Genomic DNA, 54,265 nt, shown 5'->3' on the forward strand with positions numbered 1-54,265 from the left:
AGTTTTAATTGCTTGCTTAACACAAAATTCATTAATCACTGGAAGCATTCCAGGAAAAGCAGCGTCTACTAAACTTACCTGTGTGTTTGGTTCAGCACCAAATTTAGTAGCTGACGTAGAAAATAACTTTGATTGGGAAAGTACTTGAGCATGAACCTCTAAACCAATGACAACTTCGTATTGATTATCATTTCTATTGATTAAATATTCTGACTTTTCTTTACTCACTTAATCCACCAATCAGTAATTTTATTTTTAAAATTAATTTTTTCTTCCATTGCATAAGCGATGTTTAAGATATTTTGTTCATCAAATGCTTTTCCAATAATTTGTAAACCTAAAGGGTAACCTTTGCTATCATGACCAGCTGGAATAGAAATTCCTGGTAAACCTGCTAAATTTACAGGAACAGTAAAAATATCGTTTAAGTACATTGAAACTGGGTCATTTGTTTTTTCACCAATTTTAAAAGCAGAACTTGGCGTTGATGGAGTTAATATTGCATCTACTTTTTTGTACGCTTCATCAAAATCATTTTTAATTAGTTTTCTAACTTTTTGAGCTTTCAAATAATATGCATCGTAATAACCTGAAGATAAAACATATGTGCCTATCATTATTCTTCTTTGAACTTCGGCTCCAAATCCCTCTGATCTAGTTTTTTCATACATATCAATAAGGTTTTCTCCATCAGCTCTAAAGCCATATTTAACACCATCATATCTTGCAAGATTAGAAGATGCTTCAGCTGGTGCCACTATATAATAAGTTGGTAAAGCATAATTTGTGTGTGGAAGAGAAATGTCAATTATTTCCGCACCACAATCTTTAGCATACTCAATACCTTTCTGCCAAAGATCATCAATTTCTTTTGGCATTCCATCAACTCTATATTCTTTTGGTATACCTATTTTTTTTCCTTTAATGTCTTTTGTTAATTCTTTGCTGTATTGGTTTCTTTTAAAATCAATAGAAGTTGAGTCTTTTTGATCGTATGAGCTAATTACCTCTTGCAACAATGCACAATCTTTTACGTTTTGAGCCATTGGACCAGCCTGATCAAGAGAAGATGCAAAAGCAACTATTCCATATCTAGAACAACTACCATAAGTTGGTTTTAAACCCACTGTACCTGTAAATGACGCCGGTTGTCTAATAGATCCACCTGTATCAGTTCCAATTGTAATTGGAGTTAATTGTGCTGCTACAGCAGAAGATGAACCACCAGATGAACCACCTGGAACTAAATTTTTATCAATAGGATTTTGAACATTGCCAAAAAAACTTGTTTCATTTGATGATCCCATTGCAAATTCATCGCAGTTTAATTTACCAATAAGAATTGCTCCCTCATTCCAGATATTCTGAGTAACAGTAGACTCATAAGTAGGTACAAAATTGTTTAATATTTTGCTACCAGCTGTTGTTCTTACATTAGCTGTACAAAATAAATCTTTTACAGCCATTGGTATTCCTGGTAATTTTAAATCCAATTTTGGGTTGTCATCAAATTTTTTAGCTTTTTCTAAAGCATTACTAAAATCTTCAGTAATATAAGTGTTTAATTCTTTTGATTTTTCTGATCTATCAACAAAAGCTTGGGTAATTTCTGAAGAAGAAAGTTTTTTTTCTTTAATATTATTAACTAATTCAGAAAGTGTTTGCTTGGTTATATCAGACATTATTCTATAACTTTTGGTACAACAAAATAATCTTCATTATCTTTTGGAGAATTTTTTATTATTTGTTCCCTTAAATTTTTACTTTTAACTTCATCAGGTCTTAATTTTAAAGTCGTTTCAGCCACTGATGTAAGTGGTTCAACATTTTCAGTTTTAAGTTCATTGAGTTTTTCAATGAAATCAAAAATTGAATTCAAATCACTAGCAAGTTTTTCAGCTTTTTTCTCATCTACTGAAATTCTTGATAATTTAGATATATGCTTTATGGTTTTAAGATCGATGCTCATATGATATTTAAATATGACGCAAACTATCACTATAGTTTAAAATATACAACATGATCACAATAGAAGAATTTAAAAAAAAACAGTCAGAAAAATGTCGTTTGATAGGTTTAGATTTGGGCTCAAAAAGAATTGGTGTATCAATTTGTGACGAAAAGCAATTAATTGCTACCCCTTATAAAACTATACATAAATCAAAAAATAATGAATTAATTGAAGAGTTAAAAAACATTATTAAAGAGAATGACATCAAGGCAATTATCATTGGTTATCCTTTAAATATGGATGGATCTTCAGGCTCTTCAGCACAGTCAGTCAATGATGTATCTAAAAATATAGATAAAGAGATAGATGTTGATGTATGTCTCTGGGATGAAAGGCTATCAACTGTTGGGGCTTTTAATTTATCAAGCCAATTAGATGTTAATGTATCTAAAAGGGAAAAGAATATAGATCAGAACGCAGCAGCTTTTATTCTTCAGGGAGCCATAGACTATCTAAATAATTAATCCTTGCCATTCCATGGCTTTATAGTTATAGAGTTAATTTTAATGGCAAAAAACATCAAAGCTATTAAAATTTCTCAAAAACATTTGTTAGGTATCCAAGATCTATCAGTTAGTGATATTAACTACATTTTAGATGAATCTGAAACTTTTATTAAATTAAATCAGAGCAAGAACAAGAAAATTGATGTTCTTAGAGGCAAAACTCAAATTAATCTATTTTTTGAACCATCAACAAGAACACAAAGTTCATTCGAGTTAGCTGGAAAAAGACTTGGTGCTGATGTGATGTCAATGAATATGAATAATTCAGCAATTAAAAAAGGTGAAACTTTAATTGATACAGCAATGACTCTAAATGCGATGCATCCTGACATTATTGTAATAAGGCATCAAGATTCTGGGGCATGCAATTTATTATCTCAGAAAGTAAATTGTGTAGTATTAAATGCTGGTGATGGAAGGCGTGAGCACCCCACTCAAGCATTACTGGATGCTTTAACAATAAGAAATAGAAAGAAAAAAATTGAAGGATTAAAAATTGCTATATGTGGAGATATTCTTCACTCAAGAGTCGCAAGATCAAATATTTATTTACTAACAATGCTTGGTGCTGAAGTAAATATTGTTGCTCCCACAAATTTGATGCCAAAAGAAATTGAAAAGTTTGGTGTCAATACTTTTACCGATATGAAAAAAGGACTGAAAGATTGTGACATTGTAATGATGCTAAGATTACAAAATGAGAGAATGACAAGTTCTTATTTATCATCAAATAGAGAGTATTATGAATATTACGGTTTAACACCTGATAAATTAGATCATGCTAAACCTGATGCGCTAATAATGCATCCTGGCCCGATGAATAGAGGTATCGAAATAGATACCAGATTGGCAGACGATATAAATAAAAGTGTAATCAAAGAACAAGTTGAACTTGGAGTTGCTGTAAGGATGGCCTGTTTAAAAATATTTTGTGAATAAATGAAAAAACAATACTTTATTAACGCAAATATAATTGATCCCCAAAATTCAATTAATGAAAATGGAGGACTAATTGTTGGAGAAGAAGGTAAAATTGAAGCAGTAGGAAAAAAAGTAAATACAAATAATTTACCATCTAGAGAAAAACCAATTGATTTAAAAGGAAAACATTTATTCCCTGGTTTAGTTGATATGAGAGTTTTTGTTGGAGAACCTGGGTATGAGTATAAAGAAAATTTCAGAACTTTAAGTAATGCAGCTCTATCTGGAGGAGTAACATCCGTAGTAACAATGCCTAATACAGATCCTGTAATTGATAATGTTTCAATTGTAGATTTTTTAAAAAGAAGAGGACGAGATAAATCCAAGATTAATATATTTCCATGCGCATCTCTTACACAAAATGTAGAGGGAACTAATATGACAGAATTTGGATTGTTAGCTAGTAAAGGGATTATAGCTTTTACAGATGGTGTAAAAACAATTCAAAATACTAGATTAATGTCAAGAATAATGAATTCAGCAAAAGATTTGGGATGCCTAATAATGCAACATGCTGAGGATTATGAGTTGGCAAAAAATGGTATGATAAATTCGGGTATAATCGCTACAAAACTTGGGTTATCAAGTATACCAGATGTGGCTGAGAGAATAATTATTGAACGAGATTTAACATTGTTAGAAAAAGTAAAGTGTCGATATCACATATCCCAACTATCATCAGGCAAATCAGTAGAAATCATTAAACAAAGAAAAAATGATATTAAATTTTCTTGTGGAGTTTCAATAAATAACCTTTCCTTAAATGAAAATGATATTGGAGATTTTAAAACATTTTTAAAATTATCTCCACCATTGAGAAAAGAAGAAGATAGATTGGCTTTAGTCCAAGGATTAAAAGATAAAACAATTGATGTCATTGTTTCAGATCATAAACCAGAGGATGAAGAGTCAAAACGATTGACATTTTCGCAAGCAGCAACAGGTGCCTCAGGTATTGAAACTTTATTGTCTTTAAGTTTGGAACTATTTCATAATGGATCTGTAAAACTTGAAACAATAATCCAAGCACTAACATCTAATCCAGCTAAAATTTTAAATATCAATAAAGGAAATCTTTCAATTGGTAATGATGCTGACTTTTGTATTGTTGATATAAATAAACCTTGGATTGTAAAAAAAGAAAATTTAATTTCTAAATCCAAAAATACGTCTATTGAAGACAAAAAACTTCAAGGAAAAGTAACCAATACATTTGTAAAAGGTAAAGAATTATTTAAGATATAAAAATGGAATTATTAACAATAGGTATTATCTCATACCTAATGGGTTCTATCCCTTTTGGGTTAATATTAACTAAAATTTTTTTAAAAAAAGATATCCGAGATATTGGATCAGGTAACATTGGTGCAACAAATGCTTTAAGAACAGGAAATAAATTTATTGGTTATTCAACTTTAATACTTGATATAGTTAAAGCAGTTATTCCAGTTTTATATGTAAAGGTAAATTTTCCTGATCTGATTTATGTATCAGCTTTATGTGCTTTTCTGGGTCATGTTTTTCCAGTTTGGTTAAAGTTTAGAGGTGGTAAGGGGGTAGCAACTTATGTTGGTATATTGTGCAGTATGAATATAATGTTTGGAATAATTTTTGGTATTTGTTGGCTTGCAACTTTTTTTATTTCTAAATTTTCATCATTAGCATCGCTAGTTGGATCATTCTCAGTTCCTATTTATTTATTACTTTTTGATGTTGCAGAAAATGAAATATTTTATGGAATAATGTTTATTTTAATATTTTATACTCATAGAGAAAATATTAAACGACTGATAAATAAACAAGAAAACAAGACTAAAATTTATTAATTTGACTATCAAACACTTTTAAGTAGTTTGTTAAATTATGAATCTAGTCATAGTTGAAAGTCCTGCAAAAGCTAAAACCATCAACAAATATCTTGGTGATAATTATACTGTTTTAGCTAGTTATGGTCATATAAGAGATCTACCATCGAAAAATGGATCTGTTGATCCTGATCATAATTTTAAAATGGAATGGGAAGTTGATAGTTTTTCAAAAAAATATTTAAAAGAAATAACTGATGTTGCAAAAGAATCCTCTAAAATAATACTTGCCACTGACCCTGACCGTGAAGGTGAAGCTATAGCTTGGCATGTTAAAGAGTATCTTGATGAAAAAAAACTTCTAAAAGATAAAGAAATTGAAAGAGTTGTTTTTAATGAAATAACCAAAAAAGCAGTAATTCATGGCATTGAAAATCCACGGCAAATCGAACCATTGTTGGTAGATGCATACATGGCAAGAAGAGCTCTTGATTACTTGGTTGGTTTTAATATTTCTCCAATACTTTGGACTAAACTACCTGGGTCAAAATCAGCTGGAAGAGTTCAGTCTGTAGCTTTAAAATTAATCACTGAAAGAGAGCATGAAATAGAATTATTTAATCCAGAGGAATTTTGGACACTTACTCTTAAATTTGGAGATGATAATAAAAATACTATTAATGCGAGCATCTCACAATTAAATGGTAACAAAATAGAAAAATTTACTTTTAGAGACAAGAATAGCATTGAAAAAGCAATCAAAGAAATAAAAGAGAAAAAATTTCAAATAACAGATATTTCATCAAAAGTTGTAAAGAGAAACCCCTCAGGTCCATTTACAACTTCGACATTACAACAAGTAGCATCTAGTAGATTAGGTTTTGGAGCTTCAAGAACAATGCAAATTGCACAAAAACTATATCAAGGTGTTGAGATTGATGGGGATACTGTGGGATTGATTACTTATATGAGAACAGATGGAACTAATTTATCAGCTGATGCAGTAAATGATTTTAGAAATTTTATTAAAAATGAGTATGGTAATGAATATTTACCTGCTTCCGCAAATAATTATTCTGGTAAAAAAGCTAAGAATGCACAAGAAGCTCATGAGGCTATTAGACCGACAGATATAAATAGAGCGCCCGACACTCTAAAAAAATATTTAAGCAGTGATCAACAAAAACTATACAATTTAATTTGGTCCAGAGCTTTATCCTCACAAATGGAAGTTGCCCAATTTGACAGAAATACCATAACAATAGAGTCAGAAGATAATCATACAATATGTAAGGCAAGTGGCTCTGTATTAAAATTTGATGGTTTTTTAAAAGTTTACTCAAATACAAGCAAAGATGATGATGAAGAAATTTTACCAGAAATGTCTAAAGGACCAATTAATATTGAGGCATTAATAGATGAACAACATTTTACACAACCACCTCCAAGATATTCTGAGGCAAGTTTAGTCAAAAAATTAGAAGAATTGGGAATTGGTAGACCTTCTACTTACGCAAGTATAATTTCCACAATAGCTAACCGAGGTTATGCAGAAATAATAAATAAAAGGTTTTTCCCCACAGATCGTGGCAAACTCATCTCTGCATTTTTAGAAAAATTGTTTTCTAAATATGTTGATTATAACTTTACTGCAGGTCTGGAGGATCAATTAGATGAAATTACATCAGGTAAAGAAAGTTGGATAAAAGTTTTAGAGATGTTTTGGAAAGATTTTAATAATAATGTTTCTGAGGTTAAAGAGAAAAGAACAAGAGAAGTGTTAGATCTTTTAAATGAAAGTTTAGGAGCTTTAATTTTTGATACTGATAAAGATGGAAATATTGTCCGAAAGTGTCAGCTATGTGATACAGGTTCACTAAGTCTTAAAAATAGTTTTAGAGGTGGAGCTTTTATTGGATGTTCAAATTATCCAGAGTGTAAATTTACTAGACCCTTGTCTAAGGCAAAAGCAGCAGCTCAATCGCAGTTAGCGGAACCTAAATTTTTAGGAAAACATGAGAATGGTAATGATATATATCTGAAAAATGGAAGATTTGGTCCCTATCTTCAATATGAAAAACTTAAGGAAGAAGAATTAGAAGAGACAAAAACTAAAAAAAAGAAAAAAACCAAAAAATCTAAAACAGATGTTAATGAATTAATTAAAAATGTTTCTATACCAAAAGGTTTGGAGTTAGAAAGTATAGATTTAGAAAAAGCTCAGTTTTTATGCTCTCTACCAAAATCAATTGGAGTCAACCCTGATAATCAAAAAGAAATTATTTTAAATACTGGAAGATTTGGTCCTTATCTTAAGTGTGAAAATAAATCTGCTAGAATAGAAAATGTAGAAGAAATTTTCTCTATAGGATTAAATCGAGCAATTACCCTCATTGCTGAAGCGAAACCAGGCAGAATGTCTTCTTCAATTATTAAGGATTTAGGAGAACATCCGGAAGATAAAAAACCAGTTAGGGTTATGAAGGGACAATATGGTCCTTATATTAAATATAAATCTTTAAATGCAACAATTCCTGAAGAAAAAGATCCAACAGAACTTACAATGGAAGAGGCTTTAATCCTTATTGAGAAAAGGAAAGAATACGATAAAACTAAAAAAAAGAAAAAAACTAAAAAATAATGAAAATTAAATTATTTGTTTATTTATTAATTTTGACAATAACTAATGTTAACTTATCTATAGCAGATGATTGTAATAAATTTGATAAATTAAGCAAAGAATATACAAAATGTACGGCTGAATTAATTAAAAATAAGACTTCTGAAAAATATAAAGAAGGGAAGAAAAAACTTAATAAATTAAATTTAAAAGAGAAACTAATTAAATTTAAAAATAGCAAATCACACAAAGAATTCACGGAGAAATAAAATGAACTTTGAAAAAAAAATAAAAGAATTAAATATTAATTTACCAGAAGCAAAACCTCCTGTTGGCTCATATGTTGCGACTAAAAAAACTGGTAATCTACTTTTTATATCAGGTCAAATTTCTATAAATGAAAATGGAGAACTAATTAAAGGAAAAGTTGGAAAAGATTTAAGTACAGATCAAGCATACGAAGCAGCAAAAAGATGTGGATTAAGCTTAGTTGCTCAAGCAAAAGCTGCTTGTGATGGTGATTTATCTAAAATAAAATCATGTATTAAATTAACAGGATTTGTTAATTCAACTGATGACTTCATTGAACAACCAAAAGTAATAAATGGAGCTTCAGATTTAGTTGCTTCAATATTTGGAGATGCTGGTATGCATACAAGAGCTGCAGTAAGCACTAATAGTTTGCCTCTTGGAGTTTCTGTAGAAGTTGATGCTATATTTGAATTAAACTAAACTATCTTCCGATACCAAAATAATTGATATTCAATTTTTTCATTTTAGTTGGAGAATACATATTTCTCATATCATAAACCTTAAAATTTTTCTTATTAACTAATTTTCTAAAATTCAATAATTTAAAATCATTCCATTCGGTATGTAAAATTATTAAATCAGAATTCAAACATGCAGGTTTTATTTTATCAAAATATTTAACATTTTTTAAATTTTTAAATTCTTTTTTTTCACCCGAGGGATCAAAATATCTTATCTTACAATTTTTTTTATTAAAATAATTAATCATTGGTATACTAGAAGCTTCTCTCATATCATCGGTGTTAGGTTTAAAAGTTACACCAAGAAATGTAATTGCTTTATTTGAAAGTTTATTATTTAATATTTTCTCAACTCTTTTGATTGATGAAAATCTACGTTTATCATTCGATGAAACTACAGTTTTAACTATAGACAAATCAGTATTAAATTTTTTACCTGTATCAATTAAAGCTCTAGTATCTTTTGGAAAACATGATCCTCCATAAGCTGGTCCTGCTCTCAAAAATCTATCTCCAATACGCTCATCTGAGCCCATACCAAGAGATATATCTTTAACGTCTATACCCGTTTTTTCACAAAGGTTTGCAATCTCATTAATAAATGTAATTTTTGTAGCTAAAAATGCGTTTGAAGCATATTTAATTAATTCGGCACCACGACGAGAAGTATTAAAGTATCTGCTATTTTTTTTTATTATAGGCATATAAAGTGTCTTTAAAATTTTATCAGCTTTTTTACTATCAGTTCCAATAATAACTCTATCTGGGTAGACAAAGTCTCTAATAGCTTCACCTTCTCTTAAAAACTCAGGATTAGAAACGACATCAACTAATTTTCTTTTTTTTAAATTTTTTAAAATGTTTTCAATTTTATCGCCAGTAGTAACTGGAACTGTAGATTTGGTTATTATAATTTTATAACTTTTAATTATTTTTTTTAATTCTTTTGCAACACTAAACACATATTTTAAATCAGCTGAATTGCTATTTTTTTTAGTTGGAGTTCCAACACATATAAAAATTATATCAGAACTTGAAACTGCTTTTTTTAAATCTGTAGTAAATTTCAAGCGATTTTGTTTGTAATTTTTTTTTAAAATTTCCTCTAAACCAGGCTCATAGATAGGAACATTACCTTTATTCAATTCTTCTATTTTTTTTTTATCTTTATCTACACAGTAAACGATATTACCAACATCAGAAAAACAGACACCACTTACCAAACCAACATAACCAGTTCCTATCATGCAAAGTTTCATAGTTTTCCTATTTCTTTATTTGAATTAATAAATCCTTGCATTGTCCCACAGTCTAAATAGTTTCCTAAAAAATTATGAGCAATAAATTTTTCGCCTTCTTTAATTAAAGTTTGAATGGCATCTGTTATATGTATTTCACCACCATTAGCAGGTTTTTGCTTAGCTAGTTTTTTAAATATAGTTTTAGGAAGAATGTACCTTCCTATAACAGCTTTGTTTGAAGGAGCTTTTTTAACGTCAGGTTTTTCTACCACACCATCAATGAAATAATCATTTTTTGAAATTTTTTTATTTAAACTATAGATACCCCATCTTGAAACTGTTTTGGAATTAACCTTCATGCTAGCCATCACGGATGCTTTATGTTTATGATGAACTTTAATCATATCTTTAGAACAATTTTTTTTTATTATTAAATCATCTGGTAATAACATTAAAAAATATTTATCCTTTATATATTTTCTTGTTTTAAATACAGCATCACCCGTTCCATTAGGTGTATTTTGATATACAAACTTTATTAATTTTTTATATTTTAATATTTTTTTATATTCAGCAATTATTCTAGAATCTTTTTTCTTTTTTATAATTTTTTTATAAAAAGCGTCACTGTAGAAATAATTTTTAATCATCTTTTTTTTATTTGATATGATAAAGACAACTTCTTTAATCCCAGCTTCAATGCACTCATCTAAAATATATTCAATTCCAGGCTTTCCATTTATTGGAAGAAGTTCTTTTGCAAAAACACTTGTTAAAGGCAAAAGCCTAGTTCCTTGACCTGCTAAAGGAATAATTGCTTGTTTAATCATATAAATGTTTTACTTATCTAGAATTTTAATACAAATGAAAATTATATTAAATAATAATTCATTATTTAAATCTTTAAGGCCTTTTAATAATATTGGCTTTGTTCCAACAATGGGAAGTATTCATGAAGGTCATTTATCACTTATAGATAGATCAAATCGAACTTGCAAAAAGACAATAGTAAGTATTTTTGTTAACCCCAAACAATTTAACAACAAAAAAGATTTCAAGAATTATCCCACTAATATTAAAGAAGATATTAAAATTTTAAAAAAAACTAAAAAAGTTGATTTCTTATACATCCCAAAATTCAAAGATATTTACAATAATAGTAAAAAATCAAACATAAAAATCACAAAAAAAGATAAAGTTTTATGTGCCAAATATAGAGAAGGTCATTTTGAGGGTGTACTAGATGTAATGGGAAGACTAACTAATTTAGTAAATCCAAAAAAAATATTTATGGGTAAAAAAGATTATCAACAATATTTCTTAATAAAAAATTATCTAAAAAATAAATATAAAACTTCTATTATTCCATGCAAAACTATTAGAAATAAAAACAAAATAGCGTTGTCTTCAAGAAATAATCATTTGGATTTAAATGGAATTAAAAAAGCAAGTGTTTTAAGTAAAAGTCTAATTAAATTAAAAAAAAATTTAGAAAATAGTAAAAAAATAAAACAAAATTTAAGAATTCAAATGAAATATTTTGAGAAATTTTTAAAAATTAATATTGAATACTTAGAATTAAGATCAATTAAAAATCTTAAAATATCTAATACTGTTAAAGGCTCACGTTTATTTGTTGCGTATTATATTGATAACGTAAGATTGATTGATAATTTTTAAAGAAAGTAAGCCCCAACACCTAAAAATGAGACAAAACCTATAACATCAGTAATGGTGGTAACAAAAACACTCGATGCAATTGCGGGATCAATATTCATTTTTTTTAAAGTAAAAGGAACAAGTATACCAAACAGTCCAGCTATAATCATCGTAAGTACCATTGATATTGAAATGATTATTGAAAGAACACTATCTTGAAACCAAATTTGAACTATTAAAGCACTTATGGCAGCAAATATAATTCCATTTAATATACCAATTGAAAATTCTTTAAAAACATTTGATGAAAAATTATTTTGAGTTAAATCATTTGTAGCAATTGTTCTGACTGTAACAGCTAATGTTTGCATTCCTGCATTTCCACCCATTGAAGCAACAATTGGCATCAGGAAAGCAAGGACAACCATTTGCTCTATAGTTGCTCCAAACAAACTAATACACCAAGTTGCCAAAAAGGCTGTAAATAAATTCAATAAAAGCCAATTAAATCTTCTTTTAGTTTTTGTAACAACACCATCAGTAATTTCCTCATCACCTACACCTGCAAGTCTTAATGCATCTTCTTCAGCCTCTTCTTTTAGGACTGTAAGAACATCATCGTTCATAATCATTCCTACCAATTTATTATTTTTATCTACTACGGCTGCTGAATTTAGATTGTAATTTTCAAATAGATTGGCCACCTCTTCTTTGTCCATATCAACAGGCACTAATAGTTGAGATTCTGACATGATGCTTGCCATTTTTGTATCTCTTGGTGAAGTAAGTACTCTTGATGATGGAACTGTTCCAATAGGTTTAAATTCTTCATTAACAATAAAAATTTCCAAAAATTCTTCAGGCAGATCTTTATTTTCTCTTAAATAGTCAATTGTTTGACCTACAGACCAGTTGCTTGGTATAGCTGTTAATTCACGCTGCATTAATCTAGCAGCAGTATCTTCTGGATAGCTTAAACTTTCTAACAAAGCAAATCTGTCTTTAGGTGGTAATGAGCTTAATATAGTGTTCTTGTCTTCCTCAGGTACATTTTCTAAAATCGAAATAGCGTCATCTGACTCTAAATTGGTAAGAATAGTTACAATTGAATCTGAAGATAAATATTTAATTATTTCAGTTTGTATAGACTCATTTAATTCTACAAAAACCTCTGCATCAATATTAAAATTATTTAGTTTAATTAAACTTTCTCTATCGCTTATACTTAAGTGTTCAATTATGTCTGCAGCATCAGCAGGGTGCATTTCATTGAATGAATCGTTAATAAATTTTGCATCATTGTCAGCTATTTTAGAGGTAACAACTCTCAAATATTCTTTATTGAATTCAAAATTTACTTTTTTATCTTTAGTTTTTTTAATTAAAGACATAAATGTATCTATAATTTAGTTGTGCACTATTAATACATAATTAAAATATTACAAATTTTAAATGGATATAGAGATCAAAAAGTCAATAAAACCGGTAAATTATTTTGAGGCAATTGATCTATTAGAGTCTAGATTAAAAAATATTGCAGCTAATAAAGAAAAAGAATTAATTTGGATTTTAGAACATCCTGAAATTTTTACTGCAGGTACATCATATAAAGAAAATGAAATAATTGATAAATCAATTGATCTATTAAAAACAAACAGAGGTGGAAAAATTACGTATCATGGTCCTGGTCAATTAATTTGTTATTTTGTTATTGATCTAAGAGAAAAAAAAGACATTAGAAAATTTATTACAACTATTGAAAATACAATTATTCAAAGTTTAAAAAAATATAATGTTGAAACGTTTCCTGATAAAGAAAATATTGGAATATGGTATAAAAACAAAAATGAAACTCAAAAAATTGCTGCTATAGGTATTAGAGTGAGAAAATGGATTGCATATCACGGATTTGCAATAAATGTTGATAACAACTTAGAAAATTATAAAAAAATAATACCTTGTGGAATTTCCGATAAAGGTGTTACAAATTTAAAAAAAATTTTAAATCAAGATTATTCTAACTTGAATAATGAAATTATTGAAAATTTTATTTCAAATTTGAAAAACTAAGTCTTTTTGATTTTAACAACTTTTTGAAATATTCTGGCAATAAAGCTGAATAAGTATGCTTCATATCATTTATTTTAAATTTAATTTGATATGAGTGCAGCATAAGATTTTTATTTATACCTTTATCTGACTTAGATAGTTTATATTTCGTATCTCCAAATATAGGATTACCAACTGCAAAAAGTTGTTTACGTAACTGATGTTTTCTTCCAGTTATTGGTTTTAACTCTAATAAAGATGCTTCAGAATTTTTATCTATTACTTTGAATATAGTTTTTGCTTTTTCTACTAACTTTTTATCACCATCATATCTTATTAAGTCATCATCCCAAACACCTGTGTTTTTATTAATTTCTCCTTGGCATATGGCAAGATAAGTTTTATGTACTTTTCTTAATCTGAATAATGATGTTAGTAGCTGCGCACTCTCTCTATTTTTTGCCATTATAAATACGCCAGATGTATCTTTGTCTAATCTATGAACAGAATAAGGTTTTGTTCCTTTAAAAATTTCACTCTTTGCAAAAATATCAACTAAGTTTTTTTTAGATTTTGTACCACCTTGTACTGATATTCCTGCTGCTTTATTTAATACAACAAAATTATCATTATCATCAATAATTTGATCTTCGTTTGATTTTATTATTTCTTTAGTTGGTAAAAATTTTATTTTTTTTTGTTCTACTCTTTCTTTAAATTCAATATTAAATATATTTATCTGATCTCCTTTTTTTATTTTGTGAGAACTTTTAACTTTTTTTTTGTTAATTTTAATTTTTCCTGTCCTAAGATATTTTTCAATTAAACCTTGAGGTATTTTTCCAATATTTAATCTCATCCATCTATCAATACGCATATCATTACACGTTGAATCAACGATGTATGACTTGTTCATGACTTAGGATTTAAGCTGTAGATTGTTTATTTTCTTCTGTTTTTGGAGCTTCTTTTGACGTATCTTTTTTCTTCTTATCTACTCTTTTTGCTTCAATATCTCTATCTACAAATTCTATAATTGCCATTGGAGCATTATCACCATATCTGAAACCCGCTTTAATAATTCTAGTGTAGCCACCTTTTCTATTTGAATACCTTTTAGAAAGGGTTTTTTTTACTTTATTAGCTGATTTAATATCCTGCAGTTGAGACACAAGCATCTTAGTTGTTTGCAATGTATCTTTTTTACCTAAAGTAATAATTTTATCAGCTTGAGGTCTTAAAAACTTTGCTTTTGGCAATGTAGTTTTAATCTGTTCATATTTTATTAAAGAATTTAACATATTCTTTAACAGAGCCTTTCTATGCTCAGAAGTTCTATTTAACTTTTTGTTGGCTAAGCCGTGTCTCATTATATTGCTTCCTCTAATTTTTTAGACATTTCTGCAATATTATCTGGTGGCCAGTTTGGTATTTCCATACCTAAATACAGAGACATTCCAGTTAAAACTTCTTTAATCTCATTTAAAGATTTTCTTCCAAAATTTGGTGTTCTTAACATTTCACCCTCAGATTTTTGAACCAAATCACCAATATAAATTATGTTGTCATTTTTTAAGCAGTTCATTGATCTAACTGATAGCTCTAATTCATCAACTTTTCTTAATAAATTCTTATTAAACTCAGGTTCAGATGAAACTTCTTTTACTGGAGCTTCAACTGGCTCATCAAAATTAACAAACATTTTCAACTGGTCTTGAAAAATCCTAGCAGAATACGCAACGGCATCTTCTGCAGAAATTGAACCGTTAGTCTCTACTTCCATTGTTAATTTATCATAATCAAGAGCCTTACCTTCTCTTGCTGTGCTAACAGAATAAGAAACTTTTTTTACAGGACTATACAAAGAGTCAATGGCAATTAAACCTAGTGGTGGCTCCTCTGGTTTATTTAGCTCAGCTGGAACATAACCTTTTCCAGTGTTTACATTCATTTCCATGTGAAAAGTAGTGTTTTCATCTAAGTTACAAATTACTAACTCAGGATTTAATATTTCTACATCCGTCACAGGAGCAATGTCTGAAGCTTTTATTTCACCCGGACCTTTTGCGTCTAAAACTAATTTTTTTGTACCTTCAGAATTACATTTTAAAGCTAGTGATTTAACATTTAATACTATGTCCGTTACATCTTCTCTTACACCTTTAATTGATGTAAATTCATGTAGAACACCATCTATTTGTATCGAAGTAACTGCAGCTCCTCTGATTGAAGAAAGCAAAATTCTTCTTAAGGAGTTTCCTAAAGTTAATCCGTAACCTTTTTCTAAAGGCTCAGCTATAATCTTAGCATGTGTTAAGTCATCACTAATTTGAACATCTAATTTAGATGGTTTAATCAAAGATTTCCAATTTTTAACATTAACGTTTTCTACTTCCATTAAACTCTCCTTTTTTTTGGTGGTCTAGTTCCGTTATGAGGCATCGGTGTTGTGTCTTTAATTGACAAAATTTTAAAACCTCTTGCTTGTAAAGCTCTTAATGCTGTTTCTCTTCCTGAGCCAGGCCCTTTTACTTCAACAGATAAAGTTTTCATTCCATACTCTAATGCTTTTGATGCTGCGGAGTCCGCTGCTATTTGAGCTGCATAAGGTGTAGATTTTCTTGATCCTTTAAATCCTTTCTGTCCAGCAGATGCCCAGGATATTACATTTCCATTTGTATCAGCAATTGAAATTATTGTGTTATTAAATGTTGACTGCACATAAGCAATTCCATTTAAAATATTCTTTTTTATCTTTTTCTTTTTTGAATAGGAGCTCTTTGCACTTTTTTTAGAAGATTTTTCTACCTTCTGATCTTTATTGTCAGTTTTTTCTGTTTTTGCCATTATTATTTTTTAGTTGGTGTTAATTTCTTCCCTGCAATAGCGATTGCTTTTCCTTTTCTTGTTCTTGCATTACATCTTGTTCTTTGACCTCTTACAGGTAATTTTTTTCTATGTCTTGTTCCTCTATAACATGCGAGATCTATCAATCTTTTAATACTTAAAGAATAATCTCTTCTAAGATCTCCTTCGACTTTAAAATTTTGATCGATGTATTCTCTTATTTTTAAAATTTCATCATCAGTTAACTCATTCACTCTTTTGGCTCTTGGAATTTCTAGAGAAGAACAAATTTGTTGTGAGAATTTATCTCCAATTCCATAAATATATGTCAGTCCAATGTGGACAAGTTTATTTTGTGGAATGTTTATACCTGCGATACGAGCCATAATTTTTGTGATAAATTGTGCCTTTTATATAAGAAGATTAATCAAAGTCAACGTCTTAAACATTTATAAAAGTGTCTATTTTCCTTGTTATTTCGTCTATTTCTAAGCTTCCATCAATTTCCTTAAATTTAGGATTCTCTGAGTAGTAATTAAGCACTGGCTCTGTTGTGTTCATGTATGTATCAAAACGTTTTAGAATAGTACTTGTTTCATCGTCTGATCTATTTTCAATAATTTTTCTTTTCTCTAGTCTTTTTACCACTGTATCTTTATCAACTTTAAGATACAAAATTAAATCTATTTTTTGATTTGATGCCTCGAGTAAGATATCTAAATTTTTTGCTTGGCTCAAAGATCTAGGGTATCCATCAAATATTAATCTGTTTTTTTTTTGAGGGTCAGAAACTAAATTTTCAATAAGTTTATTTACAATTTCATCACTTACAAATTTACCATTTTTCATGTCATTAGTTATTGTCTTACCAATGTCTGAATTTTTATATATTTCTTCTCTTAAAAGTTCACCAGTTGAGATTTGAAAGGAATTTAATTTCTTTACTAAATATTTAGCTTGAGTACCTTTACCAGCACCAGGCGGTCCAAACAAAACTATATTCACTTACTTTCCAAATTTAGTTTTCTTAATTAATTGTTCGTATTGAGAGCTCATTAATCTTGTTTGAATTTGAGTTACAGTATCAATGGCTACAACAACAACAATAAGAATAGATGCACCGCCCAAATAAAAGGGAATTGGGTAATTAGCTATTAAAAATTCTGGCATTAAACATACAAGTGTCAAATATAGAGCACCTATTGTAGTAAGTTTAGTTAAAATATTTTCAATATATAATGCTGTACTCTCACCAGGTCTAATTCCTGGTACAAAGCCACCATATTTTCTTAAGTTTTCTGCAGTTTCAGTTGGGTTAAATGTAATTGAAGTATAGAAAAATGTGAAAAATATTATACCAGATGCATATAGCAACATGTACAAAGGCTGACCTTGAGTGAAATAAGAACTTAAATTTAGAAAAGTTTCATTGTTCGAAAAAGAAAAATTAGAAAAAGTAACTGGTAACAATAATAAAGCAGAGGCAAAAATTGCTGGTATTACTCCTGCTTGATTAATTTTCAGTGGCAAATGAGAAGACTCTCCACCGTACATTTTGTTTCCCATTTGTCTTTTAGGATAATTGATAAGAATTTTTCTTAAAGCTCTCTCCATAAAAACAACAAATAAAATAGTTAATATTAAAAGAACAAAAATTGCTAAGATCATGAAAGTTGATACGGCACCTGTTCTACCTAATTCAAAAGTTGTAACTAAAGCTCTAGGTATTTCAGCAACGATACCTGCAAAAATAATTAAAGAAATTCCATTTCCAATTCCTCTTTGAGTGATTTGTTCTCCTAGCCACATAAGAAAAATTGTACCGGCAACAATGGTTGTTACTGTTGTAATTTTAAAAAATGCTCCTGGATTAATTACTAAATCTGCAGAAGACTCTAAACCTACTGATAAACCATAACCTTGAACTGTAGCAAGTAAAACTGTTCCATATCTTGTAATTTGGGTAATCTTTGCTCTGCCAGTTTCTCCCTGAGCTTTTAAATTCTTAAAATAATCTGAAACCCCTGTTAACAACTGAACTATAATAGCCGATGATATGTATGGCATTATACCAAGAGCGAAAATTGCCATTCTACTGACAGCACCTCCAGCAAAAACATTAAACATACCTAGTAACCCTTTTTGATTACCATCCATCATGATTTTTAATTGTTCTGGATCAATACCTGGTAAAGGAACGAATGTACCAAATCTATACACAGCAAGAATTGCTATGGTAAAAATTATTCTATTTCTTAGATCATTTGTTGAAGATGATGCGCTCATTTAAACAAATTATTTTTTCAATTGAATAGATCCACCAATTTTTTCTAGTTTTTCTATTGCTGATTTTGATGCTAAGTCAGCCTCAATATTAATTTTATCCTTTAACTCTCCAGTGCCTAGTATTTTTAATTTTGTAGAGTTTTTGTTAATTAATTTTAATTTTTTTAAAGATGAAGAATTTAGTACTTCATTTGGATTAATATTTTTTTTATCAATATAAGACTGAATTTTTTCTAAGTTTAAAATTGCAATATTTTCTCTTGAAATTGGATTAAAACCTCTTTTGGGTAGTCTTCTGTATAAGGGCATTTGACCACCCTCAAAACTTTTTATTGCTACACCAGATCTAGATTTTTGGCCTTTAACACCTCTGCCAGATGTTTTACCTTTTCCTGATCCTATACCTCTTCCTACTCTAATTTTAGGTTTATTAATTTTCTGTCTTGAATTTAATGTAATCATTACCCTCTTTTTTCAATAATTTCTGATATTTTTTTATTTCTTATTGCTGAAATTTGTTTTGGTGAATTTTGTTTCATTAAAGCTTTCATAGTTGCTCTAATGACATTGTGTGCATTTGATGTGCCCATTGATTTAGCAACAATATCTTTTACACCCAATACCTCGCATACTGCTCTAACTGGACCACCTGCAATAATACCTGTACCTTTTGATGCTGCTCTTAAAACTATTCTACCAGAGCCATCTTTAGCTTTCACATCATGATGAATTGTTCTTCCCTCTCTCAAAGGTATATGTGTTAATTTTCTTCTCGCCATTTCATTAGCTTTTTTAATTGCATCTGGAACTTGTTTTGCTTTAGCGTGTGCTATTCCAATTTTTCCAGCCTGATTCCCTACCACTACAAGAGCTGAAAAACCAAATCTTCTTCCACCTTTTACAACTTTTGTAATTCTGTTGATATGAACTAACTTTTCTAAAATATCGTCTGTTTTTTTGTCTTTGTTATTTTCCATAATTAAAATTCCATCCCATTTTCTCTTAACGTGTCTGCAAATGCTTTAATTCTACCATGATATTTATAAGATCCTCTATCAAAATAAATTTTTGTAATATTTTTTTCCTGAGCTTTTTTTGCAAGCTTTTGGGCAACTAATTTTGAAAGCTCTGTTTTGTTAATTTTATCTGATGATTTTAAATCTTTCTCAATGGATGAAGCTGATAACAAAGTTACTTTTTTTGTATCATCAATGATTTGAGCCGAAATATTTTTAGCAGATCTTGAAATACTTAATCTAAATCTATCTTTTGGAGCAACTTTTTTTACTTTGTTGCTAACTCTAAATCTTTTTCTAATACTAGTGTTTAGTTTCATTATTTTTTCTTACCTTCTTTTTTAAGAACATATTGGCCTTTTTCCCTAACACCTTTACCCTTATATGGCTCAATTTTTCTAAATGTTTTAATTTTTGATGCAACTTCACCAACTAATTGTTTGTCAGATCCAGTGATCTTAAGTGTAGTTTGTTTTTCTACAGCAATTTTAATTCCTTCTGGAATATCAAAATCAATATCATGACTATAGCCTAATTGTAAATTTAGCTGATTTCCTTTTAATGCCGCTCTATATCCAACACCTACAAGTTCCAGCACTTTTTCGTAGCCAGTACTTGAACCAATTACAGCATTATTAATTAAACTTCTGTTCATACCCCAAAGTCGTTTAGAATTTTGGTCAATTTTTTTTGGTTTAATCGAAATCTCTTTTCCTTCTTTAATATCCAAATTAAACATATCTAAGTCAATATTTATTGATTTTTTTCCTAGTGGCCCTTCTATATTTATAATATTACCAGCTAAAGCCACTTTAACTTTTTCAGGGATTGATATATTTATTTTTCCAATTTTAGACATTAAAATACCTTACAAATAATTTCGCCACCAACACGTTGTTTTCTGGCGTCAATATCAGTCATTACACCTTTAGGTGTAGAAACTATTGCAATACCAAGACCGTTATTAATTTTAGGTAAACCTTCGGCACTAGAAAAAATTCTTCTTCCTGGTTTAGAAACTCTTTCAAATGCACTGATAACTGGGTTACCAGAGTGATATTTAAGTTCTAAAGACAATGTTGGTTTATTATCCTCTGAACTGATTTTAAAATCTTTTATAAAACCTTCATTTTTAAGTATATCGGCAATTTTTGATTTAAAGTTTGATGATGGCAGATCTACTTTTTTATGATTTCTCGCTTGAGCATTCTTAACTCTAGCTATCATATCTCCTATTGGGTCACTTAAACTCATAATTTTCCTTCCTACCAGCTCGACTTAACTAAGCCAGGTATTTTTCCTTGTAATCCTAATTGTCTAAGAGCAATTCTTGATATTTTTAATTTTCTATAAACACCATGTGGTCTACCTGTTATTTCACATCTATTCATCACTCTTGTTTTAGCTGAATTTCTTGGCAATTTTGATAATTTCTGCTGTGCCTTAAATCTTTCCTCTAATGGAAGTTTTTTATCCATTATTATTTTTTTCAAATTTTGTCTTTTCTTGAACATTTTGTCTGAAAGTTTAATTCTTTTTTTGTTTTTATTTACAGCACTAAGTTTAGCCATTTTTAATTGTCTCCTTTTTTAATAAATGGAAAATTCATTTTTTCTAATAATGCAAAGCTGTGCTCTTTGTTAATTGCTTTTATAACAATAACGATATCTAAGCCTCTAACTTTATCAGCTCTATCAAAACTAACTTCAGGAAATATGATATGTTCCTTTATGCCAAAAGTATAATTTCCGAATTTATCAAACCCTTTCGGTGATAATCCTCTAAAATCTTTAATTCTTGGAAGAGCAATATTTACTAATCTATCTAAAAATTCATACATTTTGTTTTTTCTTAAAGTTACTTTTAAGCCTGCATTAGATCCTTTTCTTGTCTTAAAATTAGCTACAGATTTTTTGAACTTTGTAGTTACAGGTTTTTGGCCTGTTATCTTAGCCATATCCTCTTCACACGATTTAAGAATTTTAGAGTCTGAACCATCTAAACCAAGACCCATATTTAAAACAATTTTTTCAATTCTTGGTGCCATGTAAATATTTTTGAAGCCAAATTGGTCTTTTAAAGCTGGTTGTATTTCTTTATTAAAAATTTCTTTTAATCTTGGAGTCATTATTTCTTAGCCTCTTTTTTCTTTTCTGCTTTTTCATCTATTAATTTTAAATTTGATAAATGAATAAAACCTTCTTTTGAAAAAATACCACCTTTTTTCTCTTTTGTTGTTTTAACGTGTTTTTTAACCATATTAATTTCTTTTATTTTGGCTCTATTATTCGCTCTGTCGATTTCGATAACTTCACCTTCTTTTTTTTTGTCTTTTCCAGTTAGCACTCTTACTTTTAGACCTTTTTTAATCATCTTATAAAACCTCCGGCGCTAGTGAAATTATTTTCATTTGCCCTCTACTTCTTAATTCTCTAGTTACAGGACCAAATATCCTAGTACCAACTGGTTCACCCTTATCGTCAACTAATACTGCTGCATTATTATCAAATTTTACTTTTGAACCATCGTTTCTATGAATTCCTTTTTTAACTCTTACTACTACAGCTTTATGAACGGTTCCTTTCTTTACTTTGCCCTTAGGGATAGCCTCTTTCACAGCAATTACAATTGTATCTCCAATGCTGGCATATCTTCTCTTAGATCCACCCAATACTTTGATGCACTCTATTTTTTTTGCACCTGTGTTGTCAGCAACTTGTAATTCTGTCTGTACACCAATCATTATTTATTATTCTCCATAACTTGAAACTTTTTATTTTTTGAAAATGGTTTGCTTTCAATAATTGAAACTTTATCACCTGTTTTAAATGTATTATTTTCATCATGAGCATTGTAATTTTTTCTGACTCTAATGACTTTTTTTAATACAGGGTGTGAATATTTTCTCTCTACCATAACTGTAATTGTTTTATTAGGTTTGTCGCTTATCACCACTCCTGTTAATATTTTTTTAGGCATTTGATTTTCCTTTTAAAATTGTTTTCAATCTTGCAATTGTTTTTCTTGTTTCTCCAATTTTTGCAGGATTAGTTATTTGAGAATTCATTTTTTGAAATCGAAAATTAAATAAGTCTTTTTTAAGCTTATCAATATTTTTGATAACTTCATCTTTGCTTAATTTTTTAATCTCTTGTTTTTTCATTTATGCAAATCTCTTTATTGTCTTTGTTTTTATTGGTAACTTTGCTGAAGCTTTATAAAGTGCCTCTTTGGCAATTTGTTCAGAAACACCATCAACTTCAAATAAAATTCTTCCAGGTTTTACTCTACAAGCAAAATATTCTGGTGATCCTTTTCCTTTACCCATTCTAACTTCTATTGGTTTTTTAGAAACTGGAATATTTGGAAAAACTCTTGTCCATACTCTTCCTTGTCTTTTCATGTGTCTAGTTAAAGCAACCCTAGCAGCTTCAATTTGTTTTCCAGTAACTCTTTCAGGCTGTAATGCCTTCAAGGCATATGCACCGTAATTAATAGTACTTGCTCTAGTAGCATTACCATGAATTCTTCCTTTATGAGCTTTTCTCCATTTAGTTCTTACTGGCTGAAGCATTATTTTTTACCTTCCTTTGGAGTGACTTTGTTTGTTTCCTGGCTAAATTCTCTTGCAAAAACTTCACCTTTATAGATCCAAACCTTAATTCCAATAATTCCATATGTTGTAAGAGCTTCCGCTTCTGCATAATCTATATCTGCTCTTAAAGTGTGTGATGGTATACTACCATCTCTTAACCATTCGGTTCTAGCGATCTCATTACCACCTAATCTTCCACTTACTGAAACTTTAATCCCTTTTGCACCTAGTCTGATACATGATTGCATGGCTCTTTTCATGGCTCTTCTGTATGAAATTCTTTTTACTAACTGTTGTGCAATGTTTTCAGCAACTAAATATGCATTTGTTTCAGGTTTTTTAACCTCTTTGATATTTAAGTTTACTTCATTTGTAGTAAATTTTGATAAGTTATTTTTAATTTTATCAATGTCACTACCTTTTTTACCAATTACAAATCCAGGTCTAGATGTGTATATTGTAACGTAACATTTGTTTGATGTTCTCTCAATCATCACTTTAGATACACCTGAATTAATTACATTTTTCTTTATGTATTCTCTTATTTTAAAATCTTCAATTAGATAGTTGCCAAAATCTTTTTTCTTAGCATACCAAACAGAGTCCCAACCTCTGTTTACACCTAATCTAAAACCTACAGGATTAACCTTTTGTCCCATGTTTCTCCATTTGTTTTGCCTCTGATAAAATTATAGTAACTGTTGACCAAGGTTTTAAAATTGGTGCCGCTCTACCTTTTGCTCTTGGTCTAAATCTTTTCATAACAATTTTTTTTCCACAATACGCTTCTTTGACAATTAAATTGTCAATATCATATTGAAAGTTATTTTCAGCGTTTGCAACAGCTGAGCTAATTGTTTTTCTAATATCTCTGGTAACTCTTTTTTCCGAAAACTGTAGATCTCTAATAGCTACATCGACCTTTTTACCAACAATACTTTTTAGAATTGGATTAATCTTTCTTACGCTAGATCTAATTCCATTGTTTATAGACTTTACAATCTTATCGTTGTTTTTATCAATTTTCTTTTTCTTACCCATAATTATTTTTTCTCTGCTGGTTTAGCTTTCTTATCGGCTGGTGTGTGTCCAAAAAAAGTTCTTGTTGGAGCAAACTCACCTAATTTATGACCCACCATATCCTCTGAAACTGTTATTGGTATAAATTTCTTACCGTTATATATTTGAAAAGCTACCCCTACAAAATCTGGAAGAATAGTAGACTTTCTAGACCATGTTTTAATTGGAATTTTCTTCGGATCATCTTTGTACTTGTCTACTTTTTTCATCAAGCTTTCTTCAACAAATGGTCCTTTCCATACAGCTCTAGCCATTACTTAGTATCCTTCCTTTTATTTCTTCTCTTCACTATAAATTTATCTGTTCTCTTATTATCTCTAGTTTTTAAACCTTTTGCCGATTGTCCTGTTGGAGATACAGGATGTCTTCCTCCAGCTGACTTACCTTCACCACCACCATGTGGGTGATCTACTGGGTTTTTAACAACACCTCTAGTATGAGGTCTTCTTCCCAACCATCTTGATCTACCAGCTTTACCAATTTTAATATTTTTTTGATCAGGATTACTTAATATTCCAATAGTAGCTAAAGCCCTTGAGTCTATTTTACGTACTTCCCCTGATGCTAATTTAATTAAACTATAATTTCCATCTAATCCACTAATCGTAACTGAAGAACCAGCTGCTCTAGCTATTTTACCTCCACCACCTGGTTGAATTTCAACGTTATGAATATTGATACCAACAGGTATATCTTGTAGCGGCATGCAATTTCCAATTTTAATTTCTTTTTTTGATCCACTCTCAATCTTATCTCCAACTTTAATTTTTTGAGGAGCTAAAAAATACGAATGTGTTCCATCCTCAAATTTAACCAACATGATGTAGCAAGATCTATTCGGATCGTATTCTATTCTTTCAACAGTAGCCTCCATGTCAAATTTTTTTCTATAAAAATCAACATGTCTATACATTTTCTTATGACCACCCGCTCTGTTAATTGAAGTGATGTGTCCATTATTATTTCTACCCTTCATAGCATTTTTTGGGGAAACAAGAGTTTTAAAAGGTTTGCCTTTCCATAGCCCTGTTCTATCTACTAAAATAGTACCTCTAGTAGATTTTGTGTATGGTTTAAAAGTTTTTAATGCCATTTCTTAAATTCCTGTTGTTAGATCAATGCTTTGACCTTTTTTTAGAGTTATGATTGCTTTTTTGTATCCTGAAACTTTCACTTTTTTACCTCTAGTGAGTTTAGTTCTATTTTGTTTATTGATGATGTTAATTTTAGTGACATTAACTTTAAAAATTTTTTCAATATTTTTTTTAAGGTTTTTTTTATTAGCACCGTCAGGAACCTTGAAAGTAATTTTATTCAATTCTGATAGGTTTGTTGATTTTTCAGTAACAACTGGGAAAAGAATTTTGTCGTATAAATGAATTTTATCCATATTAAGAATACCTTTTCTCCAATTCTTTTACTGAACTTTCAGTAAAAACTACTTTCTTAAATTTTATAATATCGTACGCGCTAAAATGATTTACGTCAGTAACTTTTACGTTTGGAATATTTCTCACAGATTTTTCTATCTTATCTTTTGAATTTTTATCAAGAATAATTAATGAATTAGAAATCTCTAGTTTATTAATTATTGAATTCATTTCTTTTGTTTTTTTAATTTCAGAATTAAAATCATTTAAAATTAATAAGTTCTTATTATTATTTTTTTCGGTAATTAAAGAAGCAACACTTTGTTTCTTTTCATTTTTATTTAACTTTCTTTTTTTGTAAGCTAATTCACCTTTTGGACCATGAGCTATACCACCACCAACAAAAATAGGAGCTTTTCTACTAGCGTGCCTTGCTCCTCCAGTTCCTTTTTGTGCATAAATTTTTGATGTCGGACCTTTTACCTCATTTTGTTGTTTAGTCTTAGCGTGTCTACCTTTGTAGTTAGCGTTTGTTTTGTACAAAACACTAGCAACTAACTTTTGATTAATCTTTGCAGAAAATATTTTATCTAACACTTCAATAGTATCTTTTTTTCCGTCTATGCTAATTTTATCTAATTTCATTATTTTTTCTTCTTATCTGGTGTTTTTTTTGCTTCCTCAGCAGCAGCTAATTTTTCACTGATTGTCATTTTATTTATATTTTTAACTGATCTTTTAACCATCACTTCAGCATTTTTTGATCCTGGAATAGATCCTTTTAAATAAAGTAGATCATTTTCTAAATCTGTTTTTATTATTTCGATATTTTGCATTGTTCTTAGCTTATCACCCATATGACCAGCCATTTTTTTTCCTTTAAAAACTTTACCAGGATCTTGACTGTGTCCTGTTGAACCATGAGCTCTATGAGAAATAGAAACACCGTGACTGGCTCTTAAGCCACCAAAGTTATGTCTCTTCATAGCACCAGCAAAACCTTTACCAATTGTTTTTGATCTTGTGTCTACAAATTTAATATCTTTGAAAATTTCTAAACCAAATTCATTTCCTTCTTTATAAGCAGAAGTATCGTTCACTCTAAATTCTTTTAATTTTTTCTTAGCTTCAGTGTTTTTCTTTGCAAAAACACCTTTCATTGCTTTTGTTAATTTTGAATTTTTTATTTTTCCATACCCAAGTTGAACAGCTTTATAACCTCTTTTTTCTTTCTCAATTACTTGAATAACTCTAGCTTTTTCAACTTTAAGAACTGTAACAGGCACTAATTGACCAGATTTATAAAACTCTCTAGTCATGCCAATTTTCTTACCTAATAAAGCTATCTCGCTCATAATTAAATTTTTATCTCCACATCTACACCTGAAGCTAAGTCTAATTTCATTAAAGCTTCTACTGTTTGTGGTGTTGGTTCTATAATATCTATTAATCTTTTGTGAGTTCTAGACTCAAATTGCTCTCTACTTTTTTTATCAATGTGTGGAGATCTTAAAACTGTATATCTTTCAATTCTAGTAGGAAGTGGAATTGGACCTTTTATAGTAGCTCCAGTTCTTTTAACTGTATTAACTATTTCTTCGGTAGAAGCATCCAAAACTTTATTATCGTATGCTCTTAGTTTAATTCTAATATTTTGTTTTTCCATTAACCTGCTACCTTTTTAGTTACTTCATCTTGAACGTTTTGTGGAACTTTAGAATAATGATCAAAGAACATTGAATATTGCGCTCTTCCTTGAGACATTGATCTTAGATTGTTTATGTAGCCAAACATATTTGCTAAAGGAACCATTGCCGTGATTACAGTTGCATTACCTCTTTGCTCTTGAGTGCTAATTTGGCCTCTTCTACTGTTTAGATCACCAATTACATCACCCATATAATCTTCTGGAGTAACAACTTCCACTCTCATAATGGGCTCTAAAAGCTTTAATCCACCTTGAGTGCAAGCTTCTTTAAAACATGCTCTGCTGGCAAGTTCAAATGCTAGAACACTTGAGTCTACATCATGATGCAAACCATCAACAATCGTTACTTTGTAATCAATCATAGGAAAACCTGCTAATATTCCACTATCAGAAACTGTCTCAATGCCTTTTTCAACACCTGGGATAAATTCTTTTGGAATAGCTCCACCTTTAATGGCACTTTCAACCTCTCTACCCTTACCTGGTTCTTGAGGTTCAACAAATAATTTTACTTTAGCGAATTGACCAGCGCCACCACTTTGTTTTTTATGTATATATTCAAATTCAGCTGATTTTTCTATTGTCTCCCTGTAAGCAACTTGTGGAGCTCCAACATTTGCTTCAACTTTAAATTCTCTTTTCATACGATCAACAATAATATCTAAGTGTAACTCACCCATACCTTTGATGATTGTTTGACCAGATTCCTCGTCAGATGATACTCTAAATGATGGATCTTCTTTAGCTAATCTTGCTAAAGCTTCACCCATTTTTTCTTGGTCACCTTTTGTTTTAGGCTCAACAGCAATTTCAATTACTGGTTCAGGGAATTCCATTGGCTCTAATAAAACAGGATTTTCTTTGTCACACAAAGTGTGTCCTGTCATAGTATTTTTTAAGCCTGCCAAAGAAACAATATCACCTGCATTTGCTTCTTTAATATCTTCTCTAGAGTTTGCATGCATTAAAAGCATACGACCAACTCTTTCTTCTTTATCTGATGAAGAATTGTACACAGCTGTACCAGATTTAATTGTACCAGAATAAATCCTAACAAATGTTAATGAACCAACAAATGGGTCATTTGCTACTTTAAATGCTAATCCTGAAAAAGATGATCCATCTTCGAATTTCATTTCAATCTCATCATCAGAACCAAGTTTTGTTCCTTTAATAGATCCAATATCCACTGGACTTGGAAGGTAATTAATAACTGCATCTAATAAAGGTTGGACACCTTTATTTTTAAAAGCTGAGCCAGTTAAAACAGGCACAAAGCTAAAATTTAAAGTTCCTTTTCTAATACATTTAACTAAATCTTCCTCTTTAATTTCATCTCCATTTAAATACGCTTCCATTAATTTTTCGTCTTGCTCAACTGCAGACTCAATTAATTCAGTTCTGTATTTTTCTGAAATTTCTTTTAAATCATCAGGTATATCTTTATATTCCCACTCTGCGCCTAATGCTTCATTTTTCCATACTTGAGCTTTCATTTTAACAAGATCAACAACACCAGTTAAAGAAGCTTCAATTCCAATAGGTACTTGTAAAACTAATGGTTTAGCACCCAATCTATCTCTGATCATGTCAACACATCTAAAGAAATCTGCACCAGTTCTATCAAGTTTATTTACAAAACAAATTCTTGGAACTTTATATTTGTCTGCTTGTCTCCATACTGTCTCAGATTGAGGCTCTACACCAGCAACTCCATCAAATACAGCCACAGCACCATCTAAAACTTTTAAAGATCTTTCTACTTCAATTGTAAAATCTACGTGGCCTGGAGTATCAATTATGTTAACTCTGTGGTCATTCCAGAAACAGGTTGTTGCTGCAGAAGTAATTGTGATACCTCTTTCTTGTTCTTGCTCCATCCAATCCATTGTTGCAGCACCATCATGTACTTCACCAATTTTATGACTTTTTCCTGTATAATATAAAATTCTTTCTGTTGTAGTTGTTTTACCAGCATCTATGTGGGCCATGATCCCAATGTTTCTATATTTATCTAATGCATGAGTTCTAGCCATAATTTTTTACCATCTAAAATGTGCAAATGCCTTGTTAGACTCTGCCATTTTATGAACATCCTCTCTTTTTTTTACTGCAGCACCTTTTTTTTCATAAGCATCATACAGTTCGTTAAAAATTTTATCTGCCATGTGTTTGTCTTTTCTTTTTCTTGCTGAATCAACTAACCATCTTATTGCAAGTGCTTGAGCTCTTTTGCTTTTTACCTCAACTGGCACTTGGTATGTTGCACCACCTACTCTTCGTGATCTAACCTCTACAGTTGGTTTGATATTGTTAATTGCTTCATTAAAAATATTTATAGGTTCATCTTTAGTCTTTGTTTTGATTTTCTCTATTGCTTCATAAACTATTTTTGCAGCAATACCTCTTTTGCCATCATACATAATGTTGTTTATTAATTTTGGAATTATAGTTGAATTAAATTTTGGATCAGGAACTACATTTTTTTTGGGTTGAGTTTTTTTTCTAGACATTATTTACCTTTTTTTGTTCCGTATAAAGATCTTCTCTGTTTTCTATTTGCAACACCTTGTGTATCTAAATTTCCTCTTAAGATATGATATCTAACACCAGGTAAGTCTTTAACCCTTCCGCCTCTAATTAGTACTACTGAGTGTTCTTGTAAGTTATGACCTTCGCCTGGAATATAAGCAGTTACTTCAAAACCGTTTGACAATCTAACTCTAGCAACTTTTCTTAATGCAGAGTTTGGTTTTTTTGGAGTGGTTGTATAAACTTTAACACAAACACCTCTTTTTAAAGGTTGCTTTTGTAAAGCGGGAACTTTGTTCCTAGAAACTTGTTTAACTCTTTTTTTTCTTAACAACTGATTAATAGTTGGCATAATTTTTTTTTTAAAATTTATTTATTTATTTTTGAGATGAAAATAACTGACAGGTTATTTTGTGGCAGCGTTTAGTGCCTCAAGAGCACTACATTCCAACCAAAAACATCGCCAAAATACTTATTAATCAGCTATTGTCAAACTAAAACTGCAATTTTTAGGTGATTTTTTTATTGATTTACTTGTGTTTCTTCAGGCTCAGAAGCTTCAAGTTTATCTTGTTCTGCTAAGAAGCTATTATCATCTTCCAAGGCCTTGTTGTTCCATCTGTTCTTGATATTACCCGTACCAGCAGGAACTAATCTTCCAACAATTACGTTCTCTTTTAAACCGTTTAATGGATCAACTTTCCCTTTAATTGCAGCATCTGTTAATACTCTTGTTGTCTCTTGGAAAGATGCAGCAGAAATGAATGATTCTGTTTGAAGTGAAGCTTTAGTAATACCCATTAAAACTCTTTCTCCAACTGCAGGAGTTTTGCCTTTAGCAACTAATTTTTCATTAGTATTATCAAACTTGATTCTATCAACCACTTCACCTGGTAAATAACTTGAATCTCCAGATACCTTAACTTCAACTTTCTTAAGCATTTGTCTTAGAATTGTTTCAATATGTTTATCGTTAATAATTACACCTTGTAATCGATATACTTCTTGAACTTGATTAACAAAATATTCTGTTAATTCTTTAATGCCTAAAATTCTTAAAATATCATGCGGTAATGGCTGTCCATCTAAAAGATATTCGCCTTTTTGAATTTTTTCACCAGGATTAAAGTTAATGTGTTTTCCTTTTGGAATTAAATAATTTGATGGTTCTGATCCGTCTTCAGGAACAATCGAAATTCTTTGTTTACCTCTAACTTCTTTTCCAAAAACAACACTTCCATCGTTTTCGGCAATAATAGCACTGTCCTTAGCTTTTCTAGCTTCAAAAAGTTCAGCTACTCTTGGAAGACCTCCAGTAATATCTTTAGTTTTCGTTGTTTCTTTAGGTAATCTTGCAATAACATCACCAGCATAAACTTTTTGACCATCTTTAATTGATAAAATTGAATCTGGTACTAAGTAATATCTAGCTTCATTGTCATCTGCTTTTTTAATTACATTTCCTTTTTCATCTCTTAAAGTAATTCTTGGTTTTAAATCTGTACTCTTAGATTGACCCCTCCAATCAATTACAGATTTTGATGATATACCAGTTGCATCATCAGTAGTTTCTTGAATCGAAAGACCATCTATCAAATCAACATAACTTGCAATACCACTCTTTTCGGCAATAACTGGAGTCGTATATGGATCCCACTCACAAATTTTTGTATTTGCTTTAACTTTATCTCCATTATTAAAAAATAATCTTGATCCATAAGCAACTTTATAAACTGCTATTTGAACTCCTTTGTCATCCTCAATAGAAAGTTGAGTATTTCTTCCCATAACAATTAAATTCTTTTTAGAATCCTCTAAAATATTTGAGTTAATAATTTTTAATGTTCCATCGCTTTTACTGATAATTTGGTTATCTTGTTTAACTGAAGCTGTTCCCCCAACGTGGAATGTTCTCATCGTTAACTGCGTACCTGGTTCTCCAATTGATTGTGCTGAAATCATACCAATTGCTTCACCTACATGTACCATTTTACCTCTAGATAAATCTCTTCCGTAACAAGTAGCGCAAACACCTTCTTTAGAACTACAAGTCATTACTGAATAAACTTTTATAGATTTAACACCTGCTGCATCAATTTTATCACAGCCTGCCTCGTCAATCATTTCAGACTTTTTGATTATTACCTCACCACTTAAAGGATTTTTCACTTCAGCAGCTGTAACTCTACCTAATGCTCTTTCTGCCAAACTAACAACTACGTTACCACCCTCTAAGATCTCAGATAGTTCAATAAAACCTGGTTCTTCACATTTAATTTTTGTTACTGTTAAATCTTGAGCAACATCACACAATCTTCTTGTTAAATAACCAGAGCTTGCTGTTTTAAGCGCAGTATCTGCTAATCCTTTTCTTGCTCCGTGTGTAGAATTAAAATACTCTAAAGCTGTTAAACCTTCTTTAAAGTTAGAAATAATTGGACTCTCAATAATTTCACCTGAAGGTTTTGCAATTAATCCTCTCATACCAGCTAATTGTTTCATTTGCGCTGCTGAACCTCTAGCACCGCTATCAGCCATCATAAATACTGAATTTATTTTTAAACCCTCTTCTGTTTTTTCAGTTGCAGAAATTCTTTTCATCATTTCACCCGCAACTTTATCAGTACATTTAGACCATGCGTCGACAACCTTGTTGTACTTCTCGCCTCTTGTGATCAAACCTTCGGCATATTGAGTTTCATAATCTGCAATTAATTTTTTAGTATCATCAATTAATTGTGTTTTATTTTCAGGAATAATTAAATCATCTTTTCCAAATGAAATTCCTGCTTTAAATGCATGCTTAAATCCTAAATCTTTAAGTTTATCACAGAAAATAACTGTAGTTTTTTGACCACAGAATCTGAAAACCACATCAATTATTTCAGAAACAACTTTTTTTGGTAGCAATCTATCAACTAGTGAAAATTTAATATTGCTATTTTTTGGTAATAGGTTGGCTAATAAAAATCTTCCTGCAGTTGATGTATATTTTTCAATCTTCTTATTTCCTTCTTCATCAACAGTTTCATATCTTGAAATAATAGTACTGTGAACGTTAATTTCACCTGAAGATAATGCAAACTCTATTTGATCAGAATTAGTAAAGTATCCAGATGGTTTATCCGATACTGGTTCCTGTGAAAGATAATATATTCCTAAAATCATATCCTGACTTGGAACGATTATAGGTTTACCATTTGAAGGGGATAGAATGTTGTTCGTTGATAGCATTAATATTCTTGCTTCCAACTGAGCTTCTAAACTTAAAGGTACATGAACAGCCATTTGGTCACCATCAAAATCAGCATTAAAAGCTGCACAAGTTAAAGGGTGTAGCTCAATTGCATCACCTTCAATTAATTTTGGTTCAAAAGCTTGAACACCAAGTCTATGGAGTGTTGGTGCTCTGTTTAATAAAACAGGGTGTTCTCTTACGATTAATTCCAACGCATCCCATACAGCATTAGTTTCTTTCTCTACTAATTTTTTGGCTTGTTTAATTGTAGATGCTAAACCTAATTTGTTTAATCTTGCGTATAAAAATGGTTTAAATAACTCCAAAGCCATTTTTTTTGGTAATCCACACTCATGTAATTTTAAGTCTGGGCCGACAACAATTACTGATCTTCCAGAGTAATCTACCCTTTTTCCTAATAAGTTTTGTCTAAATCTACCCTGCTTACCTTTAAGCATTTCTGCAAGAGATTTAAGTGGTCTTTTACCTGTTCCGGTAATAACACGACCTCTTCTTCCATTGTCGAAAAGAGCATCAACAGACTCTTGAAGCATTCTTTTTTCATTTCTAACAATGATGTCTGGAGCTTTAAGATCCATTAATCTTTTTAATCTATTATTTCTGTTAATAACTCTTCTATATAGGTCGTTAAGATCTGAAGTGGCAAATCTACCACCATCTAGCGGAACCAAAGGTCTTAATTCTGGTGGAATAACTGGAACCACAGTCATAATCATCCACTCTGGTTTTTGACCAGTTTCGATAAATGACTCTATTAATTTTAATCTCTTAATTGCTCTTTCTTCATTAACTTTAGATTTAGTCTCTTTAATAAAGCTAACAAGATTTTTTCTTTCTAATTCTAAGTCAAGATTTTTTAACATCTCAAGAACAGCTTCTGCTCCAATACCTGCAGTAAAGCTTTCTTCACCAAATTCATCTTGATATTTTGCTAATTCTTCTTCATTTAAAAGTTGGTTTTTTTGCAAACCAGTTAATCCTGGTTCGATTACTATAAAGTTTTCAAAATAAAGTACTCTCTCAATCTCTTTCAACTTCATGTCTACTGCAAGTGCAATTCTACTTGGTAATGATTTCAAAAACCAAATATGTGCCACAGGAGTTGCGAGATTAATGTGGCCCATTCTCTCTCTTCTTACATTAGATTTTGTTACCTCAACGCCACATTTTTCACATATGATACCTCTAAACTTCATTCGTTTATACTTTCCGCATAAACATTCGTAATCTTTGATTGGTCCAAAAATTCTTGCACAGAATAGACCATCTTTCTCTGGTCTAAATGTTCTATAATTTATAGTTTCTGGTTTTTTAATTTCACCAAATGTCCAAGATTTAATTTTTTCAGGACTAGCTAAAGAAATTTTAATACTATTAAAATTTTGGGCTTCTGAAATTTCGCTTCCTTTAAATAAATCAGTTAATTCTTTTTTCATTAATTAAGCTCCACGTTTAATGCTAATGATTTAATTTCTTTAACTAAGACGTTAAATGACTCTGGGATACCAGACTCGAAATTCTCTTCACCTTTAACTATAGTTTCGTAAACTTTAACTCTTCCAGCAACATCATCAGATTTTACAGTCAAAATTTCTTGTAAAGTATAAGAAGCTCCGTAAGCTTCAAGAGCCCATACTTCCATCTCTCCAAATCTTTGACCACCTAATTGTGCTTTACCACCGAGAGGTTGTTGTGTAACTAAACTGTAAGGACCTGTAGATCTTGCATGAATTTTATCTTCAACTAAGTGGTGTAGTTTCAACATATAAATTATTCCAACTGTAACTGGTCTGTCAAATTTTTCTCCAGTTCTTCCATCCCATAAATAAGTTTGTCCAGATCCTGGTAAGTTCGCTAATTCTAACATGTCAGTTACATTTTTCTCTTTAGCGCCATCAAAAACAGGAGTGGATATTGCAATACCATTTTGTAAATTTTCACACAGGTCTTTAAATTCGTTCTTACTTAATTTATCTACTTTTTCATTGAAAGTATCTTCACCATAAACAGATTTTAAAAATTTTTCTATTTTTTCAGTTCTTTCGATCTTTTTGTTATTTTCGTTAACTAAATTTTTAATCTGTTCACCAAATTCTTTACATGCCCAACCCAGGTGAGTTTCTAAAATTTGACCTACATTCATCCTACTTGGAACACCTAGAGGATTTAAAACAATATCAACTGGTCTACCATCTTCTCTGTATGGCATATCTTCAACTGGTACTATTTTACTAACAACACCTTTATTACCATGTCTTCCTGACATTTTATCACCTGGTCTTAATCTTCTCTTAATAGCTACAAAAACTTTTACCATTTTCATAACACTTGGTAATAAATCATCACCACTTCTAATTTTTAAAACTTTATCTTCAAATCTTTCTGTAATATCTTGTTTTGCTTTGTTGTATTGATCTTTAAGTTGTGCCAAAGTCGCTTCATCATTTACATTTCCAACTGTTATTTTAAATACATCATTTATAGAAAGATTATTAATTGCATCAAAATCAAGTTTTGTTCCTTCAGATAAATCTTTTACTTTTTTAGTTATTGATGATCCTGATAAAATTTGAGAAGCTCTTTGTTTGATGCTTCTCTCTAAAATTTCTTCTTCTACTAATTTATCTTGCTGAACTTGTTCAATTTCAGCTCTTTCAATAGTTATTGATCTTTCATCTTTTTCAATACCATGTCTGTTAAATACTCTTACATCAACAACTGTACCACTAGCACCCCGTGACATTCTCAAAGATGTATCAGTAACATCAATAGCTTTTTCTCCAAAAATTGATCTTAATAGTTTTTCTTCTGGTCCTGATGCTGAATCACCTTTTGGTGTGACTTTTCCAACTAAAATATCACCAGCGTTTACTTCAGCTCCAATGTAAACTATTCCTGATTCATCAAGATTTTTTAAAGCTTCCTCGTTAACATTAGGAATATCTCTGGTAATTTCTTCTTCTCCAAGTTTTGTGTCTCTTGCCATTATTTCGTATTCCTCAATATGTACTGAAGTAAATACATCGTCAGTTACACATCTTTCTGAAATCAAAATTGAGTCTTCAAAGTTGTAACCTTGCCATGGCATAAAGGCTACTGTTACATTTTTTCCAAGTGCTAATTCACCTAATTTTGTTGAAGGACCATCTGCAATAATATCACCAGATTTAACTTTATCACCAACTCTAACAAGTGGTCTTTGGTTAATACACGTATTTTGGTTTGATCTTTTAAATTTTTGTAAATTATAAATATCTACACCTGATTCACTAAAATCAGTTTCTTCTGTTACTTTAATAACAATTCTCTTACCATCAATTTTATCAACAACTCCATCTCTCTTAGCAACAATAGTTACACCAGAGTCTAAAGCCACATCACTTTCAATTCCTGTACCAACCAATGGTGATTCTGGTTTTAAAAGAGGAACTGCTTGTCTCATCATGTTAGAACCCATTAGAGCTCTGTTAGCATCATCATTTTCTAAGAAAGGTATTAAAGATGCTGCAACAGAAACAAGTTGTTTTGGTGAAACGTCGATATAATCAATTGCATCTGGTTTTGATAAAAGGAAGTTTAAATTTTGTCTGCAAGAAACGAGTTCCTCAACTATCTTTCCATTTTTATCTAGCTTTGTATTTGCTTGAGCAATTGTAAATTTGGTTTCTTCCATTGCAGATAAATACTCAACTTTATCCTGCACAACTCCATCTTTTACTTTTTTGTATGGGCTTTCAATAAAGCCATATTTATTTATTTTTGCATAAGTTGACAAACTATTAATCAAACCGATGTTCGGCCCTTCTGGCGTCTCAATTGGGCAAATTCTTCCATAGTGAGTTGGGTGAACGTCTCGAACTTCAAATCCAGCTCTCTCTCTTGTTAGTCCACCTGGTCCAAGAGCAGAAACTCTTCTTTTATGTGTAATTTCTGACAATGGGTTCGTTTGATCCATAAACTGTGAAAGTTGCGAGCTAGCAAAAAAATCTTTCAATGAAACAGTTAGTGGTTTTGCGTTAATTAGATCCTGAGGCATCGCGGACTCAACATCTAAAGTAGTCATTTTTTCTTTAATAGCCCTTTCCATTCTGTAAACACCAATTCTCGCTTGGTTTTCAACTAATTCACCTACAGATCGTACTCTTCTATTTCCTAAATGATCAATATCATCGACATCATCCTTGCCATCTCGTAAATCTAACATTTTGTGAATGATAGCAATAATATCATCATTTCTTAAGATCGTAATTTTATCAGAGCACTCTTGGTTTAATCTTGAATTCATTTTTACTCTACCAACATCAGATAGATCGTATCTGTCTGAGCTAAAGAAAAGATTATTAAATATTTGAGTGGCTATCTCTATTGTTGGAGGTTCGCCAGGTCTTAGCATTTTATATATTTCAGTTATAGCTTCGTCTTTAGAGTTATTTTTATCTGCTAAAACAGTTGTTAATAAATAAGGTCCTTTATTTATGGAATTTGTTACCGATATTTGTAAAGAGTGAATATTTACATCCAGTATTTGTTGAATAATTGTATCATTTAGTTCAGTACCAATTTTAAAAGTACCTTCTTCTTCATCACTTACTTTAACATCTCTATGTAAGAATTTTCCGAAAAGAGACTCTCTTGTAACTAAAATATCTTTAAGCCCATCGTTAGCTAATTTTTTAGCATTTAAAAAATTTATTTTATCACCTAATTTTATTACTACTTCACCAGTTTTTGCATCAATTACTTCTTCTGAAAAGTTTTTAGCTTTATAATTCTCAGGGTTAAATTTAGTTTTCCATTTTTCTGTCTTAGGATCGAAAGTATATTGCTCACTATCATAAAACTCATCAACAATTTCTGATTTAGAAAAACCTAACGCTAAAAGTAATGTTGATGCAAGTATTTTCTTTTTTCTGTCAATTTTAAAATATAAAAAATCTTTAACATCATATTCAAAATCTAACCAAGATCCTCTGTTAGGTATTACTCTACAATTAAATAATAATTTTCCACTTGCGTGGGTTTTTCCTTTGTCATGATCAAAGAAAACACCTGGGCTTCTATGCATTTGGTTTACAACAACTCTTTGAACACCATTGGTAATAAACGTTCCACTATTAGTCATCATAGGAACTTCGCCCATATAAACTTCTTGTTCTTTTGCTGATAAAATATCTTTAGTATTGTTCTCTTGATCTATTTCGTAAACAACTAATCTTAAAGTACATTTGAGAGCTGAAGAATAAGTTAAACCTCTTGTTATACATTCTTCAACATCAAATTTAGGTTTTTCTAACCTGTATGAAACATATTCAAGAGTTGCTTTGTCATTTAAATCTTCAATTGGAAAAATACTTTTAAAAACTCTATCAAAACCTTTTGTTAATTCGGTTTCAGCGTAGAATTCAGTTAATTCTTTGTAAGAATTTTTTTGAACTTCGATAAGATTTGGAATTGATAAGCTTTCTTTTAGTTTACCAAAACTTTTTCTAATGTTTTTCTTTTCAGTAAAAGATAATTGCATCTATATTTATTAATACTGATTAAAAAAATCAGTATTTGAATTCTTTCTAATTAATTTATTTAAGTTCTACTTTTGCGCCAGCTGCTTCTAACTTAGCTTTGATCTCTTCGGCATCTTTTTTGTTAACACCAGATTTAACTTCTTTTGGTGCTCCCTCTACAAGATCTTTTGCTTCTTTTAAACCTAATGAAGTAGCTGCTCTTACTTCTTTAATAACATTAATTTTTTTATCACCTGCAGAAACTAACATGATAGTGAAATCATCTTTTTCTTCTGCTGGAGCTGCACCACCTGCTGCTGCTGGAGCTGCTGCTGCCATTGGAGTTACACCCCACTTTTCTTCTAACTGTTTTGAAAGTTCGGCTGCTTCAGCGACAGTCAAACTTGATAAGTCTTCAATAATTTTATTTAGGTCAGGCATATTTTTCTACTCTTTGGGTTGTGTTTCAGAATTTTCTGCGGACAAACTACTCATTTTTTCCGAATGTGCAAGCAAAATACTAATTAATTTTGAGGCTGGAGCGTTTAAAATACCTACAATATTAGCTCTTGCTTCATCAAGTGTAGGTAAACTAGCAACATTTTGGACACCGGCCTGATCCAGGACCTCATCATCCATTATTCCGCCAATTAATTTAAGATTCTCATTATCTTTAGCAAATTTGGACAAGATCCTTGCGGACATTATTGCATCTTCACCAAATGCAACCGCTGTTGGACCTGTAAAAAGATTAGATAAATCTTTACACTTAGTTTTTTCTAATGCTAATTTTGTGATTCTGTTTTTAGTGATCTTAAAGACGATACCATGCTCTCTCATTTTTGCTCTTAAATCATCTAATTGAGTCATTGTTAAGCCTTGATAGTGCGTAACCATCACAGCTTTACTACTCTCAAATTTAGAAGTCATTTCTTCAATATAATTTTTCTTTTGTTCTTTGTTCATCATAACTATATCGATTTTCCTAATTTAACTTTGTATGAAACACCCATAGTAGAAGTTGCAAAAACACCTTTTATTAAATCACCTTTGAGTGTGTTATTAGATTTTTCTTTTTCTAATGCATCTATTATTGCATTATAATTCTTCAATAATTGATCATCACTGAATGATTTTTTTCCAATACTTACTCCAATGTTTCCATCTTTATCATTTCTAATTTCAACTTGTCCTGATTTTGCATCACTAACTGCTTGTTTAATATTTTCAGATACTGAACCAAGTTTAGGATTTGGCATTAATCCTTTTGGACCTAAAATTTTTCCTAATTTCGAAAGTTTGATCATCATCCCTGGTGTGCAAATCAATTTTTCAAAATTTAAATCTCCACCTTTGATTTGTTCAACAAACTCATCTCCACCAACAATATCAGCGCCTGCATCTTTTGCTTCTTGTGCTTTATTATCTTCACAAACAACAGCAACTTTTACTTTCTTACCTGTTCCTCCTGGAAGATTTACTACAGTTCTAATGTTGACTTCACTTTTCTTTTGTTTGTTATTTATTTGAAAACTTAAATCTAAAGACTCATCAAATTTTGTTGTGCAGTTTTTTTTAAGCTCGGGTAATAATTTTTCAATAGACTCTGCATTTAAGTCTTTAGTTTTTTCAGGTAATTTTTTATATCTTTTTGAAGCCATTATTCTTTTACCTCTATACCCATTGATCTAGCTGAACCTGCAATAATTTTTACTGCTTCATTTATATCATGAGCATTTAAATCATTCATTTTTTCTTTAGCAATATCCTCTAATTGTTTTTTAGAAATTGAAGCTACAATATTTCTTCCTGGTTCTTTTGATCCACCTTTTAATTTAACAGCTTCTTTAATATAAAAAGATGCTGGTGGTGATTTAATTTTAAAATCAAATTTTTTATCTTTATAAACAGTAATTTCAACTGGAACAGGTTTTCCAGCCATAGATTTTGTTTTGTCATTAAATGCTTTACAAAATTCCATTATATTAACGCCACGTTGACCTAAAGCAGGACCAACAGGAGGAGCAGGATTAGCTTGTCCACCTTTAATTTGTAACTTTATAAATCCACTTATTTCTTTTGCCATTAACTTACTTTCTCAACTTGGTTATATTCTAAATCTACCGGTGTTGGACGACCAAATATAGAAACTGACACCTTAAGTCTAGCTTTTTCTTCATCAATTTCTTCAATCATTCCATTAAATGATGCAAATGGACCATCAACAACCTGAACTTTTTCACCAACGCTGTAATCTATACCAGATTTTGGCTGAGCCACACCATCTTTTATTTGGCCTAAAATCTTCTCAACTTCCTTATCAGAAACAGGTACTGGGATGCCTTTTGATCCAAGGAAACCGCTAACTCTCTTTATTCCTTTGATCATATGATAAATATTGTTATCCATTTCACTCTTTATTAATACGTATCCAGGAAAATATTTTTTTTTTCTTTGAATTCTCTTTCCTCTTTTAACTTCCGTAACATCGTGAGTTGGAACTATAATTTCTTCGAATTTCTCACTTATTTTAGCTTTATCCGCTTCTTCTTTAATTAATGAAGCAACTTTATTTTCAAAACTGGAGTGTGATTGAACAATGTACCAATTTTTCATTAAATACTCACCTTTAACAACAATTCTAAGAAGAATTTAAGAACCTGATCCAATAAAAGAAAAAATAAAGACATTATAACTGCCATAACAAATACCATTAAAGCACCTTGCAAAGTTTCTTTCCAAGTCGGCCAAGTAACTTTGAAAGCCTCTTGTTTTACTTCCTGAATAAATTTAATCGGGTTCTTCATAATTCTTTAGCTCAAATTGGCAGGAGCGGAGGGACTCGAACCCTCAGCCTCCGGTTTTGGAGACCGGCGCTCTACCAATTGAGCTACACTCCTATTTATAGAGTTACTCTATAATTTTAGTTACTACTCCTGCTCCAACAGTTCTACCACCTTCTCTAATAGCAAAGTTTAATTTTTCTGCCATTGCAATAGGTGTAATTAGTTTAACTGTGAATTTAGCATCATCACCTGGCATAACCATTTCAGTACCTGCTGGTAATTCTACTTCTCCTGTAACGTCTGTTGTTCTAAAATAAAACTGAGGTCTATATTTTGTAAAGAAAGGAGTGTGTCTTCCACCCTCGTCTTTTTTAAGAATATAGGCTTGAGCTTCAAATTTAGTATGAGGAGTTATTGATCCAGGCTTACAAAGAACTTGACCTCTTTCAATGTCAGTTCTTTCAATACCTCTCAATAAAATTCCTACGTTATCACCAGCTTCACCTGAGTCTAAAAGTTTTCTAAACATTTCTACTCCAGTACAAACTGATTTTTTTGTTTCTTTAATTCCAACGATTTCAACTTCCTCACCAGTTTTAATTACACCAGATTCTACTCTTCCAGTTGCAACTGTTCCTCTTCCTGAAATTGAAAATACGTCCTCAACTGGCATCAAGAATGGTTTGTCAACTTCTCTAGCTGGTTGCGGGATATGTTCATCAACAGCTTTCATTAATTCTAAAATTGAATTTTTTCCAATTTCATCATCTCTTTTTTCAACTGCTGCTAAAGCCGAACCTTTAACGATTGGAGTTGTATCTCCAGGATATTTGTATGAAGTTAAAAGTTCTCTAATTTCTTCTTCTACAAGTTCAATCATATCTTTATCATCAACTTGGTCTACTTTATTTAAGTAAACAACAATTGCTGGAATACCAACTTGTCTTCCTAAAAGAATATGTTCTCTTGTTTGTGGCATAGGACCATCAGCTGCATTAACAACTAATATTGCTCCATCCATTTGTGCTGCACCAGTAATCATATTTTTTACATAGTCAGCGTGACCAGGACAGTCTACGTGAGCATAGTGTCTTTTTTCAGTTTCATATTCAACGTGTGCTGTTGAAATTGTAATTCCTCTTTCTTTTTCCTCTGGAGCTTTATCGATTTGATCGTATGCTACAGCTGTTCCACCACCAGCTTCAGCTAATACATTTGTTATAGCTGCAGTAAGAGTTGTTTTACCATGGTCGACATGACCAATAGTCCCAATGTTACAGTGGGGTTTACTTCGTACGAATTTTTCTTTTGACATTTCTTTTTAACCTCAGTTTTTTTTTTTGTTTCTTACTTTAATTTCTTGGAGCGGGTAAAGGGAATCGAACCCTTACATCCAGCTTGGAAGGCTAGCGTTCTACCATTGAACTACACCCGCACAACCCCAAGAGTAACACTCCATTGTTAATTAAAATTATATTAAATGGTGGAGGGGGAAAGATTCGAACTTTCGAAGACCGAAGTCAACGGGTTTACAGCCCGCCCCATTTGACCGCTCTGGAACCCCTCCTTTGGGGAAGTGTCCCCTTGTTCAATATAGCTTCAAATAACAAGCGTTTTATATATTTTATTTATCCAAATGCAACACGTGATTTATTAAGAAAAACTATTAAAAAACGTGTAAAACACATCATAATTTTATGAATAAATCATCTTTTTTTATTGTTGGTCAACATGCAGTAATGGAAGCATTACGTAATCCAAATAGGAAAGTTTTAAGAGTGTTTTTAACAGAGGATGCTAAAAAAAATATTCATAGAAAAAATCCAAATAAAAATCTTCTTGAAGAGGTAAAAGTCTATTTTAAATCAAAAAAAGAGTTAGACAAATACTCATTAAAAGAACAATTAATGCATAATGGATATGTTGCTGAGATTGAACATTTAGATCAACCAGAATTAAAGGAATTTATTAAAGAAAAAAATAATTTAACCTTTGTATGTTTAGATGAAGTTACTGATCCAAGAAATATAGGTTCACTCATTAGAAGTGCAGCATCATTTAAAATTGATGGTATAATAATTAAAGAGAGACATTTTCCAAAGGATAGTAAGCTAATGTATAAATCAGCGAGTGGATGTATGGAGCATGTAAATATTTTTGAAGTTTCAAATATTAATTCTACCTTAAAAAATTTAAGAGAAAAAAATTTTTGGGTTTATGGTTTTGATTCAAAGGGCGAAAAAGATTTTACTGATGTCAAATGGGAGGGAAATAATATTTTACTTTTTGGATCAGAAGGATTTGGAATGAGGCAACACACTGGAAAATATGCAGATTTTTTTGTCAAAATTGACATCAATGAAGAAATAGAAAGTTTGAATATATCAAATAGTGCAGCAATAGTGTTTCATCATTTAAGTTATTTAAAAAAAAAGAGTTGATTATTTAACAAATAATTAATAATTATTGCGCATGCCCTTGTAGCTCAGTTGGTAGAGCAATTGATTTGTAATCAATAGGTCCGCGGTTCGAATCCGTGCGGGGGCACCACTTCTTTCTTTACCAAGCAGTTAACTTCAAACACTTATCAAAATTCTCTATACGAACATAGCAACCCAAGAATGACATTAATTTAAATGCAAAAAATCCTGCAAATAAAACTAAAGCAACTATTATAATTGGATTAAATTTATTCATTAAATCTAACTTGTTTCTTTTCTTATTTGTTCAATTTTAATTTTTTTTTGTAAACTTCTATTTTTATCATAGAGAAGATTAAACTTAATTTTATTATTTATTTTAACAGTAATAGATTTTGCATTTCTTACTTCCAAATTATCTGCAACTGCACTAATGGGTCTCTTAGATGGATTGAGATTTGTGATAATAATTTTAGATTTATCATTAACTATTTTGCCCTTCCACCTTCTTGGTCTAAATGCGCTAATTGGAGATATGGATAATTTTTTTGAATGAAGACTTAATATAGGTCCATGAACAGATAAATTGTAAGCAGTGCTTCCAGCTGGTGTAGACACCAAAACTCCATCAGAAACTAATTTTTTTATAATTTGCCTAGAACCTTGTTTAATTGATAACGAAGCTGCTTGTCTGCTCTGTCTTAATACAGAAACTTCATTAATAGCAATAGATTTTTTGATTTGATTATTTTTATTTCTTACAATCATCTCTAAAGGAGAAATTGAAACCATATTTGCTTTGGAAAGGTTTTTTATAATATCTTTTGAGGAAAATTTATTCATTAGAAAACCGTAGTTTCCAGAGTTAATTCCATAGAAAAATTTATTAGAATTTTTGTTTCTTTTAAGAGTTTGGAGCATAAAACCATCACCTCCAATAACAATAGTTAAATTTTTGTTTTGAAAATTATTAGAACTAATTTTTTTTAATAAAATATTTTTTATATTTAAGGATTTATTATTTTTATCAGAAATAATTTGTAGTTTGTTCATTTAATGGTGCCCTCGGCCAGACTCGAACTGGCACTCCGCAAGCGGCAAGGATTTTAAGTCCTTTGTGTCTACCAATTTCACCACGAGGGCATTAATGAACTTCACTGTTATATCCACAATTATTTATAACTCAACTATATTAAATTATATTGGTAATCTCTAGCTTCTATTACCTCTTTTGGCAAATTAAGCTCAACATCACCAATTTTTATTATTTCATCTTTGTTGATATTTTTTTTCAATATTGCATTATCTGTTAAACCAAGTGGTAAAATCATTTCATTTTTTGAATTTTGAGATGTAATTAATTTACCTCTTGCACAAAACCCTCCTTCTCCGTCTAGCTTTTCACCAACTTTTAAATCTTTTTTTGCAACACTTGCAACATCTGCATTATATTTTTTCGTATAACCTGTTGCTCTATTATCAAGCGCTATAGAATATATGGACTGAGCAAGTTCTAAACCAATATAATGATAAGGTCTCCATATAGCTGAGTAGTTCCCAGAAGAATCTGTGATCATACCATAATCTTTAAAGCAATTTTTTACATATTCATTTTGAGCTTTAATAACAATGTATACACCCCACCTTAAGTCATTAAGAATATCTTTTTTATTTAAATCAATACTTGATATAACTTCAACCTGACCTTCAAAATCTATTAATCCACCATCTTTTTTTGGTATTAATTTTTTTGCAATGTCATAAACTCCAACTGGTGGAAAGGTTAATCCGTTAGAAGGACATTTAAGATTTGCAGCATTGCTTACTGCGCACATTTCAATTGCAGATTTATCACCACATAAAAAACTATTGAACATTTTAGGATTCATTCCTGACTCACTCTCTGCTCTTTCTTTAGTTAAACCATAATAACCCCAAACTGTATCAGGTGTAGAATATTCAAAACTTGGATGGTATTTTGTTCCTTTTCCAGCACAAATAACTTCAAAACCATTAAGTCTAGCCCATTCAATTTGTTCTAGAATTAACGAAGGTTGATCACCATAAGCCATCGAACAAATAACTCCATTTTTTCTAGCTAAATCTGATAAATATTTTCCACATGTAATATCTGCCTCTACATTAACTAAAATCAAATGTTTCTTTTCTTTTAAAATCCTTGTTGCATGGACAGTACCTACAATAGGGTTTCCTGTTGCTTCAATAAAGATTTCAATATTTCTATCAATAATTTGATCAAGAGAAGTTGAAAAATTAATTTTAGACACCTCTTCTTTACCTACTCCACTTTTTAAACAATTTCTTTTTGCTTGATCAATATTGAGGTCAACTATGCTATCAATTTTAATTTTATTTAAGTTAGAATATTGAGATAAAAACATACTTACAAATTTTCCACAGCCAATAAAAGCTACTCTTATTGGCTGTTTTTGTTCCTCTAATTTAGTATGTAAAAACATTTCTTAATTATTTTCGCCTTTAAATCCGCTACAAATTACTCTCCTTAGAGGATGTATGCTGTCTTCTTGATAAATAACTTGTATCTTTTTAAAATACTTTTGAAGGTCATTATGATCAAAATAAACTTTACTTAAATCAAATATAAAAAGAGTATTTTCATCACAACATTTATTAAATAGTTTTAAATATAATTCAAATGGATAATGGTAACCCATCGACTTTAATGAAATAACTAAGTCTATTTTTTCTTCTATATTTATAGATTTTTCTACATCAAAAAGATAAATTTGCTCTAAGTTAATTGCATTTTTTAATAGTAAATTTTTAGTTTCATTTAAGTCATTATAACTTTCATAATTTGAACTAAACCCATATTTAATTTTCTTATCAATTCGATTTTTATCCAATAAAAAGAAAGTAATATTTTTTGTGTAGATACTATTTAAATAAATATTTATTATTCCTAAACCACAACCAATATCCATAATATTTTTTACAGAATGTGGTAAATATTTTTTAAATGTTTCAATCTCTGTTAAAAATAAAGTTTCTGTATTTTTTTCTAATTTTTTATTTTGAAAATAATTAATTAATAGATTAGTAAATAGAAATCTACCAAACTTTTTTCTTATCCATTTTTGAGTTTCAGTTAAGAGTTCATTCCTTTGTAAGAGTAATAGTTTTTTTGATTTTCGATTTAATTTAATCAATTTATTAGTTTTTTAATGCTTTGATTAAAAATTTGTTATTGAGTTTACAATCTTTATATCCTCTTTTAACAATGTTTAGATATCTTTCTGTGGGAAACTTGAAAGAAGATTTCTTAACCATTGTATAAGTCATGACTTTTTTTCCATGATAGTAAAAATAGTGTTTTTTATATAAAATTGGAAAATCCTCATAAACATCCAACTTTCTCTCATCATTTTTTGAAATTTCAAATAATCCACCTGGTACGATCGAATTTTTTTTTGGCTCAATGTCTGCTGCTCTGTATTTGCTTCTAAATGTTAATTTAAAGTCTTTTAAATTTATTTTTTTTAAAAAAACACTGTCTTTGCATCTTCGTTTCATTTGAAAATGATGCAAATTACTACCGTAAGCAAAATACAACATTAGCGCTCAACTACCTCAATTTTTTTTTCATTTACAAATTTTAAAATCTGCGAATTACAATCATCGATTTTATTTTGATCTTCTGATCTAATAACTATCGATACACCAAGCTTACCTGCATGAAAAAATGGGTAACTGCCAATCTCAACGTCCAAATTATTATTTTGTACTTTTGTTAATGAACTTGCTATTTCACTTTCAACTGTTCTTAAACTTATAGTTAAACTTTTGATTGGTTCACCTCCAACTATATTATTTATTAATCCACCTAACATGGATTTTAATATAGAAGGAACTCCTGGTAGCGAATAAACATTCTCAACATTAAATCCTGGAGCACCACTTGTTGGATTTAAAATAAGATTTGCATTTTCAGGCATCCATGCCATTTTTTGTCTCCCCTCATTAAACTCTCCAGGTTGATAATATTCTTCTAGAATTTTGAAAGCTTCTTTGTGAACTTCATATTTTATTCCAAATGCTTTTGAAACTGATTGAGCTGTTATATCATCGTGAGTAGGTCCAATACCACCAGTTGTAAAAACATAATCATATTTTGATCTAAGTAAATTTAGTGTTTCAACTATAATATTTTCTACATCAGGAATAACTCTAACTTCCTCAACCTTTACCCCTATAGAATTTAACCAGGTTGCCAATGTTGAGGTATTAGTATCTTGTGTTCTCCCAGATAAAATTTCATTACCAATAATTAAAATTGAGGCTTTAAGTTTTGCTTTTTTATCCATATGAAATATATAATTTACTTATGGAATTTACCAAGTCTTTAGTAAAAGGTAAACTAATCAAACGTTACAAAAGGTTTTTTACCGACATAAAACTTGGTAAAGAAATTGTCACAGCTCACTGTCCCAACACAGGTTCTATGAAAGGTTTGTTAGATGAAGGTAATGAAGTTTTTTTATTACCAAATAATGATCCTAAGAGAAAATTAAAGTTTGGACTAGAAATAATTAAATCAAGAAAAAATTTAGTAGGTGTCAATACTCATATGGCTAACAAGATAGTAAATCATGCTATCGAAAATAATTTGATCAATGAATTAAAAAATAATGATAAAATAAAACCAGAGGTATTCTTTAATAAAGAAACTAGATTTGACTTTTTGCTAGAAAAAAAAAATCAAAAAAGCTTTGTAGAGGTCAAGAATGTTACGTTATTTAGAGATAAAGAAATTGCTGAGTTTCCAGATGCCATTACTTCACGAGGATCTAAGCATTTATTAACTCTTATTGATGCCATAAATAAAGGTTATAAAGGTTATCTGATATTTTTAGTTCAAATTCAAAATATGAAATATTTTAAAATAGCTAAAGATATCGATGAAGAATATTATGAAAATTATAAAAAAGCTAAAAGAGCTGGGGTAAATTTTCTTGCTTATAGATGTGATATAAGTTCGAAAAAAATTATTATAGATAAAAAACTTAAAATTTTAGATGAGTGATTATAAAGAAAAATTTGAAAAAATGAGAGTTGCTGGTGATTTAGCAGCAAGGACACTTGATATGTTAACTGATAACATTAAAGAAGGTGTCTCAACAGATTATATAGATAAATTGGGATATGAGTTTATAAGAGATAACGGAGGACATTCAGCTCCACTTTACTATAGAGGTTTTACAAAATCTTTATGTACTTCATTAAATCATGTTGTATGTCATGGAATTCCTTCAGATAGAGTCTTAAGAGATGGTGATGCGGTAAATGTTGATGTTACTGCAATTGTAGATGAACATTATGGTGATACCAGTAGAATGTTTTGCATTGGTAAAACACCAATTAAATTAAACAATCTAATAGATGCTACTTACGAGTCTATGATGAGAGCAATTAGAATTTTAAAACCAGGAGTTAAATTAGGTGATATTGGTCACAAAATTCAATCATTTGTTGAAGAAAAAGGATACTCTGTTGTTAGAGATTTTTGTGGTCACGGTATAAGTACAATATTTCATGAACCACCAAACATTTTACATTATGGAAATAAAAACTCAGGACCAGAGTTAAAACCTGGAATGACTTTTACAATAGAGCCTATGATAAATTCAGGTAAATATGATGTTAAAATGTTAAGTGATGGTTGGACTGCTGTCACAAAAGATAAATCTTTATCAGCTCAATTTGAACATACGTTAGGAATTACTGAAAATGGTTATGAAATCTTTACAGAATCTGCTAAAGGTTATTCAAAGCCTCCATACTTATAATTAATGATTAAAAGATACTCTCGAAAAGAACTAACTGATATTTGGTCAGAGGAAAATAAATATAAAATTTGGTTAGATGTAGAAGTTGCAGCTGCTGAGGCTATGGAAAAACTTGGTAAAATACCAAGAGGGGTAGCTTCAATTGTTAGAAAGAAAGCAGTCATCAATGTAAATAGAATACATAAAATTGAATCCGAAGTTAAACATGATGTTATAGCTTTTCTTACCTCTGTTACAGAAAAAGCAGGAATTAAAGCAAGATATTTACATCAAGGCATGACTTCATCAGATGTACTTGATACCAGTTTTAATATTCAATTAGTTCAATCTGGAAAAATAATTCTCAAAGATATCGATCAAATTTTAAAAGTACTTAAGAAACAGGCAAAAAAATACAAAATGACACCATGTATGGGAAGAAGTCATGGAATTCATGCTGAGCCAGTTACTTTTGGATTAAAATTAGCCTCTTTTTACGAGGAATTTAAAAGAAACAAAAAAAGACTTAAAGATGCAATAGATGAGGTGTCAACCTGTGCAATATCAGGAGCGGTTGGGACTTTTGCAAATATAAGTCCAAATGTAGAAAAGCACGTTGCAAAAAAACTAGGTTTAAAAGTTGAGCCAATTTCAACTCAAGTTATTCCAAGAGATAGACATGCTTTTTATTTTTCAATTTTAGGTATTATTGCAGGTTCAATTGAAAGAGTTGCAATTGAGATAAGACATTTGCAAAGAACAGAGGTTTATGAATTACAAGAGTACTTTTCAAAAAAACAAAAAGGATCTTCTGCAATGCCTCACAAGAAAAATCCAATTTTAAGTGAAAACTTAACTGGTTTAGCTAGAATGGTTAGAAGTGCTGTCATACCAGCTTTAGAAAATATAGCGCTGTGGCATGAAAGAGACATTTCACACTCAAGTGTTGAAAGAAACATTGGTCCTGATGCAAATATTACAACAGACTTTGCATTAGTTAGATTAACAAATATTTTAGACAACATGATTGTTTACCCTAAAAAAATGTTAGAAAACTTGAATATAACAAAAGGGCTAATTTTCTCTCAAGAAGTTATGCTTGAATTAACTAAATCTGGTTTAAGTAGAGAAAAATCTTACAGAATGGTTCAATCGTATGCAAAAAAATGTTTTGCAGAAAACTTAAATTTATTTGATGTGATATCTAATGATAAGTTTATTATGAGCAAAATTACAACGAAAAGGCTTAAATCAATATTTAGTTACGCAAAACACTTTAAAAATGTGAATTTGATCTTTAGAAGAGTTTTTAAATAATGAAAAAAGGAAAAAAACTATACGAAGGTAAAGCAAAAATCATTTATGCAACAAATGATAAAAATATAGTTATTCAATATTTTAAAGACGATGCGACAGCATTCAATAATCAAAAAAAAACTACAATTGAAGGAAAAGGTGTTTTAAATAATAGAATATCTGAACATATTCTTTCGAACTTATCCCAAATAGGAATTAAAAATCATTTAGTAAAAAGATTAAATATGCGTGAACAAATAATAAAACTAGTTGAGATAATTCCAATTGAATTTATTGTTAGAAATGTTGCAACAGGATCTATTACTAAAAGACTAGGTATTGAGGATGGAACTGTTTTAAAAGAACCATTAATTGAATACTGCTTAAAAGATGACAGATTAGGTGATCCTCTTATTGCTGAAGAGCACATAATAGCTTTTGATTGGGCTACTAAAAATGAAATTGATAAAGTTAAAAAAATGATTTTTAGAATTAATGACTTTATGATTGGTATGTTTAGAGGAGTTGGAATTAAGTTGATAGATTTTAAACTCGAATTTGGAAGATTAAAGTCTAATGGTAAGCAAGAAGTAATACTGGCAGATGAAATTAGCCCAGATACATGCAGACTTTGGGATAGTATTACTGATAAAAAACTTGATAAAGACAGATTTAGAAAAGATTTAGGTGATTTAATTCCAGCGTACACAGAAGTTGCTAAAAGATTAGGTATTTTGCATGAACAATCAAATGTAAGTGCCGTGAATGTAACAAAACTATCATCTGTTAAGAGAAAGAAAAAATGAAAATCTCAGTAGTAATCACTTTAAAAAAAGATGTATTAGATCCACAAGGTAAAGTTATTCATCAAACTTTAGATGGTATGGGTTTTGATGACGTTAATGAAGTTAGACAAGGTAAATATTTTGAAATTGATACAAAAGAAAATGATCCAAAAAAAGCTAAAGATAAAGTTGAAGAAATGTGTAAAAAACTTTTAGCCAATCTTGTAATTGAAAACTATAAAATTATCGATCTAAAGTAATTAATGAAATCATCTGTCATTACTTTTCCCGGATCCAATTGTGATAGAGATATGGATGTTGCTCTAAAAAAATTTGGATTTAAGAATAAAATGGTTTGGCATGATGATACTGAACTTCCAAAAAGTGATTTAATTGTATTACCAGGAGGATTTTCATATGGTGACTATTTAAGGTGTGGGAGCATGGCATCTAAGTCTAAAATTATGAAGTCAGTCATTAATTTCGCCAACTCTGGTGGTATGGTAATGGGAATTTGTAATGGATTTCAAATATTAGTTGAAACTGGACTAGTTCCCGGTGTGTTATTAAGAAATAAATATTTAGAATTTATTTGCAAAAATGTATTCGTAAAAATTAATAATAAAACAAATAATTATTTTAATAATATTAAAAATGATGTTTTGGAATTTCATATTGCTCACAATGAAGGAAATTATTTTTGTACCAAAGATCAATTAAAAGAAATTGAAGATAATGAACAAGTTGCAATAAATTATTGCGATGAAAATGGAAAAGTAGAAGAACAATTCAATCCAAACGGTTCAATTAAAAATATTGCTGGTATTTTTAATAAAGAAAAAAATGTTTTAGGTATGATGCCTCATCCTGAAAGAATGATTGATAATTGTTTATCAGGAAAAGATGGTTCAATTTTTTTTAATAATTTAATTAATAATTTAAAATGATAGTAAACGAACAAGTAGCTATTGATCATGGTTTAAAAAAAGATGAATATGCTAAAATTTGTGAATTATTAAAAAGAACACCAAATATTACTGAACTTGGTATTTTTTCTGCAATGTGGAATGAACATTGCTCATATAAATCTTCAAGACTTCATTTAAAAAAACTTCCAACAAAGGGAAAAAAAGTTATTCAAGGTCCTGGAGAAAACGCTGGTGTTATTGATATTGAAGATAATGATGCCATTGTTTTTAAAATTGAAAGCCATAACCACCCATCTTTTATTGAGCCCTATCAAGGTGCAGCAACTGGCGTTGGTGGGATTATGAGAGATGTATTTACAATGGGTGCTAGACCTATTGCAAATTTAAACTCAATTCATTTTGGTTCCCCTCAACACAAAAAAACAAAAAATCTGCTAAGAGGTGTAGTTCATGGAATTGGAGGATATGGAAATTGTATGGGTGTTCCAACTGTTGCGGGACAAACAAGTTTTGATAGTTCATATAATGGAAATATCTTGGTTAATGCAATGACCTTGGGTTTGGTCAAAAAAGATAAGATTTTTTACTCAAAAGCAGCTGGTTTAAACAAGCCAGTTATTTATGTTGGTTCAAAAACAGGTAGAGACGGAATTCATGGAGCTAGCATGGCTTCAGCAAGTTTTGATGACAAAATAGAGGAAAAGAAACCCACTGTTCAAGTTGGAGATCCATTTACTGAAAAACTTTTACTGGAAGCTTGTTTAGAATTAATGGCTGGAGACTCAATTATAGCTATACAAGATATGGGAGCTGCTGGATTAACATCATCGAGTATAGAAATGGCATCAAAAGGAAATCTTGGTATTGAAATAAATCTAAACAAAGTTCCTTGCAGAGAAACTAAGATGACACCTTATGAAATTATGCTATCTGAAAGCCAAGAAAGAATGTTGATTGTTTTAGAAAATGGAAAAGAAAAACAAGCAAAAAAAATATTTGATAAATGGAATTTAGATTTTGCAGTAATTGGCAAAACTACTAATTCAAAAAAAATACAACTTTACTTTGACAATGAAAAAGTAGCAGACATCCCAGTAAACACATTGGTCGAAAATTCACCTATGTACAATCGTAAATGGAAAAAAGCAAAGCTACCTAAAAAGAATAAAATTAAAAAAGAAGATTTAAAAAATTTCAAAATTATAGATGTTCTGAAAAAAGTTTTAGCAAACCCAAATATTTGTAGCAAAGATTGGATTTGGCAGCAGTATGATCATACAGTTATGGGGGATACTATTCAAAAACCAGGTGGAGATGCTGGAGTTGTGAGAGTGCATGGAACAAATAAAGCCGTAGCTGCTTCAGTCGACAGTTCTGCTGTATATTGTTGGGCTCACCCTCTT

Annotated in this window: 68 protein-coding genes and 5 tRNA genes (2 of these 73 cut by a window edge); 18 read left to right on the top strand and 55 right to left on the bottom strand. The window is 30.3% G+C overall.

Annotated features, from left to right (window positions below; translation table 11 throughout):
• The 3 genes in view from gatB to gatC are tightly spaced (each overlapping or abutting the next) and all read right to left on the bottom strand, a layout consistent with a single transcriptional unit that may run on beyond the window.
• Window positions 1-228, bottom strand: partial view of an Asp-tRNA(Asn)/Glu-tRNA(Gln) amidotransferase subunit GatB gene (gene gatB / locus ACTTAW_RS05575; protein WP_440651467.1) — the beginning only. 1,236 nt of this gene lie to the left of the window's left edge; 228 of the gene's 1,464 nt are visible here — the first part of the coding sequence; the start codon lies at window positions 226-228; the stop codon falls past the left edge of the window.
• Complete coding sequence (gene gatA, locus ACTTAW_RS05580) at window positions 225-1,682, bottom strand: Asp-tRNA(Asn)/Glu-tRNA(Gln) amidotransferase subunit GatA (RefSeq protein ID WP_440651468.1); 1,458 nt, start codon at window positions 1,680-1,682, stop codon at window positions 225-227. The genes gatB and gatA overlap by 4 nt, the downstream gene beginning before the upstream one ends.
• The gene (gatC, locus tag ACTTAW_RS05585) at window positions 1,682-1,969 is read right to left on the bottom strand and encodes an Asp-tRNA(Asn)/Glu-tRNA(Gln) amidotransferase subunit GatC (RefSeq protein ID WP_075506772.1); all 288 of its coding nucleotides are present in this window, start codon (window positions 1,967-1,969) and stop codon (window positions 1,682-1,684) included. The genes gatA and gatC overlap by 1 nt, the downstream gene beginning before the upstream one ends.
• Before the next feature lie 50 nt (window positions 1,970-2,019).
• Here gatC and ruvX point away from each other — a divergent pair, with 50 nt between their 5' ends.
• From ruvX to ACTTAW_RS05620, 7 genes are read left to right on the top strand one after another with little or no spacing between them, the layout of a single operon-like run.
• Window positions 2,020-2,475 carry a Holliday junction resolvase RuvX gene (ruvX, locus tag ACTTAW_RS05590; RefSeq protein ID WP_440648566.1) on the top strand — a complete coding sequence of 152 codons (456 nt, stop codon included), beginning with the start codon at window positions 2,020-2,022 and terminating at the stop codon, window positions 2,473-2,475.
• Between the two features lie 42 nt (window positions 2,476-2,517).
• Window positions 2,518-3,456 (top strand): aspartate carbamoyltransferase catalytic subunit, encoded by a 939-nt coding sequence (locus tag ACTTAW_RS05595; RefSeq protein WP_262589128.1) that lies wholly within the window; start codon window positions 2,518-2,520, stop codon window positions 3,454-3,456.
• Window positions 3,457-4,743 (top strand): dihydroorotase, encoded by a 1,287-nt coding sequence (gene pyrC, locus ACTTAW_RS05600; protein WP_440651469.1) that lies wholly within the window; start codon window positions 3,457-3,459, stop codon window positions 4,741-4,743. It begins immediately after the preceding gene.
• 2 nt (window positions 4,744-4,745) lie between these two features.
• Window positions 4,746-5,324 (top strand): glycerol-3-phosphate 1-O-acyltransferase PlsY, encoded by a 579-nt coding sequence (gene plsY / locus ACTTAW_RS05605; protein ID WP_440651470.1) that lies wholly within the window; start codon window positions 4,746-4,748, stop codon window positions 5,322-5,324.
• Between the two features lie 37 nt (window positions 5,325-5,361).
• Window positions 5,362-7,944 carry a type I DNA topoisomerase gene (gene topA / locus ACTTAW_RS05610; RefSeq protein WP_440651471.1) on the top strand — a complete coding sequence of 861 codons (2,583 nt, stop codon included), beginning with the start codon at window positions 5,362-5,364 and terminating at the stop codon, window positions 7,942-7,944.
• Entirely contained in the window at window positions 7,944-8,192 is a 249-nt protein-coding gene (locus ACTTAW_RS05615; RefSeq protein WP_440651472.1) for a hypothetical protein, read from the top strand. The genes topA and ACTTAW_RS05615 overlap by 1 nt, the downstream gene beginning before the upstream one ends.
• 1 nt (window position 8,193) lies before the next feature.
• Window positions 8,194-8,655: a RidA family protein gene (locus ACTTAW_RS05620; protein WP_440651473.1), complete on the top strand. Its 462-nt coding sequence runs from the start codon at window positions 8,194-8,196 to the stop codon at window positions 8,653-8,655.
• A gap of 1 nt (window position 8,656) precedes the next feature.
• On the opposite strand, the gene ACTTAW_RS05625 is transcribed toward ACTTAW_RS05620, so the two are convergent.
• Window positions 8,657-9,955, bottom strand: a complete 1,299-nt coding sequence (locus ACTTAW_RS05625) for a UDP-glucose dehydrogenase family protein (protein ID WP_440651474.1) — start codon at window positions 9,953-9,955, stop codon at window positions 8,657-8,659.
• Complete coding sequence (locus tag ACTTAW_RS05630; protein WP_440651475.1) at window positions 9,952-10,767, bottom strand: sugar phosphate nucleotidyltransferase; 816 nt, start codon at window positions 10,765-10,767, stop codon at window positions 9,952-9,954. The genes ACTTAW_RS05625 and ACTTAW_RS05630 overlap by 4 nt, the downstream gene beginning before the upstream one ends.
• 4 nt (window positions 10,768-10,771) lie before the next feature.
• On the opposite strand from ACTTAW_RS05630, the gene panC reads away from it, so the two are divergent.
• Window positions 10,772-11,617 carry a pantoate--beta-alanine ligase gene (panC, locus tag ACTTAW_RS05635; RefSeq protein ID WP_440651476.1) on the top strand — a complete coding sequence of 282 codons (846 nt, stop codon included), beginning with the start codon at window positions 10,772-10,774 and terminating at the stop codon, window positions 11,615-11,617.
• Here panC and mgtE read toward each other — a convergent pair.
• Window positions 11,614-12,987, bottom strand: coding sequence for a magnesium transporter (mgtE, locus tag ACTTAW_RS05640; protein ID WP_440651477.1), 1,374 nt, complete (start codon window positions 12,985-12,987; stop codon window positions 11,614-11,616). The genes panC and mgtE overlap by 4 nt on opposite strands.
• Before the next feature lie 61 nt (window positions 12,988-13,048).
• On the opposite strand from mgtE, the gene lipB reads away from it, so the two are divergent.
• On the top strand, window positions 13,049-13,666 hold the full coding sequence (gene lipB / locus ACTTAW_RS05645; protein WP_440651478.1) for a lipoyl(octanoyl) transferase LipB: 618 nt from the start codon (window positions 13,049-13,051) through the stop codon (window positions 13,664-13,666).
• Here lipB and ACTTAW_RS05650 read toward each other — a convergent pair.
• From ACTTAW_RS05650 to ACTTAW_RS05855, 42 genes are all read right to left on the bottom strand, one after another.
• Window positions 13,644-14,561: an RluA family pseudouridine synthase gene (locus tag ACTTAW_RS05650; protein WP_440651479.1), complete on the bottom strand. Its 918-nt coding sequence runs from the start codon at window positions 14,559-14,561 to the stop codon at window positions 13,644-13,646. The genes lipB and ACTTAW_RS05650 overlap by 23 nt on opposite strands.
• A 10-nt stretch (window positions 14,562-14,571) precedes the next feature.
• Entirely contained in the window at window positions 14,572-15,015 is a 444-nt protein-coding gene (gene rplQ, locus ACTTAW_RS05655) for a 50S ribosomal protein L17 (RefSeq protein WP_440651480.1), read from the bottom strand.
• Entirely contained in the window at window positions 15,015-16,043 is a 1,029-nt protein-coding gene (locus ACTTAW_RS05660) for a DNA-directed RNA polymerase subunit alpha (protein WP_075506787.1), read from the bottom strand. Before ACTTAW_RS05660 ends, rplQ begins: the two co-directional genes overlap by 1 nt.
• A complete protein-coding gene (rpsK, locus tag ACTTAW_RS05665) occupies window positions 16,043-16,492 on the bottom strand; it encodes a 30S ribosomal protein S11 (RefSeq protein ID WP_075506788.1) in 450 nt (149 codons plus the stop codon). The genes ACTTAW_RS05660 and rpsK overlap by 1 nt, the downstream gene beginning before the upstream one ends.
• A gap of 2 nt (window positions 16,493-16,494) precedes the next feature.
• Complete coding sequence (gene rpsM / locus ACTTAW_RS05670) at window positions 16,495-16,878, bottom strand: 30S ribosomal protein S13 (protein WP_075506789.1); 384 nt, start codon at window positions 16,876-16,878, stop codon at window positions 16,495-16,497.
• A gap of 55 nt (window positions 16,879-16,933) precedes the next feature.
• Window positions 16,934-17,497 (bottom strand): adenylate kinase, encoded by a 564-nt coding sequence (locus ACTTAW_RS05675; protein WP_440648593.1) that lies wholly within the window; start codon window positions 17,495-17,497, stop codon window positions 16,934-16,936.
• Complete coding sequence (gene secY, locus ACTTAW_RS05680) at window positions 17,498-18,778, bottom strand: preprotein translocase subunit SecY (RefSeq protein ID WP_075506791.1); 1,281 nt, start codon at window positions 18,776-18,778, stop codon at window positions 17,498-17,500. It abuts the gene before it with no gap.
• 9 nt (window positions 18,779-18,787) lie between these two features.
• A complete protein-coding gene (gene rplO, locus ACTTAW_RS05685; protein ID WP_440651481.1) occupies window positions 18,788-19,240 on the bottom strand; it encodes a 50S ribosomal protein L15 in 453 nt (150 codons plus the stop codon).
• Window positions 19,240-19,755 carry a 30S ribosomal protein S5 gene (rpsE, locus tag ACTTAW_RS05690; protein ID WP_075506793.1) on the bottom strand — a complete coding sequence of 172 codons (516 nt, stop codon included), beginning with the start codon at window positions 19,753-19,755 and terminating at the stop codon, window positions 19,240-19,242. Before rpsE ends, rplO begins: the two co-directional genes overlap by 1 nt.
• A 2-nt stretch (window positions 19,756-19,757) precedes the next feature.
• Window positions 19,758-20,114, bottom strand: a complete 357-nt coding sequence (gene rplR / locus ACTTAW_RS05695) for a 50S ribosomal protein L18 (RefSeq protein ID WP_262589109.1) — start codon at window positions 20,112-20,114, stop codon at window positions 19,758-19,760.
• Window positions 20,114-20,653 (bottom strand): 50S ribosomal protein L6, encoded by a 540-nt coding sequence (rplF, locus tag ACTTAW_RS05700; RefSeq protein WP_262589108.1) that lies wholly within the window; start codon window positions 20,651-20,653, stop codon window positions 20,114-20,116. The genes rplR and rplF overlap by 1 nt, the downstream gene beginning before the upstream one ends.
• Entirely contained in the window at window positions 20,653-21,048 is a 396-nt protein-coding gene (rpsH, locus tag ACTTAW_RS05705) for a 30S ribosomal protein S8 (RefSeq protein WP_428080012.1), read from the bottom strand. The genes rplF and rpsH overlap by 1 nt, the downstream gene beginning before the upstream one ends.
• Window positions 21,049-21,059: 11 nt before the next feature.
• Window positions 21,060-21,365 carry a 30S ribosomal protein S14 gene (rpsN, locus tag ACTTAW_RS05710; protein ID WP_075506797.1) on the bottom strand — a complete coding sequence of 102 codons (306 nt, stop codon included), beginning with the start codon at window positions 21,363-21,365 and terminating at the stop codon, window positions 21,060-21,062.
• Window positions 21,366-21,367: 2 nt separating this feature from the next.
• Window positions 21,368-21,922, bottom strand: coding sequence for a 50S ribosomal protein L5 (gene rplE, locus ACTTAW_RS05715; protein ID WP_262589106.1), 555 nt, complete (start codon window positions 21,920-21,922; stop codon window positions 21,368-21,370).
• Complete coding sequence (gene rplX / locus ACTTAW_RS05720; protein ID WP_440651482.1) at window positions 21,922-22,167, bottom strand: 50S ribosomal protein L24; 246 nt, start codon at window positions 22,165-22,167, stop codon at window positions 21,922-21,924. Before rplX ends, rplE begins: the two co-directional genes overlap by 1 nt.
• 1 nt (window position 22,168) lies before the next feature.
• On the bottom strand, window positions 22,169-22,537 hold the full coding sequence (rplN, locus tag ACTTAW_RS05725; RefSeq protein WP_440651483.1) for a 50S ribosomal protein L14: 369 nt from the start codon (window positions 22,535-22,537) through the stop codon (window positions 22,169-22,171).
• The gene (rpsQ, locus tag ACTTAW_RS05730) at window positions 22,537-22,773 is read right to left on the bottom strand and encodes a 30S ribosomal protein S17 (protein WP_428080011.1); all 237 of its coding nucleotides are present in this window, start codon (window positions 22,771-22,773) and stop codon (window positions 22,537-22,539) included. The genes rplN and rpsQ overlap by 1 nt, the downstream gene beginning before the upstream one ends.
• Window positions 22,766-22,957: a 50S ribosomal protein L29 gene (gene rpmC, locus ACTTAW_RS05735; RefSeq protein ID WP_075506802.1), complete on the bottom strand. Its 192-nt coding sequence runs from the start codon at window positions 22,955-22,957 to the stop codon at window positions 22,766-22,768. The genes rpsQ and rpmC overlap by 8 nt, the downstream gene beginning before the upstream one ends.
• Complete coding sequence (gene rplP / locus ACTTAW_RS05740; protein WP_075506803.1) at window positions 22,958-23,368, bottom strand: 50S ribosomal protein L16; 411 nt, start codon at window positions 23,366-23,368, stop codon at window positions 22,958-22,960.
• On the bottom strand, window positions 23,368-24,048 hold the full coding sequence (rpsC, locus tag ACTTAW_RS05745; protein WP_440651484.1) for a 30S ribosomal protein S3: 681 nt from the start codon (window positions 24,046-24,048) through the stop codon (window positions 23,368-23,370). The genes rplP and rpsC overlap by 1 nt, the downstream gene beginning before the upstream one ends.
• Window positions 24,032-24,430, bottom strand: a complete 399-nt coding sequence (rplV, locus tag ACTTAW_RS05750) for a 50S ribosomal protein L22 (RefSeq protein WP_440651485.1) — start codon at window positions 24,428-24,430, stop codon at window positions 24,032-24,034. The genes rpsC and rplV overlap by 17 nt, the downstream gene beginning before the upstream one ends.
• Before the next feature lie 2 nt (window positions 24,431-24,432).
• Window positions 24,433-24,723, bottom strand: a complete 291-nt coding sequence (rpsS, locus tag ACTTAW_RS05755) for a 30S ribosomal protein S19 (RefSeq protein ID WP_075506806.1) — start codon at window positions 24,721-24,723, stop codon at window positions 24,433-24,435.
• Window positions 24,723-25,562: a 50S ribosomal protein L2 gene (gene rplB, locus ACTTAW_RS05760; protein ID WP_075506807.1), complete on the bottom strand. Its 840-nt coding sequence runs from the start codon at window positions 25,560-25,562 to the stop codon at window positions 24,723-24,725. The genes rpsS and rplB overlap by 1 nt, the downstream gene beginning before the upstream one ends.
• A 3-nt stretch (window positions 25,563-25,565) precedes the next feature.
• Window positions 25,566-25,859, bottom strand: coding sequence for a 50S ribosomal protein L23 (rplW, locus tag ACTTAW_RS05765; RefSeq protein WP_262589101.1), 294 nt, complete (start codon window positions 25,857-25,859; stop codon window positions 25,566-25,568).
• 1 nt (window position 25,860) lies between these two features.
• Window positions 25,861-26,484 carry a 50S ribosomal protein L4 gene (gene rplD, locus ACTTAW_RS05770; protein WP_262589100.1) on the bottom strand — a complete coding sequence of 208 codons (624 nt, stop codon included), beginning with the start codon at window positions 26,482-26,484 and terminating at the stop codon, window positions 25,861-25,863.
• On the bottom strand, window positions 26,484-27,194 hold the full coding sequence (gene rplC / locus ACTTAW_RS05775) for a 50S ribosomal protein L3 (RefSeq protein WP_440651486.1): 711 nt from the start codon (window positions 27,192-27,194) through the stop codon (window positions 26,484-26,486). Before rplC ends, rplD begins: the two co-directional genes overlap by 1 nt.
• 2 nt (window positions 27,195-27,196) lie before the next feature.
• A complete protein-coding gene (gene rpsJ / locus ACTTAW_RS05780) occupies window positions 27,197-27,505 on the bottom strand; it encodes a 30S ribosomal protein S10 (RefSeq protein ID WP_023853699.1) in 309 nt (102 codons plus the stop codon).
• The gene (gene fusA, locus ACTTAW_RS05785) at window positions 27,505-29,583 is read right to left on the bottom strand and encodes an elongation factor G (RefSeq protein ID WP_440651487.1); all 2,079 of its coding nucleotides are present in this window, start codon (window positions 29,581-29,583) and stop codon (window positions 27,505-27,507) included. Before fusA ends, rpsJ begins: the two co-directional genes overlap by 1 nt.
• A 6-nt stretch (window positions 29,584-29,589) precedes the next feature.
• Window positions 29,590-30,060 (bottom strand): 30S ribosomal protein S7, encoded by a 471-nt coding sequence (rpsG, locus tag ACTTAW_RS05790; RefSeq protein ID WP_075506812.1) that lies wholly within the window; start codon window positions 30,058-30,060, stop codon window positions 29,590-29,592.
• Window positions 30,060-30,431: a 30S ribosomal protein S12 gene (gene rpsL / locus ACTTAW_RS05795; protein ID WP_075506813.1), complete on the bottom strand. Its 372-nt coding sequence runs from the start codon at window positions 30,429-30,431 to the stop codon at window positions 30,060-30,062. Before rpsL ends, rpsG begins: the two co-directional genes overlap by 1 nt.
• Window positions 30,432-30,601: 170 nt before the next feature.
• Window positions 30,602-34,774, bottom strand: a complete 4,173-nt coding sequence (rpoC, locus tag ACTTAW_RS05800; protein ID WP_440651488.1) for a DNA-directed RNA polymerase subunit beta' — start codon at window positions 34,772-34,774, stop codon at window positions 30,602-30,604.
• Window positions 34,774-38,859, bottom strand: coding sequence for a DNA-directed RNA polymerase subunit beta (gene rpoB / locus ACTTAW_RS05805; RefSeq protein ID WP_440651489.1), 4,086 nt, complete (start codon window positions 38,857-38,859; stop codon window positions 34,774-34,776). The genes rpoC and rpoB overlap by 1 nt, the downstream gene beginning before the upstream one ends.
• Window positions 38,860-38,914: 55 nt before the next feature.
• Window positions 38,915-39,280, bottom strand: coding sequence for a 50S ribosomal protein L7/L12 (rplL, locus tag ACTTAW_RS05810; protein ID WP_262589092.1), 366 nt, complete (start codon window positions 39,278-39,280; stop codon window positions 38,915-38,917).
• Between the two features lie 6 nt (window positions 39,281-39,286).
• Entirely contained in the window at window positions 39,287-39,805 is a 519-nt protein-coding gene (gene rplJ, locus ACTTAW_RS05815) for a 50S ribosomal protein L10 (RefSeq protein WP_428081222.1), read from the bottom strand.
• 5 nt (window positions 39,806-39,810) lie between these two features.
• On the bottom strand, window positions 39,811-40,500 hold the full coding sequence (rplA, locus tag ACTTAW_RS05820; RefSeq protein WP_440651490.1) for a 50S ribosomal protein L1: 690 nt from the start codon (window positions 40,498-40,500) through the stop codon (window positions 39,811-39,813).
• On the bottom strand, window positions 40,500-40,925 hold the full coding sequence (gene rplK, locus ACTTAW_RS05825) for a 50S ribosomal protein L11 (protein WP_262589090.1): 426 nt from the start codon (window positions 40,923-40,925) through the stop codon (window positions 40,500-40,502). Before rplK ends, rplA begins: the two co-directional genes overlap by 1 nt.
• Window positions 40,925-41,455 (bottom strand): transcription termination/antitermination protein NusG, encoded by a 531-nt coding sequence (nusG, locus tag ACTTAW_RS05830; RefSeq protein WP_262589089.1) that lies wholly within the window; start codon window positions 41,453-41,455, stop codon window positions 40,925-40,927. Before nusG ends, rplK begins: the two co-directional genes overlap by 1 nt.
• Window positions 41,455-41,646: a preprotein translocase subunit SecE gene (secE, locus tag ACTTAW_RS05835; RefSeq protein WP_440651491.1), complete on the bottom strand. Its 192-nt coding sequence runs from the start codon at window positions 41,644-41,646 to the stop codon at window positions 41,455-41,457. Before secE ends, nusG begins: the two co-directional genes overlap by 1 nt.
• Before the next feature lie 17 nt (window positions 41,647-41,663).
• A tRNA-Trp gene (locus ACTTAW_RS05840) sits at window positions 41,664-41,739 on the bottom strand.
• A gap of 10 nt (window positions 41,740-41,749) precedes the next feature.
• Window positions 41,750-42,940: an elongation factor Tu gene (gene tuf / locus ACTTAW_RS05845; RefSeq protein WP_262589086.1), complete on the bottom strand. Its 1,191-nt coding sequence runs from the start codon at window positions 42,938-42,940 to the stop codon at window positions 41,750-41,752.
• 46 nt (window positions 42,941-42,986) lie between these two features.
• Window positions 42,987-43,060, bottom strand: a tRNA-Gly gene (locus tag ACTTAW_RS05850).
• Between the two features lie 46 nt (window positions 43,061-43,106).
• A tRNA-Tyr gene (locus tag ACTTAW_RS05855) sits at window positions 43,107-43,192 on the bottom strand.
• A gap of 130 nt (window positions 43,193-43,322) precedes the next feature.
• Here ACTTAW_RS05855 and rlmB point away from each other — a divergent pair.
• Window positions 43,323-44,066, top strand: a complete 744-nt coding sequence (gene rlmB, locus ACTTAW_RS05860; protein ID WP_440651492.1) for a 23S rRNA (guanosine(2251)-2'-O)-methyltransferase RlmB — start codon at window positions 43,323-43,325, stop codon at window positions 44,064-44,066.
• Between the two features lie 33 nt (window positions 44,067-44,099).
• Window positions 44,100-44,175 (top strand) — tRNA-Thr (locus tag ACTTAW_RS05865).
• A gap of 9 nt (window positions 44,176-44,184) precedes the next feature.
• Here the strand turns inward: ACTTAW_RS05865 and ACTTAW_RS05870 are convergent.
• From ACTTAW_RS05870 to ACTTAW_RS05900, 7 genes are all read right to left on the bottom strand, one after another.
• Entirely contained in the window at window positions 44,185-44,322 is a 138-nt protein-coding gene (locus tag ACTTAW_RS05870) for a hypothetical protein (protein WP_440651493.1), read from the bottom strand.
• 5 nt (window positions 44,323-44,327) lie between these two features.
• A complete protein-coding gene (locus ACTTAW_RS05875) occupies window positions 44,328-45,098 on the bottom strand; it encodes an NAD kinase (RefSeq protein WP_440651494.1) in 771 nt (256 codons plus the stop codon).
• A 4-nt stretch (window positions 45,099-45,102) separates the two neighbouring features.
• A tRNA-Leu gene (locus ACTTAW_RS05880) sits at window positions 45,103-45,188 on the bottom strand.
• A 44-nt stretch (window positions 45,189-45,232) separates the two neighbouring features.
• Window positions 45,233-46,525 (bottom strand): NAD(P)H-dependent oxidoreductase, encoded by a 1,293-nt coding sequence (locus ACTTAW_RS05885; protein ID WP_440651495.1) that lies wholly within the window; start codon window positions 46,523-46,525, stop codon window positions 45,233-45,235.
• Between the two features lie 3 nt (window positions 46,526-46,528).
• Complete coding sequence (locus tag ACTTAW_RS05890; RefSeq protein ID WP_440651496.1) at window positions 46,529-47,236, bottom strand: hypothetical protein; 708 nt, start codon at window positions 47,234-47,236, stop codon at window positions 46,529-46,531.
• 4 nt (window positions 47,237-47,240) lie between these two features.
• A complete protein-coding gene (locus ACTTAW_RS05895; protein ID WP_440651497.1) occupies window positions 47,241-47,642 on the bottom strand; it encodes a gamma-glutamylcyclotransferase family protein in 402 nt (133 codons plus the stop codon).
• Window positions 47,642-48,391, bottom strand: a complete 750-nt coding sequence (locus ACTTAW_RS05900) for a competence/damage-inducible protein A (RefSeq protein WP_440651498.1) — start codon at window positions 48,389-48,391, stop codon at window positions 47,642-47,644. The genes ACTTAW_RS05895 and ACTTAW_RS05900 overlap by 1 nt, the downstream gene beginning before the upstream one ends.
• Before the next feature lie 20 nt (window positions 48,392-48,411).
• Between ACTTAW_RS05900 and sfsA the strand changes: the two genes are divergently transcribed.
• The 7 genes in view from sfsA to purL are tightly spaced (at most 3 nt apart) and all read left to right on the top strand, a layout consistent with a single transcriptional unit that may run on beyond the window.
• Window positions 48,412-49,110: a DNA/RNA nuclease SfsA gene (gene sfsA, locus ACTTAW_RS05905; RefSeq protein WP_440651499.1), complete on the top strand. Its 699-nt coding sequence runs from the start codon at window positions 48,412-48,414 to the stop codon at window positions 49,108-49,110.
• Window positions 49,103-49,873: a type I methionyl aminopeptidase gene (map, locus tag ACTTAW_RS05910; protein ID WP_440651500.1), complete on the top strand. Its 771-nt coding sequence runs from the start codon at window positions 49,103-49,105 to the stop codon at window positions 49,871-49,873. The genes sfsA and map overlap by 8 nt, the downstream gene beginning before the upstream one ends.
• Before the next feature lie 3 nt (window positions 49,874-49,876).
• Entirely contained in the window at window positions 49,877-51,169 is a 1,293-nt protein-coding gene (gene purB, locus ACTTAW_RS05915) for an adenylosuccinate lyase (RefSeq protein ID WP_440651501.1), read from the top strand.
• Window positions 51,169-51,954, top strand: coding sequence for a phosphoribosylaminoimidazolesuccinocarboxamide synthase (purC, locus tag ACTTAW_RS05920; protein ID WP_440651502.1), 786 nt, complete (start codon window positions 51,169-51,171; stop codon window positions 51,952-51,954). The genes purB and purC overlap by 1 nt, the downstream gene beginning before the upstream one ends.
• The gene (gene purS / locus ACTTAW_RS05925) at window positions 51,951-52,193 is read left to right on the top strand and encodes a phosphoribosylformylglycinamidine synthase subunit PurS (RefSeq protein WP_262589074.1); all 243 of its coding nucleotides are present in this window, start codon (window positions 51,951-51,953) and stop codon (window positions 52,191-52,193) included. The genes purC and purS overlap by 4 nt, the downstream gene beginning before the upstream one ends.
• A gap of 3 nt (window positions 52,194-52,196) precedes the next feature.
• Entirely contained in the window at window positions 52,197-52,880 is a 684-nt protein-coding gene (purQ, locus tag ACTTAW_RS05930; RefSeq protein WP_440651503.1) for a phosphoribosylformylglycinamidine synthase I, read from the top strand.
• On the top strand, window positions 52,877-54,265 hold the 5' portion of the coding sequence (gene purL / locus ACTTAW_RS05935) for a phosphoribosylformylglycinamidine synthase subunit PurL (protein ID WP_440651504.1). The gene runs 804 nt beyond the window's last position; 1,389 of the gene's 2,193 nt are visible here — the first part of the coding sequence; its start codon is at window positions 52,877-52,879; the stop codon falls past the right edge of the window. Before purQ ends, purL begins: the two co-directional genes overlap by 4 nt.

The organism is Candidatus Pelagibacter sp. HIMB1495, assembly GCF_052047955.1.
Lineage (GTDB): Bacteria > Pseudomonadota > Alphaproteobacteria > Pelagibacterales > Pelagibacteraceae > Pelagibacter.

What these genes read in the sequence shown, in the direction of transcription:
- gatA (WP_440651468.1), bottom strand. Translation starts at nt 1,682, where the DNA reads ATGTCTGATATAACCAAGCAAACACTTTCTGAATTAGTTAATAATATT.
- gatC (WP_075506772.1), bottom strand. Translation starts at nt 1,969, where the DNA reads ATGAGCATCGATCTTAAAACCATAAAGCATATATCTAAATTATCAAGA.
- ruvX (WP_440648566.1), top strand. Translation starts at nt 2,020, where the DNA reads ATGATCACAATAGAAGAATTTAAAAAAAAACAGTCAGAAAAATGTCGT.
- ACTTAW_RS05595 (WP_262589128.1), top strand. Translation starts at nt 2,518, where the DNA reads ATGGCAAAAAACATCAAAGCTATTAAAATTTCTCAAAAACATTTGTTA.
- pyrC (WP_440651469.1), top strand. Translation starts at nt 3,457, where the DNA reads ATGAAAAAACAATACTTTATTAACGCAAATATAATTGATCCCCAAAAT.
- plsY (WP_440651470.1), top strand. Translation starts at nt 4,746, where the DNA reads ATGGAATTATTAACAATAGGTATTATCTCATACCTAATGGGTTCTATC.
- topA (WP_440651471.1), top strand. Translation starts at nt 5,362, where the DNA reads ATGAATCTAGTCATAGTTGAAAGTCCTGCAAAAGCTAAAACCATCAAC.
- ACTTAW_RS05615 (WP_440651472.1), top strand. Translation starts at nt 7,944, where the DNA reads ATGAAAATTAAATTATTTGTTTATTTATTAATTTTGACAATAACTAAT.
- ACTTAW_RS05620 (WP_440651473.1), top strand. Translation starts at nt 8,194, where the DNA reads ATGAACTTTGAAAAAAAAATAAAAGAATTAAATATTAATTTACCAGAA.
- ACTTAW_RS05625 (WP_440651474.1), bottom strand. Translation starts at nt 9,955, where the DNA reads ATGAAACTTTGCATGATAGGAACTGGTTATGTTGGTTTGGTAAGTGGT.
- ACTTAW_RS05630 (WP_440651475.1), bottom strand. Translation starts at nt 10,767, where the DNA reads ATGATTAAACAAGCAATTATTCCTTTAGCAGGTCAAGGAACTAGGCTT.
- panC (WP_440651476.1), top strand. Translation starts at nt 10,772, where the DNA reads ATGTTTTACTTATCTAGAATTTTAATACAAATGAAAATTATATTAAAT.
- mgtE (WP_440651477.1), bottom strand. Translation starts at nt 12,987, where the DNA reads ATGTCTTTAATTAAAAAAACTAAAGATAAAAAAGTAAATTTTGAATTC.
- lipB (WP_440651478.1), top strand. Translation starts at nt 13,049, where the DNA reads ATGGATATAGAGATCAAAAAGTCAATAAAACCGGTAAATTATTTTGAG.
- ACTTAW_RS05650 (WP_440651479.1), bottom strand. Translation starts at nt 14,561, where the DNA reads ATGAACAAGTCATACATCGTTGATTCAACGTGTAATGATATGCGTATT.
- rplQ (WP_440651480.1), bottom strand. Translation starts at nt 15,015, where the DNA reads ATGAGACACGGCTTAGCCAACAAAAAGTTAAATAGAACTTCTGAGCAT.
- ACTTAW_RS05660 (WP_075506787.1), bottom strand. Translation starts at nt 16,043, where the DNA reads ATGGAAGTAGAAAACGTTAATGTTAAAAATTGGAAATCTTTGATTAAA.
- rpsK (WP_075506788.1), bottom strand. Translation starts at nt 16,492, where the DNA reads ATGGCAAAAACAGAAAAAACTGACAATAAAGATCAGAAGGTAGAAAAA.
- rpsM (WP_075506789.1), bottom strand. Translation starts at nt 16,878, where the DNA reads ATGGCTCGTATCGCAGGTATAAACATTCCACAAAATAAACTTGTCCAC.
- secY (WP_075506791.1), bottom strand. Translation starts at nt 18,778, where the DNA reads ATGAGCGCATCATCTTCAACAAATGATCTAAGAAATAGAATAATTTTT.
- rplO (WP_440651481.1), bottom strand. Translation starts at nt 19,240, where the DNA reads ATGATTACATTAAATTCAAGACAGAAAATTAATAAACCTAAAATTAGA.
- rpsE (WP_075506793.1), bottom strand. Translation starts at nt 19,755, where the DNA reads ATGGAAAATAACAAAGACAAAAAAACAGACGATATTTTAGAAAAGTTA.
- rplR (WP_262589109.1), bottom strand. Translation starts at nt 20,114, where the DNA reads ATGAAACTAAACACTAGTATTAGAAAAAGATTTAGAGTTAGCAACAAA.
- rplF (WP_262589108.1), bottom strand. Translation starts at nt 20,653, where the DNA reads ATGTCTAAAATTGGAAAAATAAATATATCAATCCCTGAAAAAGTTAAA.
- rpsH (WP_428080012.1), bottom strand. Translation starts at nt 21,048, where the DNA reads ATGAGTTTAAGTGACCCAATAGGAGATATGATAGCTAGAGTTAAGAAT.
- rpsN (WP_075506797.1), bottom strand. Translation starts at nt 21,365, where the DNA reads ATGGCTAAACTTAGTGCTGTAAATAAAAACAAAAAAAGAATTAAACTT.
- rplE (WP_262589106.1), bottom strand. Translation starts at nt 21,922, where the DNA reads ATGACTCCAAGATTAAAAGAAATTTTTAATAAAGAAATACAACCAGCT.
- rplX (WP_440651482.1), bottom strand. Translation starts at nt 22,167, where the DNA reads ATGATTAAAAAAGGTCTAAAAGTAAGAGTGCTAACTGGAAAAGACAAA.
- rplN (WP_440651483.1), bottom strand. Translation starts at nt 22,537, where the DNA reads ATGATTGGTGTACAGACAGAATTACAAGTTGCTGACAACACAGGTGCA.
- rpsQ (WP_428080011.1), bottom strand. Translation starts at nt 22,773, where the DNA reads ATGCCTAAAAAAATATTAACAGGAGTGGTGATAAGCGACAAACCTAAT.
- rpmC (WP_075506802.1), bottom strand. Translation starts at nt 22,957, where the DNA reads ATGAAAAAACAAGAGATTAAAAAATTAAGCAAAGATGAAGTTATCAAA.
- rplP (WP_075506803.1), bottom strand. Translation starts at nt 23,368, where the DNA reads ATGCTTCAGCCAGTAAGAACTAAATGGAGAAAAGCTCATAAAGGAAGA.
- rpsC (WP_440651484.1), bottom strand. Translation starts at nt 24,048, where the DNA reads ATGGGACAAAAGGTTAATCCTGTAGGTTTTAGATTAGGTGTAAACAGA.
- rplV (WP_440651485.1), bottom strand. Translation starts at nt 24,430, where the DNA reads ATGGGTAAGAAAAAGAAAATTGATAAAAACAACGATAAGATTGTAAAG.
- rpsS (WP_075506806.1), bottom strand. Translation starts at nt 24,723, where the DNA reads ATGGCTAGAGCTGTATGGAAAGGACCATTTGTTGAAGAAAGCTTGATG.
- rplB (WP_075506807.1), bottom strand. Translation starts at nt 25,562, where the DNA reads ATGGCATTAAAAACTTTTAAACCATACACAAAATCTACTAGAGGTACT.
- rplW (WP_262589101.1), bottom strand. Translation starts at nt 25,859, where the DNA reads ATGGATAAAATTCATTTATACGACAAAATTCTTTTCCCAGTTGTTACT.
- rplD (WP_262589100.1), bottom strand. Translation starts at nt 26,484, where the DNA reads ATGAAATTAGATAAAATTAGCATAGACGGAAAAAAAGATACTATTGAA.
- rplC (WP_440651486.1), bottom strand. Translation starts at nt 27,194, where the DNA reads ATGAGCGAGATAGCTTTATTAGGTAAGAAAATTGGCATGACTAGAGAG.
- rpsJ (WP_023853699.1), bottom strand. Translation starts at nt 27,505, where the DNA reads ATGGAAAAACAAAATATTAGAATTAAACTAAGAGCATACGATAATAAA.
- fusA (WP_440651487.1), bottom strand. Translation starts at nt 29,583, where the DNA reads ATGGCTAGAACTCATGCATTAGATAAATATAGAAACATTGGGATCATG.
- rpsG (WP_075506812.1), bottom strand. Translation starts at nt 30,060, where the DNA reads ATGTCTAGAAAAAAAACTCAACCCAAAAAAAATGTAGTTCCTGATCCA.
- rpsL (WP_075506813.1), bottom strand. Translation starts at nt 30,431, where the DNA reads ATGCCAACTATTAATCAGTTGTTAAGAAAAAAAAGAGTTAAACAAGTT.
- rpoC (WP_440651488.1), bottom strand. Translation starts at nt 34,774, where the DNA reads ATGAAAAAAGAATTAACTGATTTATTTAAAGGAAGCGAAATTTCAGAA.
- rpoB (WP_440651489.1), bottom strand. Translation starts at nt 38,859, where the DNA reads ATGCAATTATCTTTTACTGAAAAGAAAAACATTAGAAAAAGTTTTGGT.
- rplL (WP_262589092.1), bottom strand. Translation starts at nt 39,280, where the DNA reads ATGCCTGACCTAAATAAAATTATTGAAGACTTATCAAGTTTGACTGTC.
- rplJ (WP_428081222.1), bottom strand. Translation starts at nt 39,805, where the DNA reads ATGAACAAAGAACAAAAGAAAAATTATATTGAAGAAATGACTTCTAAA.
- rplA (WP_440651490.1), bottom strand. Translation starts at nt 40,500, where the DNA reads ATGGCTTCAAAAAGATATAAAAAATTACCTGAAAAAACTAAAGACTTA.
- rplK (WP_262589090.1), bottom strand. Translation starts at nt 40,925, where the DNA reads ATGGCAAAAGAAATAAGTGGATTTATAAAGTTACAAATTAAAGGTGGA.
- nusG (WP_262589089.1), bottom strand. Translation starts at nt 41,455, where the DNA reads ATGAAAAATTGGTACATTGTTCAATCACACTCCAGTTTTGAAAATAAA.
- secE (WP_440651491.1), bottom strand. Translation starts at nt 41,646, where the DNA reads ATGAAGAACCCGATTAAATTTATTCAGGAAGTAAAACAAGAGGCTTTC.
- tuf (WP_262589086.1), bottom strand. Translation starts at nt 42,940, where the DNA reads ATGTCAAAAGAAAAATTCGTACGAAGTAAACCCCACTGTAACATTGGG.
- rlmB (WP_440651492.1), top strand. Translation starts at nt 43,323, where the DNA reads ATGAATAAATCATCTTTTTTTATTGTTGGTCAACATGCAGTAATGGAA.
- ACTTAW_RS05870 (WP_440651493.1), bottom strand. Translation starts at nt 44,322, where the DNA reads ATGAATAAATTTAATCCAATTATAATAGTTGCTTTAGTTTTATTTGCA.
- ACTTAW_RS05875 (WP_440651494.1), bottom strand. Translation starts at nt 45,098, where the DNA reads ATGAACAAACTACAAATTATTTCTGATAAAAATAATAAATCCTTAAAT.
- ACTTAW_RS05885 (WP_440651495.1), bottom strand. Translation starts at nt 46,525, where the DNA reads ATGTTTTTACATACTAAATTAGAGGAACAAAAACAGCCAATAAGAGTA.
- ACTTAW_RS05895 (WP_440651497.1), bottom strand. Translation starts at nt 47,642, where the DNA reads ATGTTGTATTTTGCTTACGGTAGTAATTTGCATCATTTTCAAATGAAA.
- ACTTAW_RS05900 (WP_440651498.1), bottom strand. Translation starts at nt 48,391, where the DNA reads ATGGATAAAAAAGCAAAACTTAAAGCCTCAATTTTAATTATTGGTAAT.
- sfsA (WP_440651499.1), top strand. Translation starts at nt 48,412, where the DNA reads ATGGAATTTACCAAGTCTTTAGTAAAAGGTAAACTAATCAAACGTTAC.
- map (WP_440651500.1), top strand. Translation starts at nt 49,103, where the DNA reads ATGAGTGATTATAAAGAAAAATTTGAAAAAATGAGAGTTGCTGGTGAT.
- purB (WP_440651501.1), top strand. Translation starts at nt 49,877, where the DNA reads ATGATTAAAAGATACTCTCGAAAAGAACTAACTGATATTTGGTCAGAG.
- purC (WP_440651502.1), top strand. Translation starts at nt 51,169, where the DNA reads ATGAAAAAAGGAAAAAAACTATACGAAGGTAAAGCAAAAATCATTTAT.
- purS (WP_262589074.1), top strand. Translation starts at nt 51,951, where the DNA reads ATGAAAATCTCAGTAGTAATCACTTTAAAAAAAGATGTATTAGATCCA.
- purQ (WP_440651503.1), top strand. Translation starts at nt 52,197, where the DNA reads ATGAAATCATCTGTCATTACTTTTCCCGGATCCAATTGTGATAGAGAT.